At 72.9% G+C, this 55,983-nt stretch carries 54 protein-coding genes and 1 pseudogene (1 of these 55 only partly in view); 32 read left to right on the plus strand and 23 right to left on the minus strand.

The annotated features are described in order from the left end of the window. Positions 1-142: 142 nt before the first annotated feature. The 6 genes from AB0A65_RS25195 to AB0A65_RS25220 all read right to left on the minus strand — a co-directional run bounded on the left by AB0A65_RS25195 (position 143) and on the right by AB0A65_RS25220 (position 5,820). The gene (locus AB0A65_RS25195) at positions 143-607 is read right to left on the minus strand and encodes a hypothetical protein (protein ID WP_359955122.1); all 465 of its coding nucleotides are present in this window, start codon (positions 605-607) and stop codon (positions 143-145) included. Positions 608-743: 136 nt separating this feature from the next. Continuing rightward, positions 744-1,337: a 3'-5' exonuclease gene (locus AB0A65_RS25200; RefSeq protein ID WP_359955125.1), complete on the minus strand. Its 594-nt coding sequence runs from the start codon at positions 1,335-1,337 to the stop codon at positions 744-746. A gap of 39 nt (positions 1,338-1,376) precedes the next feature. After that, positions 1,377-2,186 (minus strand): hypothetical protein, encoded by an 810-nt coding sequence (locus AB0A65_RS25205; RefSeq protein WP_359955128.1) that lies wholly within the window; start codon positions 2,184-2,186, stop codon positions 1,377-1,379. Continuing rightward, positions 2,179-4,008 (minus strand): iron-containing redox enzyme family protein, encoded by a 1,830-nt coding sequence (locus tag AB0A65_RS25210; RefSeq protein WP_359955130.1) that lies wholly within the window; start codon positions 4,006-4,008, stop codon positions 2,179-2,181. Before AB0A65_RS25210 ends, AB0A65_RS25205 begins: the two co-directional genes overlap by 8 nt. 71 nt (positions 4,009-4,079) lie before the next feature. Further along, on the minus strand, positions 4,080-4,718 hold the full coding sequence (locus AB0A65_RS25215) for a response regulator transcription factor (protein WP_359955133.1): 639 nt from the start codon (positions 4,716-4,718) through the stop codon (positions 4,080-4,082). Continuing rightward, entirely contained in the window at positions 4,693-5,820 is a 1,128-nt protein-coding gene (locus AB0A65_RS25220; protein ID WP_359955136.1) for a DUF5931 domain-containing protein, read from the minus strand. Before AB0A65_RS25220 ends, AB0A65_RS25215 begins: the two co-directional genes overlap by 26 nt. Before the next feature lie 100 nt (positions 5,821-5,920). Here AB0A65_RS25220 and AB0A65_RS25225 point away from each other — a divergent pair, with 100 nt between their 5' ends. After that, positions 5,921-8,437 carry an Hsp70 family protein gene (locus AB0A65_RS25225; RefSeq protein ID WP_359955139.1) on the plus strand — a complete coding sequence of 839 codons (2,517 nt, stop codon included), beginning with the start codon at positions 5,921-5,923 and terminating at the stop codon, positions 8,435-8,437. Between the two features lie 45 nt (positions 8,438-8,482). On the opposite strand, the gene AB0A65_RS25230 is transcribed toward AB0A65_RS25225, so the two are convergent. Continuing rightward, positions 8,483-10,126, minus strand: a complete 1,644-nt coding sequence (locus tag AB0A65_RS25230; protein ID WP_359955141.1) for a glycoside hydrolase family 13 protein — start codon at positions 10,124-10,126, stop codon at positions 8,483-8,485. A 143-nt stretch (positions 10,127-10,269) separates the two neighbouring features. Here AB0A65_RS25230 and AB0A65_RS25235 point away from each other — a divergent pair, with 143 nt between their 5' ends. Then, the gene (locus AB0A65_RS25235; protein WP_359955144.1) at positions 10,270-11,481 is read left to right on the plus strand and encodes an ROK family protein; all 1,212 of its coding nucleotides are present in this window, start codon (positions 10,270-10,272) and stop codon (positions 11,479-11,481) included. Here the strand turns inward: AB0A65_RS25235 and AB0A65_RS25240 are convergent. Beyond that, positions 11,478-12,680, minus strand: coding sequence for a sulfotransferase (locus tag AB0A65_RS25240; protein ID WP_359955147.1), 1,203 nt, complete (start codon positions 12,678-12,680; stop codon positions 11,478-11,480). The genes AB0A65_RS25235 and AB0A65_RS25240 overlap by 4 nt on opposite strands. A 79-nt stretch (positions 12,681-12,759) precedes the next feature. Further along, positions 12,760-13,716 (minus strand): DUF4349 domain-containing protein, encoded by a 957-nt coding sequence (locus tag AB0A65_RS25245; RefSeq protein WP_359955150.1) that lies wholly within the window; start codon positions 13,714-13,716, stop codon positions 12,760-12,762. Positions 13,717-13,898: 182 nt separating this feature from the next. Between AB0A65_RS25245 and def the strand changes: the two genes are divergently transcribed. From def to AB0A65_RS25265, 4 genes are all read left to right on the plus strand, one after another. Next, positions 13,899-14,447 carry a peptide deformylase gene (gene def, locus AB0A65_RS25250; protein ID WP_359955153.1) on the plus strand — a complete coding sequence of 183 codons (549 nt, stop codon included), beginning with the start codon at positions 13,899-13,901 and terminating at the stop codon, positions 14,445-14,447. A gap of 32 nt (positions 14,448-14,479) precedes the next feature. Beyond that, complete coding sequence (locus AB0A65_RS25255; RefSeq protein ID WP_359955156.1) at positions 14,480-15,097, plus strand: class I SAM-dependent methyltransferase; 618 nt, start codon at positions 14,480-14,482, stop codon at positions 15,095-15,097. A gap of 105 nt (positions 15,098-15,202) precedes the next feature. Next, positions 15,203-15,739, plus strand: coding sequence for a tetratricopeptide repeat protein (locus tag AB0A65_RS25260; RefSeq protein WP_359955159.1), 537 nt, complete (start codon positions 15,203-15,205; stop codon positions 15,737-15,739). A gap of 30 nt (positions 15,740-15,769) precedes the next feature. Beyond that, positions 15,770-16,936, plus strand: coding sequence for an NUDIX domain-containing protein (locus AB0A65_RS25265; protein ID WP_359955162.1), 1,167 nt, complete (start codon positions 15,770-15,772; stop codon positions 16,934-16,936). Between the two features lie 3 nt (positions 16,937-16,939). On the opposite strand, the gene AB0A65_RS25270 is transcribed toward AB0A65_RS25265, so the two are convergent. The 3 genes from AB0A65_RS25270 to AB0A65_RS25280 form a co-directional block, all read right to left on the minus strand. Then, positions 16,940-17,509: a hypothetical protein gene (locus AB0A65_RS25270; RefSeq protein ID WP_359955165.1), complete on the minus strand. Its 570-nt coding sequence runs from the start codon at positions 17,507-17,509 to the stop codon at positions 16,940-16,942. A gap of 207 nt (positions 17,510-17,716) precedes the next feature. Continuing rightward, positions 17,717-18,505 carry an oxidoreductase gene (locus tag AB0A65_RS25275; RefSeq protein WP_359955168.1) on the minus strand — a complete coding sequence of 263 codons (789 nt, stop codon included), beginning with the start codon at positions 18,503-18,505 and terminating at the stop codon, positions 17,717-17,719. A gap of 90 nt (positions 18,506-18,595) precedes the next feature. Next, entirely contained in the window at positions 18,596-19,171 is a 576-nt protein-coding gene (locus tag AB0A65_RS25280) for a TetR/AcrR family transcriptional regulator (protein WP_359955171.1), read from the minus strand. A 169-nt stretch (positions 19,172-19,340) separates the two neighbouring features. Between AB0A65_RS25280 and AB0A65_RS25285 the strand changes: the two genes are divergently transcribed. From AB0A65_RS25285 to AB0A65_RS25295, 3 genes are all read left to right on the plus strand, one after another. Beyond that, positions 19,341-20,159 (plus strand): HAD family hydrolase, encoded by an 819-nt coding sequence (locus tag AB0A65_RS25285; RefSeq protein WP_359955174.1) that lies wholly within the window; start codon positions 19,341-19,343, stop codon positions 20,157-20,159. Between the two features lie 144 nt (positions 20,160-20,303). Beyond that, complete coding sequence (locus tag AB0A65_RS25290; protein ID WP_359955177.1) at positions 20,304-21,635, plus strand: M14 family zinc carboxypeptidase; 1,332 nt, start codon at positions 20,304-20,306, stop codon at positions 21,633-21,635. Positions 21,636-21,752: 117 nt separating this feature from the next. After that, positions 21,753-21,986: a DUF1049 domain-containing protein gene (locus AB0A65_RS25295; protein ID WP_359955180.1), complete on the plus strand. Its 234-nt coding sequence runs from the start codon at positions 21,753-21,755 to the stop codon at positions 21,984-21,986. Position 21,987: 1 nt separating this feature from the next. Here AB0A65_RS25295 and AB0A65_RS25300 read toward each other — a convergent pair whose 3' ends face one another. Both AB0A65_RS25300 and AB0A65_RS25305 read right to left on the minus strand, forming a co-directional pair. Next, positions 21,988-22,530: an AAA family ATPase gene (locus tag AB0A65_RS25300; RefSeq protein ID WP_359955182.1), complete on the minus strand. Its 543-nt coding sequence runs from the start codon at positions 22,528-22,530 to the stop codon at positions 21,988-21,990. Positions 22,531-22,539: 9 nt separating this feature from the next. After that, positions 22,540-23,319, minus strand: coding sequence for a class I SAM-dependent methyltransferase (locus AB0A65_RS25305; protein ID WP_359955185.1), 780 nt, complete (start codon positions 23,317-23,319; stop codon positions 22,540-22,542). Positions 23,320-23,416: 97 nt separating this feature from the next. On the opposite strand from AB0A65_RS25305, the gene AB0A65_RS25310 reads away from it, so the two are divergent. Then, the gene (locus AB0A65_RS25310; protein WP_359955188.1) at positions 23,417-24,091 is read left to right on the plus strand and encodes an NAD(P)-binding oxidoreductase; all 675 of its coding nucleotides are present in this window, start codon (positions 23,417-23,419) and stop codon (positions 24,089-24,091) included. A gap of 94 nt (positions 24,092-24,185) precedes the next feature. After that, positions 24,186-25,100: an aminoglycoside phosphotransferase family protein gene (locus AB0A65_RS25315; RefSeq protein ID WP_359955190.1), complete on the plus strand. Its 915-nt coding sequence runs from the start codon at positions 24,186-24,188 to the stop codon at positions 25,098-25,100. Positions 25,101-25,237: 137 nt separating this feature from the next. On the opposite strand, the gene AB0A65_RS25320 is transcribed toward AB0A65_RS25315, so the two are convergent. Continuing rightward, positions 25,238-25,486: a hypothetical protein gene (locus tag AB0A65_RS25320; protein WP_359955193.1), complete on the minus strand. Its 249-nt coding sequence runs from the start codon at positions 25,484-25,486 to the stop codon at positions 25,238-25,240. Between the two features lie 230 nt (positions 25,487-25,716). On the opposite strand from AB0A65_RS25320, the gene AB0A65_RS25325 reads away from it, so the two are divergent. Both AB0A65_RS25325 and AB0A65_RS25330 read left to right on the plus strand, forming a co-directional pair. Then, complete coding sequence (locus AB0A65_RS25325) at positions 25,717-26,016, plus strand: hypothetical protein (protein WP_359955196.1); 300 nt, start codon at positions 25,717-25,719, stop codon at positions 26,014-26,016. A 41-nt stretch (positions 26,017-26,057) separates the two neighbouring features. Next, positions 26,058-26,231 (plus strand): annotated as a pseudogene (locus AB0A65_RS25330) (TetR/AcrR family transcriptional regulator); the annotation flags it as partial. A 452-nt stretch (positions 26,232-26,683) separates the two neighbouring features. On the opposite strand, the gene AB0A65_RS25335 reads toward AB0A65_RS25330, so the two are convergent. Continuing rightward, on the minus strand, positions 26,684-27,106 hold the full coding sequence (locus AB0A65_RS25335; RefSeq protein ID WP_359955311.1) for a MarR family transcriptional regulator: 423 nt from the start codon (positions 27,104-27,106) through the stop codon (positions 26,684-26,686). A 198-nt stretch (positions 27,107-27,304) separates the two neighbouring features. Between AB0A65_RS25335 and AB0A65_RS25340 the strand changes: the two genes are divergently transcribed. From AB0A65_RS25340 to AB0A65_RS25355, 4 genes are all read left to right on the plus strand, one after another. Continuing rightward, entirely contained in the window at positions 27,305-28,180 is an 876-nt protein-coding gene (locus AB0A65_RS25340) for an NAD(P)-dependent oxidoreductase (RefSeq protein WP_359955198.1), read from the plus strand. A gap of 107 nt (positions 28,181-28,287) precedes the next feature. Continuing rightward, positions 28,288-29,367 (plus strand): NADH:flavin oxidoreductase/NADH oxidase, encoded by a 1,080-nt coding sequence (locus tag AB0A65_RS25345; protein ID WP_359955201.1) that lies wholly within the window; start codon positions 28,288-28,290, stop codon positions 29,365-29,367. Between the two features lie 227 nt (positions 29,368-29,594). Next, positions 29,595-31,457 carry a glycoside hydrolase family 15 protein gene (locus tag AB0A65_RS25350; RefSeq protein ID WP_359955203.1) on the plus strand — a complete coding sequence of 621 codons (1,863 nt, stop codon included), beginning with the start codon at positions 29,595-29,597 and terminating at the stop codon, positions 31,455-31,457. Further along, positions 31,454-32,110 (plus strand): HAD family hydrolase, encoded by a 657-nt coding sequence (locus AB0A65_RS25355; protein ID WP_359955206.1) that lies wholly within the window; start codon positions 31,454-31,456, stop codon positions 32,108-32,110. Before AB0A65_RS25350 ends, AB0A65_RS25355 begins: the two co-directional genes overlap by 4 nt. A 134-nt stretch (positions 32,111-32,244) precedes the next feature. Here the strand turns inward: AB0A65_RS25355 and AB0A65_RS25360 are convergent, their stop codons facing one another. Next, positions 32,245-32,952, minus strand: coding sequence for a TioE family transcriptional regulator (locus tag AB0A65_RS25360; RefSeq protein WP_359955209.1), 708 nt, complete (start codon positions 32,950-32,952; stop codon positions 32,245-32,247). An 80-nt stretch (positions 32,953-33,032) separates the two neighbouring features. Here AB0A65_RS25360 and AB0A65_RS25365 point away from each other — a divergent pair, with 80 nt between their 5' ends. Further along, positions 33,033-33,941, plus strand: coding sequence for an erythromycin esterase family protein (locus tag AB0A65_RS25365; RefSeq protein WP_359955212.1), 909 nt, complete (start codon positions 33,033-33,035; stop codon positions 33,939-33,941). Here AB0A65_RS25365 and AB0A65_RS25370 read toward each other — a convergent pair. Continuing rightward, positions 33,938-36,004 (minus strand): MDR family MFS transporter, encoded by a 2,067-nt coding sequence (locus tag AB0A65_RS25370; protein WP_359955215.1) that lies wholly within the window; start codon positions 36,002-36,004, stop codon positions 33,938-33,940. The genes AB0A65_RS25365 and AB0A65_RS25370 overlap by 4 nt on opposite strands. A gap of 97 nt (positions 36,005-36,101) precedes the next feature. Between AB0A65_RS25370 and AB0A65_RS25375 the strand changes: the two genes are divergently transcribed. Together AB0A65_RS25375 and AB0A65_RS25380 are read left to right on the plus strand one after the other, a co-directional pair. Further along, positions 36,102-37,688, plus strand: coding sequence for a sodium:proton antiporter (locus AB0A65_RS25375; protein ID WP_359955218.1), 1,587 nt, complete (start codon positions 36,102-36,104; stop codon positions 37,686-37,688). A gap of 61 nt (positions 37,689-37,749) precedes the next feature. Continuing rightward, on the plus strand, positions 37,750-38,460 hold the full coding sequence (locus tag AB0A65_RS25380; protein WP_359955221.1) for a hypothetical protein: 711 nt from the start codon (positions 37,750-37,752) through the stop codon (positions 38,458-38,460). A gap of 57 nt (positions 38,461-38,517) precedes the next feature. Here the strand turns inward: AB0A65_RS25380 and AB0A65_RS25385 are convergent, their stop codons facing one another. Further along, positions 38,518-39,660, minus strand: coding sequence for a PP2C family protein-serine/threonine phosphatase (locus AB0A65_RS25385; protein ID WP_359955224.1), 1,143 nt, complete (start codon positions 39,658-39,660; stop codon positions 38,518-38,520). A 130-nt stretch (positions 39,661-39,790) separates the two neighbouring features. Then, positions 39,791-40,294, minus strand: coding sequence for a DUF1269 domain-containing protein (locus AB0A65_RS25390; RefSeq protein ID WP_359955227.1), 504 nt, complete (start codon positions 40,292-40,294; stop codon positions 39,791-39,793). Positions 40,295-40,554: 260 nt separating this feature from the next. Between AB0A65_RS25390 and AB0A65_RS25395 the strand changes: the two genes are divergently transcribed. The 4 genes from AB0A65_RS25395 to AB0A65_RS25410 all read left to right on the plus strand — a co-directional run bounded on the left by AB0A65_RS25395 (position 40,555) and on the right by AB0A65_RS25410 (position 44,533). After that, positions 40,555-41,496 (plus strand): sulfite exporter TauE/SafE family protein, encoded by a 942-nt coding sequence (locus tag AB0A65_RS25395; RefSeq protein WP_359955230.1) that lies wholly within the window; start codon positions 40,555-40,557, stop codon positions 41,494-41,496. A 201-nt stretch (positions 41,497-41,697) separates the two neighbouring features. Further along, complete coding sequence (locus AB0A65_RS25400; RefSeq protein WP_359955233.1) at positions 41,698-43,641, plus strand: hypothetical protein; 1,944 nt, start codon at positions 41,698-41,700, stop codon at positions 43,639-43,641. Positions 43,642-43,703: 62 nt separating this feature from the next. After that, positions 43,704-43,892: a hypothetical protein gene (locus AB0A65_RS25405; RefSeq protein ID WP_359955236.1), complete on the plus strand. Its 189-nt coding sequence runs from the start codon at positions 43,704-43,706 to the stop codon at positions 43,890-43,892. Positions 43,893-43,894: 2 nt separating this feature from the next. Beyond that, a complete protein-coding gene (locus tag AB0A65_RS25410; protein WP_359955239.1) occupies positions 43,895-44,533 on the plus strand; it encodes a class I SAM-dependent methyltransferase in 639 nt (212 codons plus the stop codon). Between the two features lie 56 nt (positions 44,534-44,589). Here the strand turns inward: AB0A65_RS25410 and AB0A65_RS25415 are convergent, their stop codons facing one another. Next, entirely contained in the window at positions 44,590-45,465 is an 876-nt protein-coding gene (locus tag AB0A65_RS25415) for a hypothetical protein (protein ID WP_359955242.1), read from the minus strand. 56 nt (positions 45,466-45,521) lie between these two features. Next, positions 45,522-46,028, minus strand: a complete 507-nt coding sequence (locus tag AB0A65_RS25420) for an O-acetyl-ADP-ribose deacetylase (RefSeq protein ID WP_359955245.1) — start codon at positions 46,026-46,028, stop codon at positions 45,522-45,524. Positions 46,029-46,097: 69 nt separating this feature from the next. Here AB0A65_RS25420 and pfkB point away from each other — a divergent pair, with 69 nt between their 5' ends. The 4 genes from pfkB (at position 46,098) to AB0A65_RS25440 (ending at position 51,023) form a co-directional block, all read left to right on the plus strand. Then, on the plus strand, positions 46,098-47,042 hold the full coding sequence (pfkB, locus tag AB0A65_RS25425) for a 1-phosphofructokinase (protein WP_359955248.1): 945 nt from the start codon (positions 46,098-46,100) through the stop codon (positions 47,040-47,042). 42 nt (positions 47,043-47,084) lie between these two features. Next, positions 47,085-47,948 carry a GNAT family N-acetyltransferase gene (locus AB0A65_RS25430; protein WP_359955251.1) on the plus strand — a complete coding sequence of 288 codons (864 nt, stop codon included), beginning with the start codon at positions 47,085-47,087 and terminating at the stop codon, positions 47,946-47,948. Between the two features lie 33 nt (positions 47,949-47,981). Then, positions 47,982-48,227 (plus strand): ribosomal protein L7/L12, encoded by a 246-nt coding sequence (locus AB0A65_RS25435; RefSeq protein ID WP_359955254.1) that lies wholly within the window; start codon positions 47,982-47,984, stop codon positions 48,225-48,227. An 81-nt stretch (positions 48,228-48,308) separates the two neighbouring features. After that, on the plus strand, positions 48,309-51,023 hold the full coding sequence (locus tag AB0A65_RS25440) for a DUF4132 domain-containing protein (RefSeq protein WP_359955256.1): 2,715 nt from the start codon (positions 48,309-48,311) through the stop codon (positions 51,021-51,023). Here the strand turns inward: AB0A65_RS25440 and AB0A65_RS25445 are convergent. Continuing rightward, the gene (locus AB0A65_RS25445; RefSeq protein WP_359955259.1) at positions 50,995-51,972 is read right to left on the minus strand and encodes an aldo/keto reductase; all 978 of its coding nucleotides are present in this window, start codon (positions 51,970-51,972) and stop codon (positions 50,995-50,997) included. The two genes, AB0A65_RS25440 and AB0A65_RS25445, sit on opposite strands and share 29 nt — an antisense overlap. A 61-nt stretch (positions 51,973-52,033) precedes the next feature. Here AB0A65_RS25445 and AB0A65_RS25450 point away from each other — a divergent pair, with 61 nt between their 5' ends. The 4 genes from AB0A65_RS25450 to AB0A65_RS25465 form a co-directional block, all read left to right on the plus strand. Continuing rightward, positions 52,034-53,239 carry an ROK family transcriptional regulator gene (locus tag AB0A65_RS25450; protein ID WP_359955261.1) on the plus strand — a complete coding sequence of 402 codons (1,206 nt, stop codon included), beginning with the start codon at positions 52,034-52,036 and terminating at the stop codon, positions 53,237-53,239. Between the two features lie 215 nt (positions 53,240-53,454). Beyond that, complete coding sequence (locus AB0A65_RS25455) at positions 53,455-54,753, plus strand: extracellular solute-binding protein (protein ID WP_359955264.1); 1,299 nt, start codon at positions 53,455-53,457, stop codon at positions 54,751-54,753. Between the two features lie 11 nt (positions 54,754-54,764). Continuing rightward, on the plus strand, positions 54,765-55,736 hold the full coding sequence (locus tag AB0A65_RS25460) for a sugar ABC transporter permease (RefSeq protein ID WP_359955267.1): 972 nt from the start codon (positions 54,765-54,767) through the stop codon (positions 55,734-55,736). 2 nt (positions 55,737-55,738) lie between these two features. Continuing rightward, positions 55,739-55,983, plus strand: partial view of a carbohydrate ABC transporter permease gene (locus AB0A65_RS25465; protein ID WP_359955270.1) — the beginning only. Its footprint extends 631 nt past the window's final position; the window shows 245 of its 876 coding nt (coding positions 1-245); it begins with the start codon at positions 55,739-55,741; the stop codon falls past the right edge of the window.

The raw sequence follows: 55,983 nt of genomic DNA on the forward strand, positions 1-55,983 counted from the left end.
ACCACCCCCCCCCCTCCTCCCCCCCCCCCCCCTCTTCCTTTTTCCCCGCTTTTGTTGGGCGGGCCGCCCCCCCCCCCCCCCGGGGCCACTTGCCGGGGGGGCCCCCCCGGGGGGCCCCCCCGCCGCAGGGTTTCCGGTCCGCCTAGAGCGAGCCCTTCCAGTCCGTGCGGGACTGGACCGGCTCGGGGATGTTCGCGGCGAGCGCGAGGACGCACCCCGCCGCCAGGAGCAGCAGCCCGACCGCGGCGACGATCTCGCCGGCGCCGTGCGCGCTTCCGGCCAGGTCCTCGCTGATGCGCAGGTCGCCGCCGTAGAGGAGCATCGCCCCGGTGAACCCGCCGAAGGCCCAGGCCATGCGGGTCTCGTGGGTCCGCCAGGCGAAGAACATCGCGCACCACAGCACGAGGAGCGGGATCAGGGCCACCGAGAGGCCGTAGGTGCGGGTGTCGCCGTCGCCGTTGACGAGGCCGCCGAGCCCCCAGAAGTTCACCGTCCCTCCTCCGGCGTCGGCCCACGGGAGGAACATCGAGCCCGCGACGAGCATGGAACCGCCGAGGGCGGCCAGGCCGCCGGCGCGGGAGTACGGGGTCGAGGGAGTGCGCTCCATCATCCACCTCCGGTTGATCCGCTTGGTCCCTCAAGCGCACCACCGCAATTGACCTGCGTCAACGGCCTTGACGGGTTCTTGACACCGAAGGTGTGAAAACGTCCAGACCGACAGAACCCACCGATATCGACCAGGGTCAATACTTGCGGCAGCCGTCGTATCCACCGCTGTGAATGCGGCCCCACTGGACGCGGGCCGCGTCGAGCAGCCCGTCCAGGGAGTCCACGGCGTGTTCGCGCTGCTCCGCGAGGAGCACGTTCGCCGCGGCCCGCGCGTCGGCCTCGGCCCGGTGGTGGTCGCCGAACGCGATCCCGGCCGCCCGCGCCACCCGCGGCAGCGTGTACGAGTCGAGCTCCCACGTGCGGCGGGCGATGACGAGCGTGCACGCGTACCGCACCGAGGGGGCCTCGATCCCGACCGCCGCGTTCGCGCCGCGGATCACGGAGGTGTCGAACGCGGCGTTGTGCGCGACGAGCGGCGCGTCCCCGATGAGGTCCCGCAGCTCGCCCCACGCCTGCTTCCAGGTGGGCGCCCCGAACACGTCGCGCCGCTGGATGCCGTGGATCTGCGTGTTCCGGAACTCGAACCGGTCGTGCCCGGCGGGCGGGCGGATGAGGGTCGCGTACGAGTCGGCCTCCTTGCCGTTCTCGACGCGGACCGCGGCCACGGAGCAGGCGCTGGCGCGGCTGCCGTTCGCCGTCTCGAAGTCGATCGCCACCCAGGCGTCCAAAGGCGTGCCTCCCTCTGCTGCGCCGACGACGGTAGCAGTTCAGGCGCGCGCCGCGAGTCGCCGCAGGTGCTCGTGCGCGTACTCGCAGATCACGGCATGGCGGTACACCGCGTGCGGCACGTCCGCATTGGAGTCGACGCGCACCGACAGGTCGCCCGAGCACCAGCGCAGGAACGCCGGGTCGCCGGTGATCTCGGAGAGGATCGCCAGGATCGAGTCGTCGAAGCGCATGGAGTGGACGGCACGGCGGTACTCCTCGGGGGTGAGGCACGCGGCGAACGGGAGGTTCATGAGGCACAGGGCGGTCTGGATGTCGAGGTGCATGAACCGGAACCGGTCCGGCTCGGGGTCGAGCTCGGGGACGTCGAGCCCGGAGTAGTCGGGTCCGGCGTCGTACACGAGCGGCCCGATCCCGGCGAGCACCACGTACACGTTGACGTCGTGCTCGATCACGGCGTTGTCCCCGAGCCCCGCGAGCGTGGTGGGCCGCAGCGCGACCGGCTCGATCTCGTTGTCGCAGTTGCGGACGATGAAGTTGAGCAGGTTCGTCTCGATCACGAAGTGCCGGATGAGCAGCTCCACGGCCTGCGGGGACACGAAGCGGCGCAGGAACCAGATGCAGAGGCGGTCCATGAGCCGGTGCGCGGTCCAGCGCACCGGCGTGAGCCGCTTGAGCACCAGGATGACCAGGGCCAGGACCCGCGAGACGGGCCGTGCGACCGGGTACAGCCAGGTGCGGGTCCACCGCTGCTGGTCGGCGGCGATCTTGCGGGCCGTCTCGGGGTCGAGGACCAGCGAGGGGTCGCCGGTGATCGCGTCCCACAGGGGCGGGCCAGCGAGGTCAGACATTGTCCAGCTCTTCGAGTTGCAGCGCGTACAGGCGGGCGACGATCTTCGCCGTCGACACGATCGCGTCCGCGGCCGCGTCGTCCACCCGCGGGGACGCGAGGATTGCCTGGAGCTTCGCGAAGTGGTCGTCGTCGGCCTCCCCGTGGTAGGCCAGGAAGCTCACCTGGTCGTCGCGCAGGCCCAGCTGCTCCTTGAACTGCGCGGCCCACCCGGCGGCCTTCCCGGTGCCGAGCCCCTCGATGACGAACATCGCGCCGAGCAGCCCGACCGGATCGGGCTGCGAGGCCGCGTGGAACATGTACGCCGACAGCGCCTCCGACCCGATGTTCTTGCGCCCGTTGCGGATCGCTTCGATCGAGCCGCCGCACGCGGCGTAGTCCCGCTCGATCATCATGAAGTCGCGGTGCTCCTCCTGGGAGTGCCCGATGGCGGCGCTGCGCAGGTCGAAGTGGTCGACGGAGAAGTTCGAGGCGGCCCGGGAGATCCAGCGGGCGCCGTCGGCGACCTGCTGGCGCAGGTTGAACAGCAGCCGCAGGTAGTCGTCCAGGGTGGACTCGCCGTCGGCGAGGCGCCGCATGACCGGGACCTCGTCGAGCCGCTGCTCGAAGTCCTGCCAGACCGCGTCGAGGCGCGCGAACACGTTCCCCTCGTCCGCGGCCACCGACTCGCGGACCGGCACCGCGGCCCGCTCGGGGACCTGGACCGCCTGCGGCGCTTCGGGTCCCACGCACGTCAGGTGCGCGAACCCGAACGAGAACCGGCCCGACTCGGGCACCGCGAGGAGCACGGTCTGGCCCGGCTCGAACCGGCCCTCCCGCCAGCACTCCTCCAGGGCGATGAAGATCGAGGCCGCCCCGGTGTTCCCGCGCGTCTCCAGGTTCGAGAACCACCGGCCGGTGTCGATCTGCGCGCCCGTGGACGCGAGCTGGTCGAAGACGATGTCGCGGAACGCGTTCGTGGAGTAGTGGCACAGCACGTGGTCAAGGCGCTTGAGGTCGATGAGGCCGCGCTGCGCGAGCGACGCGAACTCCTTCAGCCCCGCTTCGGCGAGCGCCCCGAGCGCGGAGGTGTCCTGGCGCAGCAGCATCATCCCGGCCTGCTCTGCCGCGGCGGCGCTGCCCATGTCCTGCCAGGTCCGCCCGGCCGCGGGGGAGGACCCGTCGGTCCCGGCCCGCATGCACACCGCGTGCTCGTGGGCGAGCGAGACGGTGCGCACCCAGTCCACGCGCAGCGAGGGCCTGTCGGGGCGCGGGCGCGGCTCCACGAGCACCGAGCCGGCGCCGTCGGAGAGCATCCAGCGCAGGAAGTGCGCGTCGGTGTCGTTGCCGCCGTTGAAACGAGAGGCCCGCAGCCATCGGGACGCCAGCTCGCTGCCGACCACGGCCACGCGCTCGCGGTCTCCGAGCCGCACCTTCGCGACGGCCGCGTCCAGGGCTGCGATGCCCGAGGCGCACACGCCCGCCGCAGAGAGCAGCTGCATCGGGCCGCCGCCGAGGCGCCCGTGGACCATCGACGCGAACCCGGGCACCAGCAGGTCCCCCTGGGTGGTCGCGGTGGCGAGCATGTCGAGGTCTTCGGCGATGTACCCGCGGTCGCCCAGCATGGATCGGAGCGCGTTCGCGGCGAGCTCCTCGTTCAGCTCGGTGGTGCGCCCGCGCTCGTCGAGGGCGTAGTGGCGCTTGGCGATCCCGTTCGCGGCGAGGATGCGGCGGCGGAGCCGGTCCCCGCGCTCGTCCACGCCCCCGAGGCGCGCGGCGATCTCGTCGTTCCCGACAGGGTCCCCGGGGAGGTACGCCCCGGCGGCGGTGATGAAGGCGTTCATGCCTCCATTGAGCCCCATCCGGGGCGCCTCGCGCATCCGCCGGATCGCTCATTTCGCGGGGGCGAAAGTACTCAGTCCCCGTCGATGCCCTGCTCGATCGCGTACCGCACCAGCTGCGCCCGGTTGTGCAGCTGGAGCTTCGCGAGGATGTGCTGCACGTGGTTCTGCACGGTGCGCGGCGACAGCGTCAGCCTCGACGCGATCTCCTTGTACCCCAGGCCCTTCGCCACGAGCCGCAGCACCTCCGTCTCGCGCTCCGACAGGCGCGGCCGCTCGTCCGGCTCGGGGGTGTTCGCCAGGCGCCGGTACTCGCCGAGGACCAGGCCCGCCAGGCCCGGCGTGAACACCGCGTCCCCGGCCGCGACCCGCTCCACCGCCTCCGCCAGCTCCGCGGGGGACGCCGACTTCACCAGGTACCCGCGCGCCCCGGCCTTGATCGCCTCCAGCACGTCGCTGGACTCCCCGCTCGCCGAGAGCACCAGCACCGCCGTCGGGCAGTCCTCGCCGAGCCCCTGGAGCACCGCGACCCCCGACAGGTCCGGGAGCTGCAGGTCCAGGATCGCCACCTCCGGGCGCAGCGACCTGATGCCCTCCAGGGCCGCCCGGCCCTCCCCGAACGCGGCGAGCACCCGGTGCCCGGCCCCCTCCAGGTCCCTGGCGATGGCCTCCCTCCAGATCGGATGGTCATCGACCACGACGAGCGTCGCCACCGGCGCCTCCTTCGATCCTCGGCACGCGCATCTCCACTTCCGTCCCCTCCCCGGGCGCCGAGACCACGGCGGTCGTCCCGCCGAGCTCCCTGATCCTGCCCTCGATCGACTGGGCCACACCGAGACGGCCCTCCGCGGCCGCCGCCGCGAGCCGCCCCGGCTCCATCCCCGGGCCGTCGTCCCTGACGGTGACCTGCACGGCCTCCCCGTCGTCCTCCACCAGCAGCCACACCTTCGTGCCCGCCGGGCAGTGCTCGCGCACGTTGTCCACGGCGCTCGCCACCGCCGCCGCGAGCTGCCGGGCCGTCTCGGCGGGCAGGAGCACCGGCGTCGCCGGGGCCGCGACGGTCACCGCCGCGCCCTCGTGCCGGCCGACCATGCCGCGCAGGTCGCGCTGGCCGCCAAGGGGGTCGCGGTAGGACTCGGAGCGGATGAGCGCCCGCAGCGCCCCCTCCTGGCCCCCGGCGAGGCGCCCCAGCTCCGCGGCCTCGCCGCCGATCTCGGCGCCGCGCCGCTGCACCAGCGCGAGCACCTGGAGCACCGAGTCGTGGATGTCCCGCGCCAGGCGCTCGCGTTCGCGCACCGTGGCGCTCCGCTCCGCGGCCTCGCGCATCCGCTGCTCCGCGACGACCCCGAGCCGCACCAGGTGCCCGGCCGCGAACCCGGTGAGCACCAGCAGCACCGTCTCGTTCACGGTGCTGGAGTGGACGCCGCCGCGGAAGACCATGCCCGCCGCGGCCACCACCGCGCCCGCGACGGCCCCGGACCGCCGCCCCCAGGCCGCGGCCCACGCGAGGACCGCGCCGGCCATCCACGGCCCCACCGACACCGGCACCCCGTCGGTCGCCAGCGCCCACGAGGACGCCGCGACCGCGGACACCGTCACCGCCAGGTCCGTGTACAGGGCCTTCGGCTCGTAGCCGCGCCGCCGGTACCACTCGGTGGCCGCCCAGGTCCAGCCCAGGAGGACCGCGACGAGCAGCGCCGCCCACACCGGGCGCAGCAGCGAGTCGAACGCGAGGCCGCCCAGGAGCACGGGGTAGCCGAGCGCGACGAACCGGAACACCGTGTTCGCGCGCCGCAGCTGCGTCTGAATTCCCACTGAGGAATTCTCGCAGCCGCCCGCCACCTGCCCCCGCCACCAACCTCTGCGCCCGGTTCCCGTCCACCGTGGCGTTGACCGCGGAAACTACAGTGACCTCATGTCCTTCTCCAGCCCACGGCCCGCCGCGATCGGCATCGACTTCGGCACCTCCCATACGGTCGCGACCATCCGGCGCGCGGACGGGCGGGTCCACCAGCAGTTGTTCGACGGTTCGCCGCAACTGCCCTCCGCGGTGTTCATGAACGACGAGGGCGGACCGGTCGTCGGCGCCGACGCCGTCCACTCCGGACGCCGCCGCCCCGAGCGCTTCGAGCCCAACCCCAAGCGCCGCATCGACGACGAGTCGATCCTCCTCGGCGAGACCGAGATCCCCGTGACCAGCGTCATCGCCGCCGTCCTCTCCCGCGTCGCCCGCGAGTGCGAGCAGACCCTCGGCTCGCTCGGCCCGGTCACCGTCACCGTGCCCGCCGCCTGGGGCCCGACCCGCCGCCACGTCGTGGCCGACGCCGCCGCGGCGGCCGGCCTCGGACAAGTGGACCTCGTGGCCGAGCCCGTCGCCGCCGCCTCCTACTTCATGGAGACCCTCAGCGTCGACGTGCGCCCCGGCAACGGCGTCGTCGTCTACGACCTCGGCGGCGGCACCTTCGACGCCACCGTGCTGCGCCGCAACGCGAACGGCTTCGAGGTCCTGTCCGTCGACGGCGCGGACGACCTCGGGGGCCTCGACTTCGACCAGGCCCTCGCCGAGCACCTCGCCGCCACCGTCCAGCCCGAGGACGAGCGCTGGGCCCGCCTCACCGGTCCGAGTGAACCTGCCGACCTGCGCCACCGCACCGCGTTCATGGACGAGGTCCGCCAGGCGAAGGAGCGCCTCTCCCGCTCGGCCACCACCGACCTCACCATCCCCCTGCTCGACGTCGACACGCACCTGACCCGCGGCCAGCTCGAAGAGGTCTGCGCGCCCCTGGTCGCCCGCACCATCCGCGTCACCCAGGGGGTCATCCGCGAGTCGGGCCTCGCGAAGGACCAGATCACCGCCCTGTTCCTCGTCGGCGCCGCCTCCCGCATGCCCCTGGTCGCCACCAAGCTCCACCGCGAGCTCGGCATCGCCCCCGCCGCCATCGAGCAGCCCGAACTCGCCGTCTCCGAAGGCGGCCTCGCCGCCCACCACACCATCTCCTCCCCGGTGAGCGTCCCCAGCCCGGCCCTGCCCCCGCAGACCGCGGTCCCCCAGCCCACCCCGGTCCTCCCGCCGCAGGACACCAACCAGACGCTGCCCCTCATGCACCCCTCGGCCCCCCAGCCGACCCCGCAGGCCGTCGTCCACCCCAGCCCGGTCACGCAGCCCGCCATGGCCGCGCCCCAAGGCCCGCCGCCCGGCTCCCCGCCGCCCTCCCCGCCCCTCCAGTACCCGCAAGGACCCGCCTACCACCCTGCGCCGCAACCCGAGCCGACCCCGTGGATCAGGTCCAAGCAGGGCCTCTCCGTCATCGGCGCGGCCGCGGCGGTCGTGGTCCTCGCGCTGGCCGTCCTCATCGGCCTGAAGTACCTGCGCCAAGAGGACACCGGCGACCTCGCGGGCGGCGCGGACCCGCAGAGCGAGGACGCCGGCACCGACGAGCAGAACGCGTCCTCCAGCAACGGCGAGGACCAGGAGAACGCCGAGGCGTCCGACGGGCTCGTGCCGATCTCGGACGCCGTCACGGGCGATCTCGTGGGGGAGTTCCCGCAGGCCCACGTCGGCGCCGTGACCGCCGTCGAGACCGGCACGGTGGACAACGCGCCCGTGGCGATCACCGCCGGGGACGACTACATCGTCCGCGTCTGGAACCTGGAGTCCGGCGAGAAGGAGGGCGAGTTCCGCGGCCACTCCGACACGCTCGACGTGCTCAGGGCCTTCGACTACGAGGGCCGGACCCTGGTCTTCTCGCGCGACTACGGGACCGAGGCCGTCTGGTACGCCGACGACCCGGAGCACCCGCTCGCGACCCGCGAGGCGTCCTACAGCACCGTCTACTGGGCGGGCGTGTGGGACGGGGTGCCCGCCTACATGACCGACTACGAGGTGGTGCAGCTCGTCAACGGCCAGAAGATCGCCGACGTGTCCACCGAGTACGCCGACTTCACGCAGGTCGAGGACGTCGACGGGTACCTCCGCCAGGTAGGCGTGTACGAGAACCGGGTCTTCGTCAACGACCTCGCCACCGGCGAGTCCACCACCGGCACCTTCGACCAACTCGGCTACGACGTCACCGCGTTCGCCGCGGGCGGCGCCGCCGGGAAGGCCCTCGGCCTCACCGTCACCGCCAACGGCTCCGTCCAGGGCTGGCACCTCGCCGCCGCCGAGCCGTACGGCACGGCCGCGATGGAGCTGTCGCAGGCCGTCATGGGCGCCTGGATCGTGGAGCTCCAGAGCGAGGCCACCGCGCTCCTCCAGGGCGACCAGGGCCTGAGCCTGTACGACTTGGAGGACGGCACCCAGATCGGGGAGCTGTTCGCCGCGCACTCCGGCGAGGACCTCGTCCAGGACACGGCCGTGACCGAGGTGACCGGCCACCCCGTGGCGGTCACCGGCTCCGCGGGCGGCGACGTCGAGGTCTGGTCCCTCGAATAGCGCGAAGGGCGCGGCGGGAACCCGCCGCGCCCTTCCCCTTGCGTCCTAAGCCTGCTTCAGCCACACGGTCGTCTCGCCGGGCAGCTCGCCCTCGCCGAGCGGCCCGCTCGCGAGCAGCACTTCACCCTCGGGCAGCGCCACCGGCGCCGTGCCGAAGTTCGCCACGGCCTCCCAGCCGTTCGCGCGCCGCACGTGCAGCACGTCGTCGCGGCTCGGCACCCATGCGAGCGTCTCGTCGGCCTGCAGCTCCCGCCGCAGCCCCAGCGCCGCCCGGTACAGCGACAGCGTCGAGCCCGCGTCGCCGTCCTCGGCCTCCACCGACACCTTCCCGAACCAGTCCGGCTGCGGCAGGTGCGCAGGGCCCGAGCCGAACCCGAACGACGGGCCCTCCACGGTCCACGGGATCGGCACGCGGCAGCCGTCGCGGCCCACGTCCACCCCCGGGCTGCGCACGAACGTCGGGTCCTGCCGCGCCCCGTCGGGGATCGTCGCGACCTCGCCGAGGCCCAGCTCCTCGCCCTGGTACAGGTACGCCGAGCCCGGCAGCGCCAGCATGAGCAGCGTCGCGGCCCGCGCCCGGCGCAGGCCCCGCGCGGTGTCCAGCTCCGGCTCGGTCCCCCGCGAGAGCAGCCACGCCCGGTTGTACTTGCGCGGCTGGTCCCCGTTGGGCGGCAGGCCGTACCGGGTCGCGTGGCGCACGACGTCGTGGTTGGAGAACACCCAGGTCGTGGAGGAGCCCGAGGCCGCGGCCTGCTCCAGGTTCTCGGTGATGATGCCCTTGAACGCCCCGGCGTCGAAGTCCGCTTCGAGCAGGTCGAAGTTGAACGCCTGGCCCAGGCCCGCGGCGCTGGCGTAGCGGGCGCGGCGCCACGGCGGGTTCACCCACGCCTCGGCGACGGCGATGCGCGGCGGGTCGTACTCGTCGAACACGGCGCGCCAGCCGGTGTAGATCTCGTGGACCTCGTCGCGGTCCCACAGCGGGTGCGTGCCGGTGGCCTTGTCGATCGCGTCGAGCTGCGCCTGCGACGGCAGGTCCGCGGGCAGGTCCTTGGCGAGGGCGTGCGCGACGTCCACGCGGAAGCCGTCCACGCCCCGGTCGGACCAGAAGCGCAGCGTCTTCAGGAAGTCCTCGCGCACCTCCTCGTTGCGCCAGTTGAAGTCCGGCTGCTCGGGCGCGAACAGGTGCAGGTACCACTGGCCGTCGCCCACGGCCGTCCACGCGGGGCCGCCGAACGCCGAGACCCAGTCGGGCGCGGGCGAGAGCTCGCCGTTCTCGCCGAGGCCGTCGCGGAAGACGTACCGGTCGCGCTCGGGGGAGCCCTTCGGGGCGGCCAGCGCGGCCTGGAACCACTCGTGGCGGTTGGAGGAGTGGTTGGGGACGATGTCCACGATGAGCTTGATGCCCGCGGCGTGGAGCGCACCGATCATCGCGTCGAAGTCGTCGAGGGTGCCCAGGCGCGGGTCGACGTTCCGGTAGTCGTCCACGTCGTAGCCGCCGTCGGCGAGCGCCGACGGGTAGAACGGGCTGAGCCACACCGCGTCCACGCCGAGCCGCGCGAGGTAGTCGACGCGGGAGGCGATGCCGGGCAGGTCGCCGAGGCCGTCGCCGTTCGCGTCCGCGAAACTGCGCGGGTAGATCTGGTACACGGTGGCCTGGCGCCACCAGTCGGCGCCGTTCTGAGCAGCCATCTTGGGTGCCTTTCGGTGGTGGTGGGCCGCGCCTGGGACGCGGGCCGGAATGATCTCGTGATTAAATCTAATACCAAAATCAAATCACTCACGCCATACTGGGGCAGCGAAGGCGAGGTGTCAAGAGGCAGGTGTCGATCAGTGTGACCGAATCAGAGGACCGGACCCACCCCCAGCGGCGCGCGAACGCCGCGGCGGTCCTGGACCGCGCATGGGACGCCGAGGCGTTCACCGCCAGCGACGTCATCGCCGCCACCGGCCTGACCCGCTCGACGGTCATCGCCCTGTGCGACGAGCTCGTGGACCGCGGCTGGCTCGCCGAGCTGCCCAACGCCCGCGCCGCCGGGGGCGAGTACCGCAAGGGCCGCCCCGCCCGCCGCTACGAGCTGCGCGCCGACGCCGGGGTCGTCCTCGGCGTGGACGCCGGGCAGCACTGCATCACCGCCACCGCCGCCGACCTGCGCGGGCGTGAGCTCGCCCGCGCCCACCACGAGGTCGACCCCGACGGCACCGACCCCGCCGCGCGCCTCGCCGTCGCCGACGCGACGATCGCCGCCGCGCTCGGCCGCGCCGGGGCCCTCCCGGAGGCCGTGCTCTGCATCGCCGTCGGCGTCCCCGCCCCCACCGACCTCGACGGCGCCTCTCCCGTGGGCCAGCGGCGCTTCTGGGCCCGCATGAACCCCGGCTACGCCGCCCACTTCCGCGGGCGCGGCTGGCGCACCGAGGTCGAGAACGACGCGAACCTGGCCGCGCTCGCCGAAGGCGCCCTCGGCGCGGGCGCGGGCGCCTCCTCGTACATCGCGCTCGTCTCCGGGGAGCGCTTCGGCGCCGGGTACGTCGTGGACGGCCACCTCGTGCGCGGCCGCTCCGGCGCCGCGGGGGAGCTGCGCCTGCTCACCCTCGTGGACGGCGTGGGCTCGACCCACGGCATCGGGAACCTGCTGCGCCGCTGGGCCCTCGAAGTGCGCGCGGCGGGCACCGCCGACCCCGCGAGCGCGATCATGACGGCCCCCGCCGAGGCCCTCGGCGCGGAACTCGTCCTCGCCGCCGCGGCGGCCGGGGACCCGGCCGCGCTCGACCTCGCCGAGCGCATGGCCGAGCGGCTCGCGCGCATCTGCGCGGTCCTCGGGGGCCTGCTCGACGTCGAGCGGATCGTCCTCGCGGGTGCGGTCGCCGCGTCCCTCGACCCGGTCCTCAAGCGCGCGGCCGAACGCCTCGACGAGCTGACCCACCCGCCCGGACCCGAACTCGTGGCCTCCACGCTCGGCGGCGGGGTCGTCAGCCTCGGCGCGGTCGCCCGCGCCCTGGAGGTCGTCAGGTCCGACGCCCTCGACCTGGAGCCGTTGCGGCCCTAGCGGATCGAGTTGACCAGCTTCGTGTAGTCGCCGAACGCCGCGTCCACCATGTCCGGGTCCAGCCCGTACCTGGCGAGCGAGTACTCGTGGTTGCGGCGCATGCCCGGGCGCGCGAGCACGTCGTCGAGGTTCCCCTGCTCCTTGAAGCTCCAGTCCAGGCCGAGGCGCTCGAAGATCCGCGGGAGCTGCCCGTGCGGGTCGGCCGTGAGCTGGTGGTACGACACGTCGACCATCCGCTCCTTCGGGATGTCCAGGCGCGACATGCGGCCCTGCTCGACCATCCACGACAGCGAGGACAGCCACTCGCGGCCGATCTCCTGCGTGTCGTAGCGGCGGTTGCACAGCGCCGTCCCGGTCTCCACCAGCGAGCACCAGGACCCCATGACGGTCTGCGGGTCGCGGTGCGTCCACAGGATGTGCGCGTCCGGGAAGACCTTGAGGAGCGCGCCCAGGTTGTACAGGTGGAAGGGGGACTTGAGGACCCAGCGGCGGGTCCGGTCGCCGGTCTGGAGCACCTGGAGGAACTCCTTGAGGTACTGGTAGTCCGGCACGAAGTCGCGCTGCTCCAGCCACTCCCGGTACCCGTTCAGCTTGAAGCGGGTGCCCCACTGGAGGCCGTGCGGGAGTGCGAGCACGCACTCCTCGGGGGTCTCGGCGGTGCTGGGGTGGATGGTCTCCCAGATCGGGGTGATGACGTTGACGGCGGCGGAGATCCGGCGGGCCTTCTTCAGGCGCTGCTCGCGCAGCTTCGGGTCGATGTCGAACCGGTCGGCGTGGTGGAACTCCCACATCATCGGCGCGCGGTTGCCGTCCGGTGCGGCGATCACCTTGTGCGCCAGCGTGGTCGCCGTCCGCGGCAGCCCGACCACCACGATCGGGCGGTCGATGGGCTGGTGGGCGATCTCGGGGTGCTCGGCGTGGAGGCGCTTGATGCGCAGCCGGTTCTCCATGCGCATCTGGAGCTCCGAGACCGTCGCGGTCCAGCCCAGGTACGAGATGTCGCGGACCTTCGCGAAGCGGCGCATCAGGTCCCGGTAGTCGTCGACGAACGCGCGGTCGATGTCGGCGCTCACGCCCGCCGCGGCCTCGGCCTTCGCCAGCGCCTGCTCGAACGCCCCGTCCGGGTTCCGCACGGCCTTCCTGAGGGCGGGGGACATCACGGTGTTCAGGGGCTTGACCCAGCCGGCGACACGGCGCATAGGTACGTCCTCTCAGGGCGATGGAACGAACGCGAGCCAGTCTCTCATGACCGGCTCGCGGGGACGTTTCGGGCGCGTCTCAGGTTCGCACCGGGGGCGCGGGCGGCAGGGGCGCCGCATGTGCCGCGACCGGCGCCGCCTGCGCCGTCGCCTTGCGCCGCTTGGCCCGCCACCGCAGCGGCACCAGGACCGCCGCGAACCCGAGCGCGACCAGCGGCAGGAACGGCAGGACCACGCCGACCGCCACCGACAGCCCCACGAGCAGGCCCAGCGCGCCCTTGAAGCCCACGACCAGGCCGTCCCAGAACGAGTCCGGCCCGGTGTAGCCCGGGTCCGAGCGGTGCGCCTGCGGCGCGGTCACCGTGAAGTCGATGGTGGACAGGGCGACCCGCTCCTCCAGGTCCGCGAGCTGCTGCTGGAGCGAGGCGAGTTCGCCCTCCCGCGTGGCCAGCTCGGACTCCAGGTCCAGGATCGCGGTCACCGACTCGGCGTCGGCGAGCAGCTCCCGCACGCGCTCCACGCTGGCGCTCTTGGTCGCGATGTACGACTCCAGGTCCACCACCGCCTCGGTCACGTCCTCTGTGGTCACCGACCGGTTCACCTCCCGCTCCGCGAGTGCGGTGAGCCCGTCCATGGCGTCCTGGAAGTGCTCGGACGGGATGCGCATCGTCAGCCGTGCGCTCCCGACCACCCCGTCGTCGGTCGCGGTGAGGTCCCGCTCGTCGGCCGTCACATACCCGCCGAACGACTCCGCGAGGTCCCACACCTCCTCGGCCACCCGGTCCGGATCGGGGTCGGCGACTTCGAGCGCCGACTCGTACACCACGGCCCGGTCCCCGGCGCTGACCTGCGGATCGGCGATGCCGGCGCCGTCCCCGACCGTGCCGCCGTCAACGGCACCGTCATCGACGGCGCCCTGGTCGGCGGCCTCCGGCTCGGCCGCGTCCGACCCGCCGTCCGGATCGCCCGGGGCCGAGCAGCCGAGGAGGAGCAGCGCCGCCGCGGCGGCCACAATGGATATCCTGAACGTGCGCATGTGCTGCCTCGCAAGGGGGAAAGGAGGGGTGGCGGCCAGGGATCCGCCGCCGCTTCCAACGATCCTCGCGGTGCGTCACGGTCCGGGAACGAACCGCTATCGGTCGGGAGGGATCCGACATCGCTCCGGATACTGTTGCCATATTCTTGCAATAAGAACCGCGATCGAACCGAGGAGCCCCATTGACCGCCAGCGACCCGACCACCGGACCCAACCCGGGCGACACCGGCACCCCCCGGCCGATCGTCCACTACGGCGACCCGGTGCTCCACCGCGCGTGCAAGCCCGTCGAGGCGTTCGACGACGCGCTGGCGTCCCTGGTCGAGGACATGTTCGCGAGCATGTACGCCGCCAACGGCGTGGGCCTGGCCGCCAACCAGATCGGCGTCGACGCGCGCGTGTTCGTCCTCGACTGCGAGGACGCCGACGGCGAGCGCACCGTCGCCGCGGTCGTCAACCCCGTCCTCATCCTGCCCCCGCCGCCCCGCGACCTCATGCTCGGCGAGGAGGGCTGCCTCTCGGTCCCCGGCCCCTACACCGACACGCCCCGCGCCTCCACCGCGACCGTCGAGGGCTTCGACCCCGCCGGGAATCCCCTCCGCATCGACGGCACCGGCACCCTTGCGCGCTGCCTCCAGCACGAGTCCGACCACCTCGACGGCACCGTCTACGTCGACCGCCTCCCCGCCAAGACCCGCAAGCGCCTCCTCGCCGAGGCGGGCCTCCGCTGACCCCGTCGCACCCCTCGGGCACCATCGGTCCCATGCGATACGAGGAAGTGAAGGCCGACCTGCGCGCGGCCTACGACGCCGACGCCGACGACCGCGCGGCCATGGACGACGCCCCCTGGAAGCGCGCCGAGCGCGAGCGCTTCGCCGCCCACCTGCGCGAGGCGGGAGCCGCGACCCTCCTGGAGATCGGCGCGGGCCACGGCGTCAGCGGCCGGGCCTTCGCCGACGAGGGCTTCGCGGTCACCTGCACCGACCTCTCGCCCGCGCTGGTGGCCCACTGCCGCGCCAAGGGCCTCGACGCCCGCGTCATGGACTTCGCGCGCCTCGACTTCCCCGACGCCGCCTTCGACGCCGTGTTCGGCATGAACTGCCTGCTCCACGTCCCCAAGGCCGACCTGCCCGGCGTCCTCGACGGCATCGACCGCGTCCTCGCCCCCGGCGGCGTGTTCTACTGGGGACAGTACGGCGGGCGCGACTCCGAAGGCGTGTGGGACGGCGACGCGTACGAGCCGAAGCGGTACTTCTCGTTCTTCACCGACGAGGCGATCGAGCGGCTCGCGAAGGCGCGCTTCACCCTCGTGGAGGCCGCCTACCTGCCGATCGACCGGCACATCGGCCAGTACCAGGGGCTCGTCCTCCGCAAGCGCTGAGCGGCAAGGGCACGCGAACGGGCCTGGGCAAGGGGGCCGGTGCGGTTCTATCCTCGGCTCAGGCCGCCCGGGTGCGGCGCCGAGGATCGGAAGGGGGAATGCGCATTGTCAGCTGAGCGCCATCAGATCGCGGAGCTCGTCGCGACCGGCAAGGACGGGCGGATGTACGCGACCGAGCCGGAGAAGCTCCGGCGGCTCGTGCACTTCGAGCTGGCCAGGGAGCCGCGGCTGCCGCAGCCGGAGCTGCGGCTCGCCGGGGTCGGGCTCGTCGCCCTCGGGGACTACGCGGCCGCGCAGCGGGTGCTCGCCGCCGCCGTGGAGCGCGCCGAGACCCCGAACCAGGAGGTCGCCGCGCTCGTCAACCTCGGCGACGCCCACCGCTACCCCGGCTCGCTCGACGCCGCCGAGCCGGTCTACCGCCGCGCCATCGAGCTCGCGCGCACCAGGTGCCCCGAGCTCGTCCACTTCACGCTCCAGCACTACGGCAAGCACCTCATCGACGCCCGCCGCGCGCACCTCGCCGTGGACGTCCTCACCGAGGTCCTCCAGATCCGCGAGCGGCTCGGCGACCCCGCGCTGATCGCCTCGACACAGGACGCGCTGAGCCTCGCCCGCGCGGCCGTCGGGCAGCGTACGATCTGACCGCGCCGCGAACCGATGCGAAGGAGCACCATGCCCGCCGACACCGCAGACGCGAACCTGAAGGCCGCCAACGGCCTCGCCCGCCTCTCGGGGATCTTCCGCGCCGAGGCCGCGAACGGCCTGTTCTGGGGCGCCGGACCCGACGAGGAGGCCCGGCTGCGGCGCCTGCGCGAGCTCGCCGCCGCGCTCCTCGCGCAGATCGACCACCGGCCGTACGAGGAGGTCCTCGCGGTCTACGGGGCCGACACGGGCCTGCGGACCCCCATGCCCGGCACCGAGCTGCGCATCGACTGCGCCGACGGCACGCGCCTCGTGCGGCGCCGCCGCCTCAGCCGCACCTCCGGGACGCTCGGCCAGCGCCTGGAGACCGTCGCCGCGGCCCTGCGCACCCGCGTCCCCGCCGAGCCGGTCGCCATCGCGGACACCGACCTCGCGGGCCTGCCGTGTCCGCACACGTTCCTGCTGGTCTACGAGATGGAGACCCACCTCGACGCGCCCGCCGCCGCGGCGCTCCTCGAACCGTCAGAGCCCGACCTCGAAGGGGACGTGCCGAGCCTGAACCCCTCGGCCTCCGCGCAGGAGCCCGAACACGGGCCGCTCGCGGTCGGCCCGGTCGTGAGCCAGCTCCTCGACGCGGTCGCCGCGCTCGCCAAGGAGTCGCTGGCCGAGACCGTGAACTTCTATGAGCGCGAACGGCAGCAGCGCGTCCTGTCGCTGTGCGAGTCGGCCGTGGCCGCCGACGTCGACTACCCGCGGATCGACTGCGGCGATCTCGCCGCCGACTGCGTCTCGACCGGCGCCGACGCGGCGGTCTTCGACGAGTCCGGGCGCCTGCTCGTCATCCGCCGCACCGACACCGGCCAGTGGGCCGTCCCCGGCGGGGCCGCCGAGGTCGGCGAGCCGGTGGGCCTCGCGGCGGTCCGCGAGGCGTCCGAGGAGACCGGGCTCGACGTGGAGCTGACGGGCCTGTCGTGGGCGTTCGACAAGCGGGACACCAAGCTCGGCGACGACCGCATGCCGATGATCATGAGCTTCACCGCGAGCGCCCTCGACCCGGAGCAGCCGCTGCGCCTCGCCGAGCTCGAAGCCTCGGAGGCCCGCTGGATCACCCGCGAGGAGGCCGGAGCCATGGACCTGTTCCGGGGCCATGAACTCCGCATCCCCGCGGCGTTCGCCCGCCACCGCGGCGAGCGCTGAGCGCTACCAGAGCCAGGTCGTGCACGACTCCTGGACCGCCAGTTGGGCCTGCGCCTCCTCGTCCGACCCCTCCTCGGTCGCGTAGAACAAGTTGAGGTCGTCCAGGCACGCGCGCATCGACTCCGCGTCCGCGGCCTGCACTTCGAGCTCGCCGACCTGCGTCTCCGCGGCCTCCAGGTCCTCCTGGAGCTGCGCGATCTCGCCCTCGCGGTCGTCGAGCTGCGTGCGCATGTCGTCGAGGTCGCCGCTGGTGCGCAGCCACAGCGCCAGCGACAGGGCCGCGCCCGCGAACCCGATGACGGTCAGCACGGCCAGGACCGGGACCATCGGCGAGCGCCGCTGCGGCGGCGGCCCCGCCATGAGCACGGGCTGCGTGAGCGGCTGTGACAGACCGGGTTGCATGCCCGGCTGCATCGGCTGGGTGGGCACGTACCCGGTGGGGGCGGGCTGCGGGACGGGGGAGTAGGCCGGCGGGGCGCTCTGCGGCTGCGAGTACCCGGGCGGGGCGCTCTGCGGCTGCTGGGGCTCGCCGGCGTCGCCGAAGCTGTAGTGCGGGGGCGGGTTGTACGTCATGACGGGCTCCTTCGACGGGGTGTTGTCCGTCCACCGTAGGACGGCGGCGCGAACCGGGACGGTCGCCGGTGTTCCGACGACCGCGCATGTGCCGCGGTTGCACCCGTGATGCAACCGTGACACAGCGGTCCGACAGTCCCTTTCTCGCACACCCGGTGCGGGACCCCGCCCGGAGGCGGGCGCGGCCGTGACCGCGCCCGCACCCGGCTAGGCGGCCTTGAGGGTCCCGCCGTCGATCACGTGGTCGGCGCCGTGGATGTTCGCGGCCCGGTCGGAGAGCAGGAACGCCACCAGGTCGGCGACCTCCTCGGGCTCGCCGATGCGGCCCGACGCGATCCCGAACTGCGACGGGATGCCCGCCAGCAGGTCCGCGTGCGCGACGCCGAACGCCTCGGCCACCTTGCCGCCGAACCGCTCCTCGTCGCGCCACAGCGGCGACCCGATGACGCCGGGGGACACGGTGTTCACCCGGACGCCCAGCGGCGCGACCTCCTCGCTGAGCCGCTTCGAGAACATCGTCAGCGCGGACTTCGCCTCGGCGTAGGCGACCGGCGCGCCCGAGGGCACGCGCCCGTTCACCGACGAGACGTTCACGATCGCCCCGCGCCGCTCGATGATCCCCGGCAGCGCCGCGCGCGTCGTGCGCACCGCGCTGAACAGGTTGAGCCCGAACACCTCCGCCCACTGCTCGTCGGGGATGTCGAGGAACCCGCCGATGACCATGCGGTCGGCGTCGCCGCCGCCCACGTTGTTGACCAGGAAGTCGATCCCGCCGACGGCCCGCACGGCCTCGGCCACGATCCCCTCGGCCCCCTCGCGGGTCGACAGGTCCGCCGCGATCGTCGCGGCCGCGGCCTTCTCCAGTTCGGGGGTGACGGTGCGGGCCGCGCCCACGACGCGGACGCCTTCAGCCGCAAGGGCTTCGGCGACGGCGAGGCCGATGCCCCGGCTCGCCCCGGTGACGAGGGCGGTCTTGCCGTTGAGTCCCAGTTCCATGGTGGTGCCTTTCGTAAGGGTTCATATTCTTGAACTTGAGGTCAAAAATCAGGGTGAGAAAAACGCCCTCTCGCGAGGGCGCGGTCCGGGCTAGAAGCCCGCCAAGGCGGACTCGATGATCCCGTGCAGCACGGGGCCGTCGTGGGTCCGGGCCATGACGCGGAGCCCGACGATCGTGTTCATGAGGAGCAGCGCCTGCGAGCGCGCGTCCACCTCCGGTGCGACGTCGCCGTCGCGCTGGCCCCGCTCCAGCCGCCGCGTCAGCAGCTCGATGGTGCGGTCGGTCATGCGCCGCACGGCCTCGGTGGCCTCGGGGTCGCGGCCGCCCAGCTCCAGCGCGGTGTTCGCCGCGAGGCAGCCGCGCCGCACCGGGGCGTCCAGGTCGGTGTCGACCAGGAACTCCAGGTAGGCCCGGATGCGCTCCTTGGCGGTCCCCGGCTCGTCCAGGTACGCCTCGGTCAGCTCGGAGCCGCCGCGGCCGTACAGGTCGAGCGCCTTCCCGAACAGCTCGCGCTTGGACCCGAACGCGTGGTAGAGGCTGCCCTTGCCCACGCCGGTGGCCTCCGCGAGGTCGGCGGGGGAGGTCCCCGCGTACCCGCTCGTCCAGAACGCCTCCATCGCCTGCGCGACGACCGCGTCCGGCTGGAATTCCTTCGGCCTGCCCATGCCGAGAAGCCTAACCCGTTCTTGACCCGAGGGTCAACAATATCGTGTCCCCGATCACCATATATCTGTAACGTGTTGGCTCCCAAGGGATTCCGATCCGCTGAACGCCGGGTGTCGGCTCCCCGACGCGCCGGTTGCCGCGTTTGCCACGCCGGGCGATACTAGAGCGGTGCTCAAACCCCTAGCCATCGCCTCCGATCTGGACGGTACGCTGCTCGCCCCCGGCGGCCTGCTCTCCGAGCGGACACGCGACGCCCTCGCGGCCGCCCGCGCCGAGGGCCTCGCGATCGTCGCCGTCACCGCCCGCACCCCCTACGGCGTCGACGTGCTCACCGACCTCCTGCCGCTCATCGACGGCGCGATCTGCGCCAACGGCGCCATCGACTACGCCCCCGCGACCGGCCGCATCCGCGTGCTGCGCTCGATCCGCCTCGGCGCCGCCCGCCGCGTCGCCGCCGCCGTCGCCGAGCGCCTCCCCGACGCCGTCTTCGCCGTCGAGACCGGCACCGGCATCATCGGCGAGGAGGCGTACCGCCCGCTCGTGGGCTCCACGAACTGGGACTTCGCCGCCACCGTCGACGCGGTCTTCAAGCGCGCCAAGCGGGCCGTGAAGCTCAAGGTCTACTGCGCCGAGCGCACCGGCGAGGAGATGGCCGCCGTCGTCGCCACCGCCGACCTCGGCGGCCTGTCGATGTGCCACTGGGGCGACTTCGGGATGCTCGACTTCAACGCCCGCGGCGCCGACAAGGCGTTCGGCCTCGCCTCCTGGTGCAAGGAGCGCCGCATCGGCCCCGACGAGGTGGTCGCCTTCGGCGACATGCCGAACGACGTGCCGATGCTCGCCTGGGCTGGGCGCTCCTACGCCATGGGCGACGCCCACCCCGAGGCCGTCGAGGCCGCCACCGACCGCACCGCCACCAGCGCCCAGGACGGCGTCGCACAGGTCATCGAAGCCCTCCTCGCAGGTGACACCGCCGCGGCCGCTTAGAGAACCCAACGTCCACAACCGAATCCACTGTGTCCGAAATTGTCGGAAGTATCGGGACTTGTCGGTCAATTGTATGATTAGACTCCCTTTGGCCTCCCCTTCGGCGCGGCGTCACGATCGCCGGGCCGAGAAAGGAACGGACACATGCACATGAAGCGAAGGCTCGCCGCGGCCGGCGTCGCCCTGGGGGTCGCCGCGGCGGCCACCGGCGCCGCGTACACCGCGCAGGCCGACCCCGCCGGTCCGTCCGCCTCCACCGAACCCGTCACCTGGACCGTGGACGGCCTCACCGCCGCCGACGTCGCCGAACTCGAGACCCTCGGCTTCGACGTCGCCGCCGAACACGGCGGCGAGGCCCAGATCATCGGCGACGAGACCGTCGCCGACGACCTCCGCGCCCTCGGCCACTCCCCTGAGTTCCACGACACCGTCTACAAGGAGCTCGGCGCCACCTCCCAGCAGGACGGCACCTACTACGGCGGCTACCGCACCGTCGACGCCATCGAGACCCACCTCCAGGACGTGGCCGACGCCAACCCGTCGCTCACCCGCCTCCACGACATCGGCGACTCCTGGCTCAAGACCCAGAACGACGGCGGCCACGACATCTACGCCATCTGCGTCACCGCCATCGCCGACGGCGACTGCGAGCAGGACCCCGACTCCGCGAAGCCCCGCTTCTCCCTGATCGCCCAGATCCACGCCCGCGAGATCGCCACCGGCGAGATCGCCCTCCGCTGGATCGACAAGCTCGTCGCGGGCTACGGCACCGACGCCGAGGTCACCGACCTCCTCGACACCACCGAAGTGTGGGTCGTCCCGGTCGTCAACCCCGACGGCGTCGACGTCGTCTCCTCCGGCGGCGACGACCCGGTCCTCCAGCGCAAGAACGTCAACGACTCCGCGGGCAACTGCGGGAGCAGCGCCGGCATCGACCTCAACCGCAACTCCTCGTTCGAGTGGGGCGGCGACTCGTCCAACCCGTGCGCCGAGACCTACCAGGGCGCCTCCGGCGCCTCCGAGCCCGAGACCCAGGCCGTCGAGGACTGGCTCCGCGCCCTCCACCCCGACCAGCGCGGCGAGGGCCAGGACGACCCGGCCCCCGACGACGCCCGCGACGTGTTCCTGACGCTCCACTCCTACGGCGAGTACATCATCGTCCCGTGGGGCTTCACCTCCGACGCCGCGCCGAACGACGCGGCACTGCGCGCCCTCGGCGCCGACATGGCCGAATCGAACGGCTACTTCGTCGGCACCAACGACGATACCGTCGGCTACAGCACCAGCGGCACCACCGACGACATGGCCTACGGCGAACTCGGCGTCGCCTCGTTCACCTTCGAGGTCGGCCCCGACTTCGGGAACTGCGGCGGGTTCTTCCCCGCGTTCTCGTGCGTCGAGGACACCCTCTGGCCCGAGAACGAGGGCGCCATCATGACCGCGGCCCAGGCCGCCGCCGCACCCTACGCCGGTTAGACACGCGTCCCGGCGGGCCCGCGCCCGCCGGGACGCCCCGATTTCCCCGAACCGCCGCCGCGCCCCGCCGACCCGCCCATACTGACCGGAACACGGGCACTAGGCGAGGAGCGGGCGATGGCCGACACAGGTGAAGCCAAGAGCGGCAGGGGTCTGCGCCGCCTCATCACGGCGGTCGTCATCATCGCGCTGGCCGTCTGGTTCATCCTCGCCAACACCGAGACCGTCGGCATCAAGCTGTGGCTCGTGCGGGTCGAGACCCCCATGTGGATCATGTTCACCGTCATCTTCATCGCGGGCTGGGCCGTCGGCGCCCTCCTGCGCCGCCGCTCCGCGAAGAAGAACGCCTGACCTACCCGAGCGCCGCCAGCAGCCCCCGGTACGTCGCCTCGACGTCCCCGGGGACGCTCTCCACCGCGACCGCCTGCGGCCGTTCGCTGACCAGCGCCTCCATGCGCGCGTGGTACGCCCGCAGCCCGTCCTCGCCGCCCGCATGAGTCTCCGCCGCCTCGACGTGGACCGGGTCCGCGGCGACCTCAGCGCGCTCGGCGAACCGGCGCACGAGCCGGTCGGCGTCGTCGCGGAGGTACACCTCGGCGAATTCGGCGCCCGACTCCGCGGCCGTGGCCGCGAGCCGCTCGATGAACTCGACCCGCCCCACCAGCTGCGGCACCACCACGTCGTACCCGGCCGCGAGGTGCTCCCGCGCCGCCGCGACCGCGAGCGACCGCGCCCGCACCCCCGCCGCCCCCGGGTCGTCCCGCCAGCGCCCGAGCATCCGGCGCACGTGGTCCAGGTCGAGCACGAGCGTCAGCGGCCGGTCCGCGGCGTAGCGCCTTGCGAGGGTCGACTTCCCGACCGCGGGGGCGCCGTTGAGCAGGATCAGGCGTGGCATCGGGCCACTTTAGCGGCAGCGGTAGAAGACGAGCCGCTTCGTGAAGTCGAACGTCGTGTGGGACGCGAAGTGCTCGGCGAGCAGCCGCTCGGCCGCGAGCATCGACGCCTCGTAGACCGCGTCGGTGCAGTCCATGAGCGATCGCGCGGAGCGCAGGTACGCGATGAGCGGCTCCGGCTCGGGCACTGAGACGGGGCCGGTGTCGGCGAAGACCTCGACGGTGTCGAAGCGGGCCTTGAGGAGTGCCGGGGCGTTCGCGGAGTCGAAGTGCGGCAGGGGGCCGCGGGGGTCGTAGCGGTCGGCTTCGGGCAGGGTCGCGATGGCCTTGCGCCACAAGACGTACAGGGCGTCCATGTCGTCGGCGGCGTTGGTGGCGACGAGGAGGGTGCCGCCGGTCTGGAGCACGCGGCGGAACTCCGCCACGGCCGCGGCGACATCGGGCACGTGGTAAAGCATGTGGAGCGCCAGCAGCCCGTCGACGCCGCCGTCGGGGTACGGGATCGCCTGCGCGTCGGCGGTCATCGCCGGTTCGGGCACCTCGGCGAGCATCCCCGGGGCCTTGTCGACCGCGACCACGGTCGCCTCGGGGCGGTCCGCGCGCAGGCGGCGGGTGTACCGGCCGTACCCGGCGCCGACGTCGAGGATGAGCCCCAGATCCCGGGGGAGGAGCCCGGCCGCGAACTCGACGGGGTCGAAGTCGTCCCGCCGGAACCGGAACAGGCCGACCCGGGTCTTCAGGTTCCCGGCGTCGCGGTAGTTCTCCATCGTGCGCTCGACATCGACGACCATGCAGTGTCCCTTCGCGAGTGGAGCGGACGAGGCTACCGCGGGGATCCGGGCGGTGCAACCGCTGCGCGCCGCGGCGGGGCGGGTTAGGGTGGGCCGTATGCATGTCGTCATCGCCGGAGGGCACGGGCAGATCGCGCTGCTCCTCACCGAGATCCTGGCCGCAGAAGGACACTCCGTCACGGGGCTGATCCGCAAACCTGAACAGGCCGAGGACATCGCGGCGATCGGCGGGCGGCCGATCGTCATCGACCTCGAACAGGCCGACGCCGAACACCTCGCGGGGCTCCTGGCCTCCGAGACCGACGGCTCCGTGGACGCGGTCGTGTTCGCCGCGGGCGCCGGGCCCGGCAGCGGGGCCGAGCGGAAGGAGTCCGTGGACCGGGCCGCGTCGGTGCTCCTTGCAGACGCCGCGGTGGCCGCGGGGGTGCGCCGGTTCCTCCAGATCTCCACCATGGGCGCGGGGACGACGCCCGATCCGGCCCGCGACGAGGTGTGGGCCGCCTACATCGAGGCGAAGACCGCCGCCGAGGACGACCTCAAAGCGCGCGACCTGGAGTGGGTCATCGTGCGGCCCGGGGCGCTCACCAACGACGCGCCCACCGGCGCGGTGCTGCTCGCCGACCCGCCCGCGGGGCGCGGCGAGGTGACGCGCGCGGACGTGGCCGCGGTGCTCGCGGAGATCCTCCGGACCCCCGCGGTGACGCGGCGGGTGCTCGAACTCCGGGGCGGCGAGGACGCCGTGCCGGACGCCGTGTCCGCCTTCGCGTCCTGACACCGTCCGCAGTGGTCTGATTTCCCGCAGCAAACGCATATGCGGATTGCGTCGGCGAATCCGAGTGCTCGATACTGTACCGATGCGATTTGGTGTGGTTCCTTCCTCTGTCCGCCGCGACGTCCTCAACTGGCACGGCGAGTCGGGCCGCGCATGGCTCGACGACCTCCCCAGGACGGTCTGGAGCCTCAAGCGCACATGGTCCCTCCGGATGGACGGGCCGCCCTACGACGGCGGATCGCACTCCTACGTGGTCCCGGTGCGCCGCGCCGACGACTCCCCGGCCGTCCTCAAAGTCATCTACCGCGACGACGAGAACATCGGCGAACCGACTGCGCTGCAACGGTACGGGGGCGACGGGGCCGTCGAGCTGTACGACTTCGACCCCGCGACCGGCGCGATGCTCATGGAGAAGGCCGTCCCCGGCAACCGCCTCAAGTCGACCCGCTTCTTCGGCCACAAGACGCCCGCGGCCGCCTGGCGCCGCATCGGGATCGCGACCGGGCTGTACCGGCGGCTCTGGCGCCCTTACGAACCCGTCGAGGGCTACCCGGGCCTGCCCGCCGCCACCGAGATGCTCGACGGCTGGCGCGCGGCCTACGGCGAGCCGACCGCCGAGGTGCGCCGCCGCCTCGGGGACGACCGCCTCCGCGAGGCCGTCGCCCGCTGCGACGCCCTGGACGACGCGCCCGAGACCGGCATCGGCAACCGCGACACGCACCTGACCAACATCGTGTCGGCCGAACGGGAGTCGTGGCTCGTCATCGACCCGAAGCCCTACCTCGCCGAGCGCGCCTTCGACGGCGGGTACTTCCTGTTCACGCAGGAGATGTACGGCCCGCACAGCGGCCGGGACCTGCTCCGCGCGGTCGCCGAGGGCCTCGGCGCCGACAGCGAGCGCGTCAAGGCGTGGGCGCTGCTGCGCTTCGCCGACCACCTCGCCCACCACGCGGACGAGCGCGAGCTGGACGCCGCGTCGAAGGCGATGCGGGAGCTGGAGGACGCCTGAGGGGGGCCGCCGGGCTCCGCTCCCGGCGGTCCGCCACCGGAATCAAGCGCTTTCCGGCCCGATCGGGTGAAAAAGACCCGGGTCGGATTTCCGACTCCGGGCCGAGTCGCGGATGAGTCGAACGGTCCCTTCAGGACTCACTCGCGGCCGGCGCGGCGGACCGCCAGGAGCCCCCGCAGGCCGATCGCGCCGATCGCGACGCCGAGCCCGAAGGACGTCACGGCCAGTACCAGGTGGACCCAGAAATAGCCCGTCGGGTCACCCGCGGCGTCGAAGGCGAGGCCGCTGACGTCCTTGAACAGATTCTTTACGAAGGTCGACCATACGATCAGCGACCACACGCCGAACGCGAGGAGGAACACGGAGACACCCCGACTGAGCTTCATCCGCCCAGTATCGGGGCCCCGCGGGGGCCCGGACATTCCGGGCGCGCCCCACCGGTCGCCGGTCACGTCCGGGCCCGGTCCGACCCGCTTCCGCCGACCGGTGCGCCGGGTCCGCCTACTATCCTGGGCATTGGAGACCCGGTGTCACTCTGTGCGGCAGTTGCGTGCATACCGTGGTCTGCGATGATGGAGACCGGATTGTCATCAATGCATGGAATGGCGGGCCCGGAATGAGCGGACCTGAGCACCCGATGCCCAGCGGGTATCCCGACCCCGAGACCGTGGGCTGGCTGCGCACTGAGGAGATCGAGTTCCTCGAACTCCACATCAGAATGACGATCACCCCCGGCGAGCGCATCGTGCAGCTCTGGGAGCTCAAGGGCGACCGCCCGGTCTCGTGGATCGGCAACGTCTTCCGCATCGACTCCGAGCCCCCCGGGCTCTACCTGAACCACAAGCACGAGAAGGGCCTCAGCCGCCCCCAGCGCGACGCCCTCGCGCGCATCGCCGCCAAGTTCTGGAAGTCCTGACCCCGCCGACCGCGGCCGTCACGCACCTGGCCACCACGAACATGCCCGTGAAACACGTCGCCGCCAAGCAGGCCCGGGGTCGGGAGACCGTCGAACGGCTCCTGTCCGCCGCCCTCGACCTCTACGCCCGCACCGGCCCCGAGGGCTACACGATGACCGGCGTCATCAACGCCAGCGGCGTCAGCGTCGGCAGCCTCTACCACCACTTCGGGTCCTTCAACGGCCTCACCGCCGCGCTCTACGGGCGGCTCAGCGCCGAACTGCTCGACCGGCTCGTGGAGGCCGTCGAACCGCGCCGCACCGCCCGCACCGGCGTCCACGCCTGCGTCACCGCCCACCTGACGTGGTGCACCGAGAACCGCGCCAAGGCCCACTTCCTGCTCGGGATGCCCTACCAGGCCCACCTGGTCAGCCCCACCGAGGCGATGCTCGCCGAGACCGCGCCGCAGCTCGCGGCGATTCTCGCGTGGATCGCGCCGCACGTGCGGGCCGGGCGGATCGTGGACGTCCCCGACGGCCTCCTGGGCTGCCTCCTCATCGGACCTGTGACCGAGGCGGTGACGCGCTGGCTCATCGGGATGCCCGGGGCCGACGACATCTCGGAGGCGTTCAGGTACCTGCCGGACCGGATCTGGGCCTCAGTGAAGGGCCCCAACGGTTTACGCGATCAGCCGAGCCGCTCCAGGGCCTCCACGAGCGGCTTGAAGTCGGGGTTCCCGCGGGCCTCGTCGAGCGCTTCGCGCAGCGCCGCGTCGTGGGTCGGCGTCGCCGCGGCCAGGAGCGCGCGGCCCTCGCCGGTGACGTCGGTGTAGATCCCGCGGCGGTCGTCCTTGCAGATGGTGCGGGCGAGGAGTCCGCGGTCCTCCATGCGGGTCACCAGGCGCGTGGTCGCGCTCTGGCTCAGTACGATCGCGTCGGCGACCTGCCGCATCTGGAGGTGCCTGCCCTCGGCCTGCCGGTCGAGGACGGTGAGCAGCGAGAACTCGCGCACGCTGAGGCCGTGGTCGGTCTCCAGCCGCCGCCCGATGCGGTCGGCGATGCGCTCGTGCAGGACCGACAGGGCGCACCAGTGCTGCGCGAGTGCGGTCATGGTCTCCGGGGCAGCGGTCACGGTGCTCCTCCCTCGGGGCGGGGTCGGTCGACCCATCCTAGCGTACGGCGGTATAGCCGACACGACGAATACCATCGCTTGCAATAGCCCGCGTCTGCAAGTATTGTTGGCGGCGGAACGGGGCACCCGCGGCCCCGGGATTCGGCAGACTCGACGCCGCGAACCGAAGGAGAACCGATGAGCGAACAGCTGCACGTCGCCGTGCTCGGCACCGGCATCATGGGGGCCGCCATGGCCCGCAACCTCGCCCGCGCCGGGCACCGCGTCACCGCCTGGAACCGCAGCCGCGGCAAGGCCGCGCCCCTCGCCGCCGACGGGATCGGCGTCGCCGATACCCCCGCAGAGGCCGTCGCGGACGCGGACGCGATCGTCACCATGCTCTACGACGGCCCCGCCGTCGAAGAGGTCATGGCCCAGGCCGCGCCCGCCCTGCGGCCCGGCGCCCGCTGGATCCAGTCCACCACCGCGGGACTCGACGGCACCGCCGCGCTCGCCGCCCTCGCCGCGGCGCACGGCCTCGTGTTCTTCGACGCCCCCGTCCTCGGCACCAGGGCCCCCGCCGAGGCCGGGAAGCTCACCGTCCTCGCTGCCGGCCCCGCCGACGACCCGGTCGCGAACGCCGTCTTCGACGCCGTCGGCGCCAAGACCGTGTGGACCGGCCCCGACGGATCGGACGGCAGCGCCTCCCGCCTCAAGCTCGTCGCCAACAGCTGGGTCCTCGTCCTCACCCACGGCATCGGCGAGGTCCTCGCCCTCGCCAAGGGCCTCGGCGTCGACCCCCAGGGCTTCTACGACCTCATCCAGGGCGGCCCGCTCGACGCCGGGTACGCCCACGCCAAGGGCGCGCTCATCCTCGACGGCAGCACCGACCAGGCCAGCTTCGGCCTCGACACCGCCCTCAAGGACACCCGCCTCATCGTCGCCGCCGCCGAAGCCAGCGGCGTCCGCCTCGACCTCGCCGAAGCCGGGGCCGAGCGGTTCCGCCGCGCCTCCGAGCAGGGCCACGGCGACGAGGACATGGCCGCGACCTACTTCGCGAGCTTCGACGAATGACCACGTCACACTCGACGACCTGCTGAAACCCAGCGGACAGACGTACCCTTGGGGCCGCCCGCACCGGCGGCCCCGCCCCCCGGACCGCCACTCACCTTGAAGGAACCATGACCAGCAACCTGTTCACGCCGCTCCACATCCGCGGAACCGTGTTCCCCAACCGCGCCTGGATGGCCCCGATGTGCCAGTACAGCGCCGACACGACCGGCCCCGGCACCGGCGCGCCCAACGACTGGCACGTCCAGCACTACGGCTCCCGGGCCGTCGGCGGCACCGGGCTCATCCTCGTGGAGGCCACCGCCGTCACCGCCGAAGGCCGCATCAGCATCGGCGACCTCGGCATCTGGAGCGACGACCAGGTCCCCGCCCACCGCCGCCTCACCGACCTCATGCGCGCCCACGGCACCGTCCCCGGCATCCAGCTCGCCCACGCCGGACGCAAGGCCACCTCCGACCTGGAGTTCAACGGCGGCCGCGCCCTCGCCCCCGACGAAGGCGGCTGGACCCCCGTCGCGCCCAGCGCCGTCGCGTTCAGCGAGTCCCGGCCCGTGCCGCACGCCCTCACCCGCGACGAGGTCCAGGGGATCGTCGACGCGTTCGCCGCCGCCGCCCAGCGCGCCCTCGACGCCGGGTACGAGGTCGTCGAGATCCACGGCGCCCACGGCTACCTCCTCCACGAGTTCCTCTCGCCGGTCTCCAACCGCCGCGACGACGAGTACGGCGGGTCCTTCGAGAACCGCACCCGCCTGCCCGTGCAGATCGCCGACGCCGTGCGCGCCGTCGTCGGCGAGACCGTGCCCGTGTTCTTCCGCGTCTCCGCCACCGACTGGATCGAGCCCGAGGGCTGGACCGCCGACGAGACCGTCCGCCTCGCCGCCGTCCTGCGCGAGCACGGCATCGACCTCCTCGACGTCTCCAGCGGCGGCTCCGTCCCCCGCGCCGACATCCCCTCCGGCCCCGGCTACCAGGTCCCGTTCGCCGCCCGCGTGCGCCGCGAGACCGGCCTGCCGACCGGCGCCGTCGGCCTCATCACCGAGGCCCGCCAGGCGGAGAAGATCCTCGCCGACGGCGAGGCCGACGCCGTCTTCATCGGCCGCGAGATGCTGCGCGAGCCCTACTGGGCCCGCCACGCCGCCGCCGAACTCGGCGACGAGGCGTACAAGCCCGCCCAGTACGGCCGCTCCTGACGACCGCCCCGGCTCCCGGCCCCGCGCCGGGAGCCGCAGGCGTCCCCAGGGGACGGTCCACCTGCGGCGATCCTCAATAGACCGAAACGGTGCACTTCCGGCAACCCGGTCGTACCGGACCCGCACCGGCCGGTGCGGAACCAGGACCGCGCGTCGCGCATCGAGGACCGCCCCACGTCGCGCCCCGAACCGGAGTACGCTCCCGCCCAGGCGGAGAGGAGCGCACCATGACGGACCCGCGACCCGGGGGCGGACGCCCCATCGAGGACTACGCCCTCATCTCCGACCGCCACACCGGCGCCCTCGTCGGCACCGACGGCTCCATCGACTGGCTCTGCCGCCCCCGCTTCGACAGCCCCGCCGTCCTCGGCCGCCTCCTCGACCCCGACGCCGGCCACTGGTCCATCACCCCCGCCGCCCCCTACCGCACCGAACGCGCCTACGCCGGCGAGACCTTCGTCCTGCGCACCACCTTCACCACCGGGACCGGCACCGCCGTCCTCACTGACGCGCTGGCGCTCGGGCCCGCCACCGAGGCCGGGCGCATCCGCCTCGCCGCCCGCGCCCCCATCGCCACCATCCGCGTCATCGAATGCACCGCAGGGGAACTCGACGCGGACTTCGCGTTCCGGCCCCGCCCCGAGTACGGGCTCGTCAACCCGATCTTCACCCGCGTCCCCGGCGGCGTCCTCGCCACCGGCGGCCCCGCCCGCTTCGTCCTCACCAGCCCCGTCGACCTCGACTTCAGCGACGCCGGGGCCACCGCCCGCCTCCACCTCAAGGCGGGGGAGAAGCTCCACTTCTGCGTCCAGACCGCCGACCTCGCCCAGGACCCGCCGCCCGCGTGGACCCCCGAGGCCGTCGCCGCCGCCATGGACGAGACGCTCATCGGCTGGCAGGACTGGCACGACGCCCACCCCGACTGGGACGGCCCCCTCGCACCCCTCGTCAAACGCTCGGTCCTCGTCCTCGAAGCCCTCCGCTACCAGCCCACCGGCGCGATCGTCGCCGCCCCCACCACCTCGCTCCCCGAAGCCGTGGGCGCGGGCCGCAACTGGGACTACCGGTACTCGTGGGTGCGCGACGCCAGCTTCACCGTGCAGGCCCTCGCCGAGGCCGGATGCCACGGCGAGGCCGTCGAGTTCTTCGAGTTCATGACCCGCGCCGCCGCCCACTACCAGCCCGAGCAGCCGCTCCAGATCATGTTCGGCATCGGCGGCGAGCACGACCTCTCCGAACGCGAACTCGGCCACCTCGCGGGCTGGCGCGGCTCCAAGCCGGTGCGGGTCGGCAACGCCGCCTGGCTCCAGCCGCAACTCGACGTCTACGGCGAACTCCTCGACGCCGCATGGCATCTGCGCGGCCACCTCCAGGGCCTCGACGAGCCCGCCCGGCGGTTCCTCACCGGCATCGCCGACGCCGCCGCCGACCAATGGGAGCAGCCCGACCAGGGCATCTGGGAGTCCCGCGGCGAGCCCCGCCACTACGTGTACTCCAAACTCATGTGCTGGACCGCCCTCGACCGGGCCGTGAAGTTCGCCGACCGCCTCGACGCCGCCGACCGCGCCCGCGACTGGGCCGCCGAGCGCGACCGCGTGCGCGAGGCGATCGAGACGCACGGCTGGAACCCCCGCGTCGGCGCGTTCTGCGCGGCCTTCGGCGACGACGACCTCGACGCCTCGGTCCTCGCCATGCCCGCCTCCGGGTTCCTGCCCGGCGGCGACGAACGGCTCAAGTCCACCGTGGACGTCATCGACGCGCGGCTGCGCGACGAACGCGGCCTCCTGCGCCGCTACGAGACCGGGACCGACGGCCTCGACGGCGCCGAGGGCTCCTTCGTCATGTGCACGTTCTGGCTCGCCCAGGCCCTCGCGCTCACCGGCCGCCCCGACCGCGCCGAGGCCGCGTTCGCGCTGGCCGCGGACTGCGCGAACGACCTCGGCCTGCTCTCCGAGGAGGTCGACACGGCCACGGGCTCGATGCTCGGGAACTTCCCGCAGGCGTTCAGCCACATCGGGCTCATCAACGCCGCCATCGCGATCCGCGACGCTCGACGCGCCGGTCCGGGGCGGTTACCCTCGGTGCCGTGACGCTCTTGATGATCGACCTCGACAACACCCTCATCGACCGCGACGCGGCCTTCCGCACCGGGCTGACCGCGCTCCTCGCCGCCCACGGCCACGCCGCCGACCACGCGGAGTGGATCATGCCGGTCGACGACCGCGGCTACGCGCCGCGGCCGGTCGTCGCGAGGGCCATGCGCGAGCGCCTCGACTTCGACCTCACCGAGGACGGGCTCATCGACGCGCTCTACCGCGGCTCGCGCGACAACGCCCGGCTCGAACCCGAGACCGCCGACGCCATCGCGCGCGCCCGCGGGGCGGGCCACCGCGTCGTCATCGTCACGAACGGGCCCGTCGAGGGCCAGTTCGGGAAGATCCGCAACGCCGGGCTCGACAAACTGGTGGACGCGTGGACCATCAGCGGGGCCGTGGGCGCCGACAAGCCCGAGGCCGCGCCGTTCCACGCCGCGGCGGCCGCGGTGGACGGCTCGCTCGCCGACGCGTGGATGATCGGCGACCGCGACGACGCCGACATCCTCGGCGCCCACCGTCTCGGCGTCCCGAGCGTCTGGCTCCACCTCGGCCGCGAATGGACCATCGCCGACTACCGGCCCACGCACACCGCCGGATCGGTCGTGGAGGCCATCGACCACGCCGCGAACGCCCCGCGAGTGTCGTGAATCCGTCTCGGCCGCATCGCGAAAGCCCCTCAAGGCGCGCGCGGCGCCGGTTAGCGTGATCGTGAGCGGCCCACCGATGCACCGGCGGTGACCGTGCAGCGGCCGCGGGCCCTACGCCTGCGGCCGCTTGGCGTTCAACGCAGTTTGAGATAGGCGCTGAGCTGCGCGGCCGCGTCGAGCATCGCCAGCCCGCGCCGCGTCAGGCGCCCCCGCCAGTCCTCTAGGGACTCCGCGAGGGCCGCGGTGCCGCCCGCGGTCCGCACCTGCCGCACCACGGACGCGATGTGCTCCAGCGGGTACCCGCCGCGCCGCAGCAGGTGCGCCAGCTCGGCGTCGCGCACGTCGTCCCACTCGAACCGCCGGTACCCGGTGACGCGGTCGCGCGCGGGGGAGAGGATGCCGGCCCGCTCCCAGTTCCGGAGCGTCGCGGCCGTGACCCGCAGCCGGTACGCGAGTTCGCCGACCGTGAAGGGCGCGAACCGCTCCGGTGCCTCCGGCTCGGTCAGCCGCGCCATCGAGGCCGTGACCGCGTCGAGGGTGGCCCGGTCGCGCAGCAGCTGCTCGTGGCCGCGGTCGACCACCATGAGCACCTCGTCGATCCTCCCACTGTGGACGGCGTGCATGGCCTCCCCGGCGACGGCGTACCCGTACGCGCGCACCAATGCCAGGAACGCGCGCAGCGCGGCCGCGTGGACCTCGGTGTAGACCCGGTAGCCGCTCGCGGTGCGCTCGGCGGGCGGGAGGAACCCCTCGCGCTCGTAGTTGCGCACGGCCTGGGCCGTCAGCCCGTGCTCGCGCGCCAGGTCGGAGGGGCGCAGGTCGGAGGGGCTCGGTTTCACCACGGTTTGAGACTCTACCCGGCCGTCCCGAGGTCAGGAGCGGTCGAAGTCTCAACCCTTCTTTCAACGATACGTTTCAAGGCATGCAGACCGACCAGACCACCGCAGTCCACGACGTCATCGGCCTCGGCGAGCGCGCCCACGGCGACTCGCCGCACGCGGAGGCCCGCACCGACCACGCGCTGCGCCTCGTCGCGCAGGGCGCGCGCTCGATCGTGTTCGAGTCCGACCGGGTCGCCGCCTTCGCCGTGGACGACTACGTCCAGGGCCGCACCGACGACCTCGACACCGCGCTCAGTGACGGCTTCACCCACGGGTTCGGCGCGTTCGCCGTCAACCGCCGCCTCGTCTCCCGGCTCCGCGCCTTCAACGAGGACCGCGGCCCCGGCGACCGGGTCGCGTTCCACGGCATGGACGCGCCCCTCGAATTCACCGCCGCCAGCCCCCGCGCCTACCTCGAACACGTCCGCGACTACCTCGGCCTCGCCCTCGACATCGCCGCGCTCACCGACGACGACGAGACCTGGAGCGCCATGGAGGCCGTCACCGACCCGGCCGCCTCGCCCGGCGACACCCCCGCGGCCCGGCGGCTCCGCGTCATCGCCGACGACCTGCACGCCGCGCTCTACACCGCCGCGCCCGAACGCATCGCCGCCACCTCGGTCGCCGAGTGGCACCGCGCGAGGGTCAACGCCGCCACCGCGGCCGGGCTCCTGCGCTACCACCGCCAGGCCGCGCAGCCGCTCCCCGAGGTGGAGCGCTGGAGCCGCCTCTCCGGCGTCCGCGACGCCCTCATGGCCGCCAACCTCCTCGACGTCAGGGCCCTCGAAGCCGACCGCGGCCCCACGGTCGTCCTGGCCCACGACATTCACCTGCAGACCACCGAGAGCCGCATGGAGATGGCGGGCATGAACCTCACCTGGGCCGGGACCGGCGCCATCATCGCGGCCCTCCTCGGCCCCAAGTATCTGTTTGTCGCCGACGAGGACTAGGCGGACGCATCGGCCTTCGCGTCGCGGCCGTCGGCCTCCTGGAACGACTCCTGCTCGGCGATGTCCCGGGCCAGGTGGGCGACGGACCGGTTGAAGACCTCGCGGTCCTGCGGGTCGCGCAGGTTCCAGTCGTCCAGGTGCCGGTCGAGCCAGCGCTTCCAGGCGGCCACGAACAGCTCGAACTCGGCGCGGCCGCGCGGCGTCAGGCTCAGGTGACCCGCGTCCACGGCGAGGAACCCGTCCCGCACGGCCTGCACGAACACCGGTTGCAGCACCTGCGGCGGGAGCCGGTGGGCCGCGGCGATCTTCGGGAGCGTCGCCTCGTACCCGGCGGTCTGGCGCATGTAGACCTGCCGCAGGGCCCACGACCCGGCCCGGTCGAGGGCGCTCGCGCCGGACGCCGACTCGTACACCTCGGTGTAGACGGTGCGCCGCTCCCGGCGCATGACGTCGGCGACCATGCGGGCGAGCCGCTCCTCGGACGGGGACGGGTCGGGGGCGGCGAAGCCCTCGCCCATGTCGACGGCGCGCCCGCGGGCGGCGTCGTGGAGCGGCCGCTCCTGGAGGAACCACGCGACGAGGAACCCGAGGACCGCGATCGGCACGGTCCAGAAGAACACGAAGTTGATCGAGTCGGCGTACGCCTGCACCACCGGCGCGATGACGTTCGCCGGGAGCTCGTGCAGCGCACCGGGACTGGCGGCCGCGGCCGGGTCGATCCCCGACTCGGCGTACGCGGTCGCCAGGAGCGGCGTCAGGTGGTTGGAGAACATCGTCCCGAAGATCGCGGTGCCGAACGTGGAGCCGACGGTGCGGAAGAACGTCACGCCCGAGGTCGCGGCGCCCATCTGCGCGTACGGGACGGTGTTCTGCACGGCGATCGTGAGCACCTGCATCGCCAGGCCCAGACCGAGGCCGAGGACCAGCATGTACGCGGACTCCAGCCAGATGCTCGTGCCCGGGCCCATCGTGGACATCAGGTACAGGCCCACGGCCATGAACGCGGTGCCGAGGATCGGGAAGACCTTGTACCGGCCGGTGCGGCTGACGAACGCGCCCGAGAGGATCGAGGTCGTGAGCATCCCCGCGACCATCGGCAGCGTCCGGTACCCCGAGACCGTGGCCGAGACGCCGTCCACGTACTGGAGGTACGTGGGCAGGAACGTCATGGCGCCGAGCATCGCGAACCCGACGATGAAGCTGAGGATCGAGCACACCGTGAACACCGGGTTTCCGAAGAGCCACATGGGGAGGATCGGCTCGGCGGCCCGCCGCTCCACGAACACGAACACGGTGAGCGCGACGACGGCGCCCGCGAACATCCCGATGATCGTGGCCGAGCCCCACGCGTACTCGTCGCCGCCCCATTCCAGGGCCAGGATCAGCAGCGACGTGCCGATCGCGACGAAGATCAGTCCCCAGTAGTCGATGATCGGCTTGACGGCGGACCGCACGCGCGGCACCGTGGCCGCGGCCATCGCGATCATGACCACCGCGATCGGCACGTTCACGTAGAAGCACCACCGCCACGACAGGTGGTCGGTGAACAGCCCGCCGAGGGTCGGCCCGAGCACGGTGGTCACGCCGAACACCGCGCCCATCGCGCCCTGGTACTTCCCCCGCTCGCGCAAGGGGATCACGTCGGCGATGAGCGCCATGGCGGTGACCATGAGGCCGCCGGCGCCCAGGCCCTGCACGGCCCGCGCGACGATGAGGAACACCATGTCGTCGCTGAACCCGGCGAGCGCCGAGCCGCCGACGAACACGACCGCGCTGATCTGGAAGATCGCCTTGCGCCCGAACATGTCGCCGAACTTGCCGACGACCGCCGACGCGATCGCCTCCGCCAGCAGGTAGGACGTGACGACCCACGCCATGTGCCCCGCGCCGCCCAGGTCCGCGACGATCGTCGGCAGCGCCGTCGAGACGATGGTCTGGTCCAGCGCCGCCATGAGCATGCCGAGCATGATCGTGGTGAACACGAGGTTCCTGCGGGACTTGCTCAGGACCGGCGGCGCGGGCTCCGCCGCGGCGGGCCGCTCGGCGGTGTCGACAGTGCTCATAGGGCGAACGATAGCGGCAAATCATCCCATAAATGCAGGTTCCGGAGCCGTTCGCGCGGCCTAAGATCGCTCCAGGCACAACCGAACCGGAGGCCGGATGGAACTGGTGGCGATCCTGTTCGCCCTCACCGTGGGCGGACTGCTCCTGACCGCCGCCGCAGAATGGATGCGCGTCCCCGCGCCCGTCCTCATCTGCCTCTACGGGCTCGCCCTCGGCCTCATACCCGGCATGCCCGCGCTGCAGCTCGACCCCGAGCACCTCCTCCCGGTGCTCCTGCCGCCCCTGCTGTGGGCCGCGGCCCGCAAGTACTCGTGGCGCCACTTCGCCGCGAACTGGCGGCCCATCATCTTCCTCGCGGTGGTCCTCGTCTTCGTCACCGCCGCCGCGGTCGCCCTGGTGGCCGCCACCATCAGCCCCGTCCTGCCGGTCACCGCCGCGATCGTCCTCGGCGCGATCTGCGCCCCGCCCGACGCCGCCGCCGTCAGCGCCATCGCCGACCGCCTCGGCCTGCCCCGCCGCCTCGTCACCATCCTCGAAGGCGAGGGCCTGTTCAACGACGTCACCGCCCTGACCCTCTACAACGTCGCCGTCCTCGGCGTCGTCACCGGCTCGGTCTCCGCGGCCTGGTCCGCCGGCCTGTTCGCCTACTCCGCGGTCGCCGCCGTCGCGATCGGCATCGGCGTCGGCTGGATCCTCGTCAAGCTCGGGTCCCTCGTGGACGACAGCCGCGTCGTCACCGCCCTCGGCCTCACCGGCCCCTACATCGCCTACCTCCTCGCCGACGGCGTCAAAGCCTCCGGCGTCCTCGCCGTCATCTGCGCCGCGTTCTACCTCGTCGCCCGCTCCAACGACCCCGACGACTACGAGGGCCGCCTCGTGCAGGGCTCGGTGTGGGAGGTCCTGGAGACCGCCCTGAACGCCCTCACGTTCGCGATCGTCGGCATGGAGCTGGTCGACATCATCCAGGCCGTCGGCGACGGCGTCGACGAGCTGCTGTGGAAGGCCCTCGCCGTCGCGGGCGCCGTCATCGCCGTCCGGGCCCTGTGGCTCGGCCTCGCGATCGTCCTGGGCCGCATGGGCGTCGGCTGGAAGCAGCTGGGGGAGCACCCGCGCCTCGCCGTCGTCACCGCCTGGGCCGGGATGCGCGGCGTCGTCACCATCGTGACCGCGCTGGCCCTCCCCGAGACCATCGCGGACGGCTCGCCGTTCCCCGGCCGCGAGCAGATCCAGTTCCTCGCCGTGGTCGTGGTCATCGCGACGCTCCTCGCCCAGGGCCTCACCCTGCCCGGCCTCATCGCGTTCCTCGGCGTCAAGGCCGACACCGACAAGGAGACCGAGGCCGTGCGCGGCATCATGGCCGAGGCCGGGAAGGCCGCCACCCGGCGGCTGCGCGAGCTGCGCTCCGAAGGCGAAGTGGACGACGAGGTCGCCGCCCGCATGGAGCAGTGGTACGACCGCCGCGCCGAGAAGATCGCCTCCCTCGTGGAGGACCGCGAAGACCCCGAGACCGAGCGGATGGTCGAGCGCTTCGACGCCATGCAGCGCATCGAGGGCGAGATGATCTCCGCGTCCACCGCCCGGCTCCTCCAGATGCGGTCCTCGCCCGGCCACGACCCGGCCCTCATCGACCGGGTCCTCGCCGCCCTCGACCACCGCGCCGTCGGCCGCAACCGCGGCGCGTGATCCTCGTCCACCGGTATGTCGCTGCCGGGCCCGGCGCCCGTCCGCCCGTACGGTGGCGCTTGTGGAGAGACGAGACGCGAGCGCGGGCCGACGCGCGGCGGCCCTGGCGATCGGGGCCGCGGCCCTCGCGCTGGCCCTGACCGGGTGCGGCGCCGGCCAGCACGCCGAGACCAGCAAGATGCAGACGGCCATTTCCGGGGTGGACGCCGACGCGGGTTCCGTGGCCCTGCGCGACGTCCAGATCGACTTCGGGGACGCCGGGAACTACCGCGAGGGCGGCCAGGCGCCGCTGCGGGTCTGGATGGCGAACAACGGTGACGAGGCCGTGTCCCTCGTCGCCGTCACCAGCCCCGTCGCCGAGGCCGTGACCCTCGCGACCGAGGTCGTGGAGGTCGAGGAGAGCCCCGCCGAGGAGAGCCCGTCGGCCGAGGCGACCACGCCCGGCGAGTCGGCGAGCCCGGGGGAGGACGCGAGCGGGTCCCCGAGCGCGGACGCCTCCCCTGACGCCGAGGAGACCGTCGCGGAGCTGGTCGGCGAGCGCGAGTTCGCGATCGAGCTGGCGCCCTCCGACTACGCGCGCCTGGCCCCGTCCACCGGCTCGTTCCTCCTCCTCGAAGGCTTGAAGGAGGACGTCACCATGGGCACCCGCGTCGAGGTCGCGTTCACGTTCTCGAACGGCGAGACCGTCGTGCTCGACGTCCCGATGGGCATCCCCGACGTCCCGCAGGAGCGCACCTACTTCGGCGACCCGCACGAGCCCGCCGCCGAATAGGCAACGGCCACAACGCTGAAGACGGCGGCCCCGCGGACGCGGGGCCGCCGTCGCCGTTCACCTCGCCTGCGAGCCCGGCAGCTGCATGATGAGGACCGTGAGGTCGTCGGTGCGCTCGTACCCGCCGCCCTGGAAGTCCGCCTTGAGCTTGCGGTGCAGCCGGTCGGGGTCGCGGATGCCGGACGCGATGTGGGCGTTGAGCATCGAGATGATCGGGAACGTCTGCCCGTCGGCGTTGCGGCCCTCCACGAACCCGTCGGTGAACGCCACGATCAGGTCCCCGGGCATGAGCGCCGCCTCCCGGACCACCGTGCGCTGCAACCCGAAATCCGTCAGCCCCAGCGGCGGCATCGGCTTCGCCGAGATCGGCTCGGCCGTGCCCCGCACCAGCAGCGGCGCCGGATGCCCGCACAGCACCACCCGGATCGTGTCCCGCCGCGGCGTGATCTCGATGAGCACCGCCGTCGCGAACGACTGCTCCCACTCGTCGAGCCCCCGGTTGTGCAGCCGCACCCGCCGCTCCATGCGCGCCGTCAGCGTCGCCAGGTCCGGGTCGTCGAGCGCCCGCTCCCGGAACGTCCCCAGCAGCGCCTCCGTCAGGTGGACCGTGTTCAGGCCGTGCCCCTGGACGTCGCCGACGACCGCCCTGATCCCCGCGTCCGTCTCCTGCACGTCGTAGAAGTCCCCGCCGACCAGGCCCGGGCTGCCGTCGTGCGTCCGGTACGCCACCCCGACCCGCACCCCGCCGACCACCGGCGGCAGGTCCGGGAGGATCGCGCCCTGCACCGTCTCGGCCACCAGCGTCATGTCGAGCAGCCGCATCACGATCCGGTTGCGCACCCACGCCAGGACCGTGCACAGCAGGCCCACGAACGCGATCGGCGGCAGGTCCTCCCACACGCTCGGCGGGTAGGGGATCAGGCCCAGCGCCTCGGACCCGGCGCCGATGAGCGCGCACACCGCGGCCGTCGCCACCAGGGTCGCCACCGGCCCGTTCACCAGGGCCGTGAACGCGGGGAGCAGCACGATCGCGTAGTTCGCGTACGGCACCATCACCGGGTTCACGAACGCGATCGGCACCGTGGCCACCAGCAGGAGGATCGGCAGGAAGCGCAGGAACCGGACCGACGCCGGATGGCCCGCCGAGATCCGGTCCCACGGCGTCTGCGGCGTCACGTAGGACCGCATGTAGCCCTGCATGTCAGCCCCCTCCGTCGGCCCCCTGCGCATGCCGAGAGCCTAATCAGAACCGGGCCTTGAGGAGTTCTCAACAGGGAAAACGGGAGGCGGGCGGCGCTGGGAGCCGCCGCCCGCCCCCCGGTCGAGCATGTCAGGCGCGCTGCGCCTGGACCGCGTCGATGGTCTCGCGCAGCCGCTCCTCCTCCTCGGCGGAGAGGTTCGTCTGGAGCAGCTTGCCCTGGTACTGGCCGCCGAGCTCCTGCACGACCTTGTCCTCGGTCGCCGAGACGACCAGGAGGACCAGCGCGGCGGACCCGGGCGCCAGCTCGGTCCCGAGCTGCTTCATGAACGAGTCGTCCACGCCGACGTCGGTGAGGGCGCCGCCCGCGGCCCCCGCGGCCGCGCCGACCGCCATCCCGAGCAGGGGGGCGAAGAACAGCAGGCCGATGAGGCCGCCCCACAGCGCCCCGCCCGCGGCGGAGACGCCGACCAGGGACGTGGACTGGTGCAGCTTGACCTTGCCGTCCTCGCGGCGCTCGACCACGACCGCGTCGGCGAGCTTGATGAGCTCGCGCTTCTGCATGTCGGCGAGCTTGCCGAGGACCGTCTGTGCGGTGGGGACGTCCGGGTAGGCCACGGCGATGAGTTGGCTCATGGGCGCCTTCCTTCCTGCGTTGCGCCGCCGGCGGCGGCTTCTCGGCCCGATTCTGGCCCCCGTGCGGACCCGTGTCCGGCGATCGCACGGAAATCCCGGAACAGGCGGCCCTCCCGTCCACCCGCGCCCCGCCGATCCCACGATCCGCCGCGCGTTCCCGCGTTTCGGGACCGGCGGTTGACGCCCGCCCGCAACCTGTCTATATTTCCCATAGATTTGGTAGAGTTATTTGCCCGGTTACCGTCTCGGAAGGCAACCCCGTGAAAACCCTCGTCCTCCTTGGGATCGTCGGCCTGGTGGCCCAGCTCGTCGACGGCAGCCTCGGCATGGCCTACGGCGTCACCTCGACCACCCTGCTCCTCGCGATCGGCACCAACCCCGCCACCGCCTCGGCCACCGTCCACCTCGCCGAGATCGGCACCACCCTCGCCTCCGGCGCCTCCCACTGGCGCTTCGGCAACGTCGACTGGAAGGTCGTCCTCAAGATCGGCATCCCCGGCGCCGTCGGCGCCTTCGCGGGCGCCACCTTCCTGTCCTGGCTCTCCACCGAGCTCGCCGCCCCGATCATGTCGATCATCCTGCTCGGCCTCGGCCTCTACCTCCTCATCCGCTTCACCCTCCGCGGCCTCGACTCCCGCAACCTCGGCAAGCCCCTGCGCAAGCGGTTCCTCACCCCGCTCGGCCTCGTCGGCGGCTTCCTCGACGCCACCGGCGGCGGGGGCTGGGGTCCGGTCGGCACGCCCGCGCTCCTCGCCTCCGGGCGCATCGAGCCCCGCAAGGTCATCGGCTCGATCGACACCTCGGAGTTCCTCGTCGCGCTGGCCGCCTCGCTGGGCTTCCTGTTCGCGCTCGGCAGCCAGGGCATCGACTTCGCATGGGTCGGCGTGCTCCTGCTCGGCGGGCTCATCGCCGCGCCGATCGCGGCGTGGCTGGTGCGGCACATCCCTCCGCGCGTCCTCGGCTCGGCCGTCGGCGGCGTCATCATCCTGACGAACGTGCGCACCCTGCTGCGCTCGGACTGGATCGCCGCCTCGAACACCGTCCAGGTCGTCACCTACATCGCCATCGCGGCAGTGTGGATCGCGGCGGTCTGGTACTCGGTGCGCCGCCACCTCGCCGAGCGCGACGTGGGCGGCCCGGTACTCGACAAGGCCAACAACCCCGTCACGGAGTCGGACGAGCCCGCCGCCGAGACCGCCTGAGCCGCGTTCGAAGCGCCCCTTCGCAAGGCACCGTTTCACAAGACACCGCTTTTTCAAGGCACCGTTTTACAAGGCACCGTCGAGCCGTGCGGGCCCGCCTCCTCCGGGAGGCGGGCCCGTTCCGCATTCCGCCCGGACCGTCCCTATCGGATTTGGGGGACGACGTAGGGACCGCGCTCCAGTAGCATGTTCCCTCAGCACGTGGCCGCCGAGGGACCGCTGGAGGCGACAGTGACGCTGTTCTACCAGGCAGTACTCCGCGACGGCGGGCAACGGCTCGGCCCCCGGCTGCGGCGCAGCTTCGCCGCGTGGGCGCGCGTCGAGGACGACGGCTCCCCGCTGCTGGAGCACTCCCGCGGCCGCACCCGCGCGACCCTCGCGGACACGGAGGTCTGCGGCCGGTACGTGCTCGACGTGCCGACCGGCGCCGGGCGCCTGCGCACCACCGCGACCTGGGCCGCCGGTCGTCGGCCCGAGCGCAGCTGGGTCCTCGTCACCGTCGAGGGCGACCTGTCGCCCACGGCCGAACCGGTCCGCGCCCCCGGCTTCATGCCCGCGTTCCTCGCGACCGGCCGGGCCACCGACGGGGCCGTCCCGGTCGAGGCCGGGACGCACCTCGTCGGGCCCGAGGAGGTCAAGGACCTGACCGTGCGGCTCGCGAACCGCTCCCGGGCCGTGCCGCTCATCGTCCTCACCGTGGACCGCACCGACCCGGCGGTCGCCACCGCCTGCGCCGACCACCTCGCGGAGGCGCTCGCGGGCGTCGCGTCCGTGGTCCGCCTGTACGACGCGAAGACCCAGGACGAGCTGAACGCCTGGCTCGGCCCGGACCTGAGCGTCTTCGGCGGCGGCCTGCGCACCTACCTGCCGGGCGTGCGGCCCGGCGAGGAGTCGTACGCGATGCGCCACCAGCCGCGCGGGGGCAACGCGATCCGCGAGCACGGCACCCGCGCGCTCGGCGTGGTCGTCACCGGGGTCGTGGAGCTGTCCGCGCACCGGCAGGTCCCCACCGACGTGCGCCAGGCGGAGCCGCGGGTCGCCCGCGTCCTCTCCGGCGCGCTCGCCCCCGCGGACCTGCACGCGGCCCCGCCGAGCCCTGCCGCCATCGCCGTCCCGCGCCCGCCGAAGATCCCCAAGCAGGCCGTGCCCAAGGACCCGGTGCCGGAACCGGAGAGGGAGCCGGAACCGGCTGCGCCCGAACCGGAACCGGTGGCCGAGATGCCGCCCGCGCTGGCCCCCGCGCCGTCCGCCCCCGCCGTCCCCGCCCTCCCCGAGGACGGCCGCCTCGCGGGCGCCATCGCCGCGCGGCTCGCCGAGCACCTCGACGACGCCGTCCTCGAAGCGCTCGTGGACATGGCCCGCGGCGGCGACTCCGAGACCACCGGGCTCATCAGGACCATGTCCGCGCACCTCCAGGCCCTCACCCGCGCCGTCGAGACCACGGGCCTGCTCGGGCGGCGCGGGCGCGGCGACGAGCTCGAACGGCTGCGCCGCGAGTACGACCAGCTGGAGATGGACTACGTCGAACTCCAAGAGCACGAACGGAAGGCGCAGGACCGCATCCGCTGGCTCGAAGGCCGCCTCGCCGAGCACGCCGACCCCGTCTACGGCGTGCAGGACGAGGGCCCCGAGGGCCCGTGGGACGCCGAGTGCCTCATGGACGTGGTGCAGCGCGCCCGCAAGCAGCTGCGCCGCCTCGACCTGCCCGACACGCTCGACACCGAGGTCTCGCGCCTCGACGTCACCTACCCGCGCCAGCGCCGCCGCTGGGCCGCCCGCGCCTGGGACGCCCTGCGCGCCCTCGACGCCTACGCCGAAGCCCGCGCCGAGGGCCGCTTCACCGGCGGCTTCTACGACTGGTGCTCGCGGCCGCTGCCCGGCGGGCCGCACATCATCCCGACCATGGTGTCCATGAAGGAGTCCACGTCGGTGGCGGGGAACCCGAAGTTCTACAAGGCCAGGGTCTTCCGCGTCCCGGCAGAACTGGACCCCTCGGGCCGCGTCTACATGCCCGCCCACGTGAAGCTCCAGCCCGTCGGCTCGCCCGCGCCGCGCATGCACTTCCTCGACGACGCGGGCGGCGCCACCGGGCAGGTCTGGATCGGGTACCTGGGGGACCACCTGCCCAACACGCGCACCAACTAGGGCGGCGACCCCAGCGGCGGCGGCGCTCCCGTAGGCTCGGGGAGAACCCGGGAGGAGCGCCGATGGACTTCATGAGCCGCAACGCGCGGTGGATCGCCCTGACTGCGGTGCTCGTCGTCATGGCCCCGTTCTTCGCTTGGGGGCTCAACGCCCTGTTCGCGGTGGACACCTTCCTCGTGGCCGTGATCCTGCTCGTCGCCATCGTGGTGGCCGTCGTCCTCCTGGCCCGGTCGCAGAACGACGAGGAGTAGACATGGCACGAAGGAGCCACCGCCTCTTCGCCCGCTGGTACCCCAAGGCCGCCGCGTCCATCGAGGACCGCGGCCTCGGCGAGCAGCGGGCGCGGCTCCTGGCAGGACTGAGCGGACGCGTGCTGGAGGTCGGCTGCGGCCACGGCGCGAACTTCACGCACTACCCCGAGGCCGTGACCGACCTGGTCGCGGTCGAACCCGAGGAGTCCATGCGGGACCTCGCCCTTGCCCGCGCAGAGGAGCTGGGCCGCAAGGCCGTCGTCCTCGACGGGCAGGCGGAGCAGCTCTCGTTCGAGAACGACTCCTTCGACGCGGTCGTCGCGACGCTGGTGCTGTGCTCCGTCGAGGACCAGGGCCGGGCGCTCGCGGAGATCCACCGCGTCCTCAAGCCCGGCGGGCGCCTCGTGCTCCTTGAGCACGTCGGCTCCGCGAACCGCAACATCCGCGCGCTCGAATACCTCTTCGACGTCGTGCTCTGGTCGCACGTGTTCGGCGGCTGCCACACCTCGCGCGACACCGGCGCGAACATCGCGGCGGCCGGGTTCGACACGGCGGGCCTCACGCCCGCGAAGCTCCCGTTCCTGCCCTACCCCCTCAAGGTCAGCCCCCACCTGGCGGGCGAGGCCCGCAAACCCGCATAAGGCTCCGCCCGGACGGCCCCGCCTCGGGGGCGGGGCCGTCCGCGTGCGCAACGGGCTCAACCGATCCGGCCGTACGCCTTCAGGGTCTCCAGCCGCGCGAGCGTCAGGTACCCGCCCCACTCGTGGACCACCACGGGCGTCCACATAGTGAAGTTCGGGGCCCAGCCGCCGTCATCGCCCTGGTCGGCGACGATCCGGTCCAGGTGGACGCCGATCTCCTCGTCGCTGAACAGGCGCCGCCCCAGCGCGTCGGGCCGCGGGGCGAGGTCGACGGGGGAGTGGACGTGCCCCGGCGCGTCCGGGTCCAGGGCCGCGGTGGCGCGAAGCGGCTCCCGCAGGCGCTCGAACTCGGCCTCGGCGCGCTCGCGGTCGGACACGCGTTCGAGGAAGTTCAGGACGCACATGGCGTCGTACGCCTCGACCTCGCCGATCGCCGCGATCGCGTCCCAGCAGTACTCGGTGGCCGGCCCGAGCCACGGGTGGTCCACGCCGAACGCGTGGAGGAGCCCGGCGACCGGCGCGGTCGGGTTGAGCGCGGCCGGCGGCTCCTCGCCCTGCGGCTGCCACCAGGGCCCGCGCGGGTCGCCCAGGACGCTCGGGAGCACCCACGGGACGCCGCCGTCCGCAGTGGAGTGCGCGGCGAGCCAGTCGCAGGCGCGCAGGAGCAGCGGCTCGTCGGCGGTCGCGATCCCTGCGAGCATCCCGAGGGCGATCTCCACGCCCTGCGGCTGCCCGCCCGCGCCGCGCAGGTCCGGCTCGATCGCGTGGCCGAAGCCCCCGTCGAGGTTCTGGTAGGCGGCGACGGCGTTGCGCACCAGCTCGCCCGGCGCGCTGCGGAACGCGTGCGCGAACCGGAGCCGGTCCACGAGCCGGGCGTGCAGCTCCATGTACCGCTCGGCGGCGGCGAACGCGTTCGGGTCGAGGGTCTTCATGCGGTCCCCTTCGGTCGGTGTGGCGGGGGTCCGACCGTACCGGCGGGGTCCGACACTCAGCCCAGGGCCCGCTCGAAGGCCGTGTAGACCTCGTCGTTGAACAGGACGAACCGGATGTCCGCCACCTCGGTCGCCGTCTCCCGCACCGTCGCGACCGCGATCCGCGCGGCCGACTCCACGGGCCACCGGTACACGCCCGCCGACACCGCCGGGAACGCGACCGACGCCGCCCCCAGCTCGTCGGCGACCCGCAGCGACTCCCGGTAGCACGATGCCAGGAGCGCGCTCCGGTCCTCCGTCTCGGAGTAGACCGGGCCGACCGTGTGGATCACCCACCGCGCGCGGAGCCTCCCGGCGGTCGTCGCCACGGCCTGCCCGGTCGGCAGGCCCTTCCCGTACTGCGACGCCCGCAGGTCCCGGCACGCGTCGAGGATCGCGGGCCCGCCCGCCCGGTGGATCGCCCCGTCCACCCCGCCGCCGCCCATGAGGGACGAGTTCGCGGCGTTGACGATCGCGTCCACGTGCTGGAGCGTGATGTCGCCTCTGCTGATCGAGATGCCCATGCCCGTATTCAAGCACCGATCGGGCCGCCGTTCCCGGTAGCGTTGCACCGAACCGAATCGGAGGTCCGCATGATCGTCACGGTCACCGCCAACCCCAGCCTCGACCGCACGATCGCGGTCGACCGGCTCCTGCGCGGCGAGATCCACCGGGCCACCGGCGACCGCGTGGACCCCGGCGGCAAGGGCGTCAACGTCTCCCGCGCGCTCGTCGCCAACGGCCACCGCACCTGCGCGGTCCTCACCACCGGCGGCCACGCCGGGGCCGAACTGCTCGACCTCCTCGACGAGGCCGGCGTCCCCATCGAGGAGGTGCCCGTCTCCCAGGCGATCCGCTCCAACCTCGCCATCGCCGAAGCCGACGGCACCGTCACCAAGCTCAACGAGACCGGACCCGCCCTGCGGCCCACCGAGATTGAGGAACTCCTCGTCGCCGCCATCACGCCCACACTGGAGCGCTCCGCGTCCTGGATCGCCGGATGCGGGAGCCTCCCGCCCGGCGTCGACGCCGACTTCTACGCCGTGCTCGTCGAACGCACCCGCGACGCGGGCGCCCGCGCCGCCGTCGACACCTCCGGCCCGGCCCTCGCCGCGAGCCTCCGCGCCCGCCCCGACCTCGTCAAACCCAACCGCGAAGAGCTCGCCGAAGCCGCCGGGACCGCCGTCGACACCCTCGGCGACGCCATCGAGGCCGCCCGCGCCCTCCGCGCCGCGGGCGCCGGCGCGGTCCTCGCCAGCCTCGGCCCCGACGGCGCGATCCTGGTGGACGCCACCGGGGTCCACCACGCGCACGTCCCGCACCCGCGGCCCCTGGTCAGCGCCGTCGGCGCCGGGGACGCCACCCTCGCGGGCTTCCTCGCCAACGGCGGCTCGGGCCCCGACGCGCTCACCGCCGCCGTCGCCTGGGGCACCGCCACCGTCGCCCTCCCCGGCAGCGTCATGCCCGGCCCCGCCGACATCGACCTGAGCATCGTGGAGACCACCGCGACTCCTGAGACGGGACGCGTCCTGCGGTAAACCAGTGGCGCGCACCGCCCCCGCGATGGTTCGATCACCGGTATGACGATCCGACTCGAAACACCCGCCGTCGAAGGACTCCCCGCCGTCCTCGACGCCCTCCGGGACTGGCAGCGCGACGGCGACCCCGTCCAGCTCCACCCCGGAGACCTCGGCTGGTACTGGCGCTTCGGCGCCGAACAGACCGCCGCGGACCTGCGCACCTGGACCCGCGACGGGACCGTCCTCGCCGTCGGCCTCCTCGACGGGCCCGGCCTCGTCCGCCTCACCACCGCACCCGAGGCCAGGCAGGACGCGGAACTGGCCGAGCAGATCGCCGACGACTTCGGCGACCCCGACCGCGGCGTCCTCGCCGCCGGCGAAGCCGACGTGGAGGCCCCGGACGGCGCGCTCGTGCGCGACGCCCTCACCGCCCGCGGCTGGACCCTCGGCGAGCCGTGGACCCCGCTCACCCGCGACCTCGCCGCACCCGTCGAGGTCCCCGACGTCCGCGTCGAGACCGTCGGCCCCGACACCGCAGACGCCTACGCCGCCATCGTGCGCGCCTCCTTCAACGGCTCCACGTTCACCGCGGACCGCTGGCGCACCACCGCGTCCGGGCCGTACTACAGCGCGCGCAGCCTGCTCGCCTACGACGGCGACGCACCCGCCGCCGCGATCACCGTCTGGTCCGCCGGACCCGGCAGGCCCGGCCTCATCGAACCCCTCGGCGTCGACCCCGCCCACCGCGGCCGCGGCCTCGGCACCGCCATCACCCTCGCCGGGACCGCCGCCCTCCGCGACCTCGGCGCCTCCAGCGCGTTCGTCGCCACCGAGTCCGAGCGCATCCCGGCCGTCGCCACCTACAAGGCCGCCGGGTACACCGCAGGCACCGAACGCCTCGACCTCCACCGGGACGCCGGATGACACAATGTGCGCCCTGAGGAAGGAGCACACCACATGGCGCAACCCCGCGACTACATCACCATGCAGGCCCTGGCCCGCATCGAGTACAAGCTCGACCTGATCATGGCGAACCTGGGCGTCGCCCAGGCCGCCCCGCCCGAGGAGCCCTGGCTCGCCGGGGTCCGCTCCGAGATCCGGTCCGGCCGCAAGATCCAGGCGATCAAGCTCTACCGCGAGCACACCGGCCTGGGCCTCAAAGAGGCCAAGGACGCTGTGGAGCGCATGGAGAAGGGCTACTGAGCGCGATTCGCGACGGTTCGGGAATGTCGCACCGATTGTCTATCCTCGGTGCGGTATTCCCGGCCCCAGCGAAGGACGCAGATGACGAAATCCCGTGCGCCGCAAGAGGATAAGCTGAAACTCCCGGCCTCCTGGAACTCCCGGGTCCTGCCCCGCCGCGGCAGGCCCGCGAAGAGGCCCGCGGTCCTCGCCGACCCGAAGACCCTCGCCGACCTCGCCCGCGAGCGCACCGAACGCGAGGCCGACCTGCGGACCGCGCTCGACCTCGACGGCAACGCGCCCTATGCGGACCGGGCCCGCGCCCACCTCGACGGCGCCCCCGACCCCCGCGGCGCGGCCGCCGTCGCCGCGCTCCTCACCGAACCCCACCAGCTCTACGGCGCGTCCTGGCTCCGGCCCGCGTTCGACGCCTGGGTCCTCGACCACGGCCTGCCCTTCGCGTGCGCCGCGGCCGTCGAGTTCCTCGCCGTCAAGGAGCGCACCGAGATGTACGACGAGCTGCCGCCGCTGCGCGAACGCGTCCTCGCCGAGACCCCCGCCGGGAACCTCGAAGTCCTCGACCGCGAGACCGACCACGGGATCGGCGCCGTCCGAGCCCTCCTCGCGGCCGCCTCCGACGACGAGTACGCCCTCGCGGCGGCCGCCGTCGCCGCCCGCCGCGACACCCCCGCCAAGCGCATCGCCGCCACCGTCCTCCTCCCCGACGAACCCGCCTGGCTCCTCGAAGCCGGAGCCGACTTCATGCGGGAGCGGGAGAACCCCTACAACGACGACCTCCTGTGGACGTGCTTCGCCACCGCCGACCAGATCACCGCCGTCGGCCTCGACGCCGCCGAGCACCCCCGGCTCGGCTACGACTCGCTCCTCACCCTCGTCGCCACCCTCGGCGCGGATGCCCTCCCGGTCCTCACCGGACCCGCCGCCGCCGGATACACCGACTACCACGACCGCGGCGACCTCGCGCAGGCCATCGCGATGCTCCCCAGCGACGACGCCGCCGAGCACCTCCTCACCCGGCTCCGCAGGCACTCCACCTTCAAAGCCGCCACAGCGGCCGCCGCGACCTTCCCCCTGCGCACCCTCCGCACCGCCGCCCGCCTCGCCCCCGGCCTCGACCCCGCCGACCTCCACGCACTCGCCGCGATCGCCGCCCTCCCCGACGCGGCGCTCCGCGCCCGCCTCACCGAGGACGAGCGGACCGCCCTCGACCGCCTCGACACCGCCGCCGGCCGAGTCCCCGACGCCGACGACCTGCCCCCGCTCCTCACCAACCCGCCCTGGACCCGCAAGCGCCCCAAAGCCGACGGGCCCGAGGACGACCCCCTGGCCCCCTCGGTCAAGGTCCCCAGACCCGGCAAGTGGTTCGTCCCCGCCGCACTCCCGCAAGTCCTCCTCAAGGGACGCGACCGCGCGCTCCCCGTCGGCTCCGTCGCGCACCTCGCCACCGTGCTCGCGCTGGCCGCCCCCGACCGCCCCTACCCGGGGCTCGCCGTGGCGGCCGAGACCTGCGACCGGGACTCGCTGGCCGCGTTCGGCCTCGCGCTGTTCGAGCAGTGGGAGCGGGCGGGCGGGCCCGCGAAGGACGGGTGGGCGCTGATGCAGCTCGCGCACTTCCCGAGCGACGCGGCCGCCGTGCGCCTCGCCGAGCTGGTGCGCGCGTGGCCCGGGGAGAGCAAGCACAAGCGGGCCGCCGCGGGCGTGGGCGTGCTCGGCGCGATGGGGACGGAGGCCGCGCTCCGGGGGCTCCACGGCCTCGCGGAGAAGCTGAAGTTCAAGTCGCTCAAGGACGACGCGGGCCGCCAGCTGAGCGCGGTCGCGAAGCGGCTGGGCCTGAGCCGGGAGCAGCTCGCCGACCGGCTCGTCCCGGACCTGGGGCTCGGCGCGCCGATCGTCCTCGACTACGGGCCCCGCTCGTTCACCGTCGAGGCCGACGAGCACCTGGACCTGCGCGTCACCGACGGGACCGGGAAGGTCCTCAAGGCCCTCCCGAAGCCCGGCGCGAAGGACGACGCCGCGACCGCGGGGGAGTCCTACCGGCGGTTCGGCGCGCTCAAGAAGGACCTGCGCACCACCGCGACCGACCAGGTCCGCCGCCTCGAAGCGGCCATGGCGACCGCCCGCACCTGGCCGAAGGCCGAGTTCGAGGAGCACATCGCGGGCCACCCGCTCAACCGCCGCCTCGCCGGGCGGCTCGTCTGGTGGACCGGGACCGGCGGCACCGCGAGGGGGTTCCGCATCGCCGAGGACGGCACCTACTCCGACGCCGACGACGCCGCGGTGGTCCTGCCCGAGGACGCCGCGGTCCGCCTCGCCCACCCGGTCCTGCTCGGGGACCTGACCCCCAGGTGGACCGAGTTGCTCGCCGACTACGAGATCCTTCAGCCGTTCGACCAGCTCGGCCGCCCGGTCCTGGCGCTCACCGACGAGGAGCGCGCCACCGGCCGCCTCTCGCGCGCCGAGGGCGCCGTCATCGAGGCCCTGCGGGTCCTCGGCGCCGCCGGTCAGGGCTGGCGGCGCGCCAGGCCGGAGGACGGCGGGGTCGAGCCGGGCGTCTCCTGGTCGCCCGGCGGCGGCCTGGTCGTCGCGGTCGGGCTGGAGCCGGGGATCTGGGCGGGCGCGGCCGCCGAGTCCCCGGAGCAGACCGTCCGGAGCGTCGTGGTCTCCCGGGGCGAACCGTGCTGGCGGTACGACGGGCACCGCCCGCCCCGCCCGGTCGACCTCGACCCGGTGACCGCCTCGGAGATCCTCGCGAGGCTGGAGCGGCTGACTACCAGCGGTGGTGGACCTGCGGCCTGACCAGGTCGTCGTAGACGGCGCGGACCGCCGCGTGGAGGTCCGGGTCCAAGGGGGCGAACGCTGCTGCGGCCGCGTTCGCCGCCGCCTGCTCGGCATTGCGGGCGCCGGGGATCACGACGGTGACGCCCGGCTGGTCGAGGATCCAGCGGAGTGCGAACTGCGCCATGGTCATCCCCTCGGGCACGAGCGGCCGGAGGCGCTCGACCGCTTCCAGGCCCGTCGCGTAGTCGACGCCCGCGAAGGTCTCGCCGACGTCGAACGCGTCGCCGCGGCGGTTGTAGTTGCGGTGGTCGTCGGCCGCGAACTCGGTCCCGGCGGTGTACCTGCCCGACAGGAGGCCCGAGGCGAGCGGGACGCGCGCGATGATCCCCACGCCCGCGTCGGCCGCGGCCGGGAGGACGCGTTTGAGCGGCTTCTGCCGGAACGGGTTCAAAATGATCTGCACCGTGGCAACGCCCGGGCGGGCGATGGCCGCGAGGGCCTCCTCGCAGGTCTCGACGCTCACGCCGTAGTGCCCGATGCGGCCCTCGGCGACCATGGCGTCGAGGACGCCGAACACGGCGTCGTCGCCGTAGACGCTCGTCGGCGGGCAGTGGAGCTGCACCAGGTCCAACGTCGCCATGCCGAGGCGCTCGCGCGAGTCGTCGTTCCACGCGAGGAAGTTCGCCTCGCTGTAGTTCCCGTGGACCTGCTCGGCGCGCCGGCCCATCTTGGTCGCGACGAAGACCCCCGGGTGCGCCTTGCGGAACGCGCCCACGAACCGCTCCGAGCGGCCGTCGCCGTACACGTCGGCGGTGTCGTAGAAGGTCACGCCCGCCGCCGCGGCGGCCTCCAGGGCCGCGGTCGCGTCGTCCTCGCTGACGGCGCTCCAGTCGGCGCCGATCTGCCACGCGCCGAAGCCCACGACCCCGACGCTCGCGCCGGTCCTGCCCAGAATCCGAGTCTCCAAAGTGACGGCCCCCTTCAACTAACCCATTTACAAAGTGGCGCACCCGCCGTAGCATTCAGCCATGAAGTCCACCTCGCGCGATATCCGCCTGCGCAACTGCTTCGCAGTGCTGCGGCACCTCATCGCGGACGCCCCGACCTCCCGCCAGATCCTCGCCCGCGAGACCGACCTCTCGGTGGCGACGGTGTCGAACCTGGTCACCGACCTGATCGAACTGGGCGTCGTCGTGGAGGTGGGACGCGAGGACTCCGGCGGCGGGCGCCCCCGGGCGCTCCTGGCCCCGAACGCGGGCGGCGGCGTCATGATCGGCGTCGACGTCGCCGAGACGTACGTGCAGCTGGAAGTCTACGACCTGGCCCTCACGGTGGTGGACCGGGTCGAGGAGCGCATGGAGGCCAGCGAGAACAGCCCCGACCAGGTCATCGGCCACATCGCCTCCGCCATGGACCAGGTCCGCTCCCGCCTCGGCGACCGCGCGATCCTCGGGGTCGGCGTGAGCCTCCCCGGGCAGGTCGACGTCACCTGGGGCGTCTCCGGGTTCGCCCCCAACTGGAACTGGCACGACGTGCCGTTCCGGCGCCTGCTCACCGAGCGCCTTGAACTCGACGTCCCGGTCTACCTGGACAATCCCCTGAAGACGATCACCGTCGGCGAGCTCTGGTTCGGCGACGGCCGCGGCGTCGACCGCCTCGCCGTGCTCATCCTCGGCACCGGCGTGGGCGCCGGGCTCGCCTTCGGCGGGCAGCTCTACCGCGGCGCCACCAACTCCGCGGGGGAGTGGGGCCACACCACCATCAACCCCAGCGGCCCGCAGTGCCGCTGCGGCGCAAAGGGATGCATCGAGGCGTATGTGGGCGCCCCCGCGATCCTGTGGCAGTGGGCCCAGCTCGACGGCCGCGCCGCCGCGGGCTCGCAGACCGAGGCCATGGCCGCGCTCGCCGCCGCCTGGGAGGCGGGGGAGCCGTCCGCGGTGCGCACCGTCGAGACCGTCGCCGAGTCGCTCGCCGCCGGGGTCGCGAACCTGCTCAACCTTGTCAACCCCGACCTCGTGGTCCTGGACGGCTGGGTCACCTGGGCCCTCGGCGACGCGCTCGTGCCCGAGTTCGAGCGCCGCCTCGCCGCGCACGCCATGGAGGCCCCGCTCAAGGCCGCCCGCCTGAAGCGGAACACGCAGGAGCGCAACATGGTCGCGCTCGGCGCGGCCGCACTCGCCCTGGAGGGCCACCTGAACCGGCTCAACACCGTGGGGTCGCGCAGCCGCCGCTGACCGGACCCCCAGGTACCGCACAAAAACCGAGCGCTTCCAACGCGATCGCGCACGAATCGTTACCACGAGGCTTACTTCAACCCATTGACAAAGTGAGTGACCCTCGCAACACTGAGAGACGAATCGACGGATGTCGAATCTCCGCTGCGGCGTCGACCATGACCCGGAGTCGCGCGGGAGCCCTTCCGACCTCTCAACGTAGCGAGGAGCTAGAAATGGCCTTCAGCAACAACCGTTCGTCCGAGCAGGCGCTTGCCGGCCTGGCGTTCAACCGTCGCCGCATGCTCGCGCTCGGCGGCCTCGCCGCCGGGGCGGGCGCGCTGGGCGCGTGCGGCTCCAACACCGGGCGCGGCGGCACGGGCGACGGCGTCAACCTCTACCAGTGGTACCACCAGTACGGCGAGGCCGGCACCCAGCAGGCCGCCGAGAAGTACGCCGCCGCATACGAGGACGCCACCGTCACCATCAACTGGGTCCCCGGCGACTACGACACCGCCCTCTCCTCCGGGCTCCTCGCCGACAAGCCCGGCGACTACCCCGACGTCTTCGAGAGCCACCTCAACCGCTCCATGGTGGACTCGGGGCAGGTCGTGCCCCTCGACGACATCTTCGAGGGCGTCCTCGACGACTTCACCGACATCGACGTCAAGCGCAACTCGATCGACGGCAAGGTCTACGGGATCCAGATGATCGACGACCCGCAGTTCCTGTACTACCGGCCGTCCCTGTTCTCCGACGCCGGGATCACCGAGCCGGCCACCTTCGAGGACCTCATGGCCGCGGCCGCCGAGCTCACCACCGGCGACGTCAAGGGCCTGTTCCTCGGCAACGACGACTCCGCCACGAAGCTGTTCCAGCCCATCGTGTTCTCCGCCGGGCAGTCCCTCCTCACCGACGACCACCAGATCGGCTTCGACAAGGACACCGTCATCGCCGGTGCGCTGCAGGTGAAGGCGCTCCACGAGTCCAGCTCCCTCCTCATCGGCGCCCCCACCGAAGCGTGGGACCCGTCCTCGATCATCCAGGGCCTGTGCGCGATCCAGTGGTGCGGCCTGTGGGCCCTCCCGCAGATCATCGACACCTACGGCGACGACATCGCCGTCATGCCGTTCCCCGGCTTCGGCGGCGGGACGCAGACCGTCTACAACGGCGGCTGGTCCACGTTCGTCAACGCCAAGTCCGAGCACGTCGACGAGGCCAAGGCGTTCGCCAAGTGGCTGTGGATCGACAACGAGGAGTACATCCAGGACTGGTGCCTGTCCTACGGCTTCCACATCCCGCCGCGCAAGTCCATGGCCGCCAACGCCGACGCGCTCGCCGAGGGCCCCGCCGCCACCGCCGTCCAGATCTCCCAGGACTTCGGCTGGGGCGACGACCCCAACTGGACGCCCACCATGGAGACCGCCGTGGACGACATGATGACCCACGTCGTGCTCGAAGGCGCCGACCCCTCGGCCGAGTTCGACGCCGCCGCCCAGACCATCCAGACCGAGCTCGACTCGATCTTCGGCTGACCGGGGGCACCGTGGCCGTCTCGACCGAGACCGCCGCGCCCGGGGCGGCGGGCACCGGGGGCCGAGCGCCCCGGTCCCGCCGCCGCCCGGGCGGCTGGCGGACCGCACTCACCTTCTGGTACTTCGTGGGGCCCTTCTTCATCGGGCTCCTCGTCTTCACCTACATCCCCGTGATCTGGAGCGCGTACCTGTCGTTCTTCGACGCGCGCAACACCGTGACGCCCCTGCCCGAGGACTTCGTGGGCCTCGGCAACTACGCCCGGATGCTCCAGGACGCGGCGTTCACCGACAGCCTCGTCACGTTCACCGTGTTCGCGGCCTTCATCGTCCCGCTCACGTTCGCGTGCTCGCTCGCGCTCGCCCTGCTGCTCAACCGGGTCCGGCTCATGCGGGCGTTCTTCCGGTCGGTGTTCTTCCTGCCGTTCGCGTGCTCCTACGTGGTCGCCTCGCTGGTGTGGAAGATGTCGATCTTCAACGGCGTGCGGTACGGCATGGCGAACTCGGTGCTCGACCTGTTCGGGATCGAGGACATCCCGTGGCTGTTCGACCCGAGCCCGCCCTGGTACTGGCTGGTCATCGTGACGCTGCGCCTGTGGATCCAGTGCGGCTTCTACATGATCCTGTTCATCGCCGCGCTCCAGCAGATCCCCGAGCACCTCTACGAGGCCGCCTACGTGGACGGCGCGAAGCCCGGCCGCCAGACCTTCTGGCACATCACGCTCCCGCAGCTGCGGGCCACCTCCGTGGCGGTCCTCATGCTCATCCTCATCGCCGCCTACCAGGCGTTCGACGAGTTCTACAACCTCATCGGGAACCAGGCGTACGCCAGACCGCCGCTGATGTACCTGTACACGACCGCGCTCGGCACCCAGCAGGACCTGGGCCGCGGCTCCGCGGGGGCGCTGATCCTGGCGCTCATCATCGCGATCGTGACGGTCCTCCAGGGCAGGTTCCTCGGATTCGGCAACGCGGAGGAGAAGTAGCAATGGCATCGACCCCGCTGCGCGCCAAGCCCGTCGGCTACCGGCCCGGCATCGGCTCGAAGGGCGCGAACCTCGCGGTCCTCATCGTCCTCGCCGTGCTCGCGGTCCTGTTCCTCATCCCGTTCTACCTGATCCTGCGCAACGCCTTCGCCACCGACCAGGAGATCACCGCCCCCGGCTGGATGTGGTTCTCCTCCGACCCCGCCTGGGACAACCTGTCGCGGCTGTTCGACGACCCGTCCGTGCC

Source organism: Glycomyces sp. NPDC047010 (genome assembly GCF_040644205.1).
GTDB lineage: Bacteria > Actinomycetota > Actinomycetes > Mycobacteriales > Micromonosporaceae > Glycomyces.

Bases quoted from the DNA above. Each gene is read 5' to 3' on its own strand.
- AB0A65_RS25195 (WP_359955122.1), bottom strand. From the start codon at position 607: ATGGAGCGCACTCCCTCGACCCCGTACTCCCGCGCCGGCGGCCTGGCC.
- AB0A65_RS25205 (WP_359955128.1), bottom strand. From the start codon at position 2,186: ATGTCTGACCTCGCTGGCCCGCCCCTGTGGGACGCGATCACCGGCGAC.
- AB0A65_RS25210 (WP_359955130.1), bottom strand. From the start codon at position 4,008: ATGAACGCCTTCATCACCGCCGCCGGGGCGTACCTCCCCGGGGACCCT.
- AB0A65_RS25225 (WP_359955139.1), top strand. From the start codon at position 5,921: ATGTCCTTCTCCAGCCCACGGCCCGCCGCGATCGGCATCGACTTCGGC.
- AB0A65_RS25230 (WP_359955141.1), bottom strand. From the start codon at position 10,126: ATGGCTGCTCAGAACGGCGCCGACTGGTGGCGCCAGGCCACCGTGTAC.
- AB0A65_RS25240 (WP_359955147.1), bottom strand. From the start codon at position 12,680: ATGCGCCGTGTCGCCGGCTGGGTCAAGCCCCTGAACACCGTGATGTCC.
- AB0A65_RS25245 (WP_359955150.1), bottom strand. From the start codon at position 13,716: ATGCGCACGTTCAGGATATCCATTGTGGCCGCCGCGGCGGCGCTGCTC.
- AB0A65_RS25255 (WP_359955156.1), top strand. From the start codon at position 14,480: ATGCGATACGAGGAAGTGAAGGCCGACCTGCGCGCGGCCTACGACGCC.
- AB0A65_RS25265 (WP_359955162.1), top strand. From the start codon at position 15,770: ATGCCCGCCGACACCGCAGACGCGAACCTGAAGGCCGCCAACGGCCTC.
- AB0A65_RS25270 (WP_359955165.1), bottom strand. From the start codon at position 17,509: ATGACGTACAACCCGCCCCCGCACTACAGCTTCGGCGACGCCGGCGAG.
- AB0A65_RS25275 (WP_359955168.1), bottom strand. From the start codon at position 18,505: ATGGAACTGGGACTCAACGGCAAGACCGCCCTCGTCACCGGGGCGAGC.
- AB0A65_RS25280 (WP_359955171.1), bottom strand. From the start codon at position 19,171: ATGGGCAGGCCGAAGGAATTCCAGCCGGACGCGGTCGTCGCGCAGGCG.
- AB0A65_RS25290 (WP_359955177.1), top strand. From the start codon at position 20,304: ATGCACATGAAGCGAAGGCTCGCCGCGGCCGGCGTCGCCCTGGGGGTC.
- AB0A65_RS25295 (WP_359955180.1), top strand. From the start codon at position 21,753: ATGGCCGACACAGGTGAAGCCAAGAGCGGCAGGGGTCTGCGCCGCCTC.
- AB0A65_RS25300 (WP_359955182.1), bottom strand. From the start codon at position 22,530: ATGCCACGCCTGATCCTGCTCAACGGCGCCCCCGCGGTCGGGAAGTCG.
- AB0A65_RS25305 (WP_359955185.1), bottom strand. From the start codon at position 23,319: ATGGTCGTCGATGTCGAGCGCACGATGGAGAACTACCGCGACGCCGGG.
- AB0A65_RS25310 (WP_359955188.1), top strand. From the start codon at position 23,417: ATGCATGTCGTCATCGCCGGAGGGCACGGGCAGATCGCGCTGCTCCTC.
- AB0A65_RS25320 (WP_359955193.1), bottom strand. From the start codon at position 25,486: ATGAAGCTCAGTCGGGGTGTCTCCGTGTTCCTCCTCGCGTTCGGCGTG.
- AB0A65_RS25325 (WP_359955196.1), top strand. From the start codon at position 25,717: ATGAGCGGACCTGAGCACCCGATGCCCAGCGGGTATCCCGACCCCGAG.
- AB0A65_RS25335 (WP_359955311.1), bottom strand. From the start codon at position 27,106: ATGACCGCACTCGCGCAGCACTGGTGCGCCCTGTCGGTCCTGCACGAG.
- AB0A65_RS25340 (WP_359955198.1), top strand. From the start codon at position 27,305: ATGAGCGAACAGCTGCACGTCGCCGTGCTCGGCACCGGCATCATGGGG.
- AB0A65_RS25345 (WP_359955201.1), top strand. From the start codon at position 28,288: ATGACCAGCAACCTGTTCACGCCGCTCCACATCCGCGGAACCGTGTTC.
- AB0A65_RS25350 (WP_359955203.1), top strand. From the start codon at position 29,595: ATGACGGACCCGCGACCCGGGGGCGGACGCCCCATCGAGGACTACGCC.
- AB0A65_RS25365 (WP_359955212.1), top strand. From the start codon at position 33,033: ATGCAGACCGACCAGACCACCGCAGTCCACGACGTCATCGGCCTCGGC.
- AB0A65_RS25370 (WP_359955215.1), bottom strand. From the start codon at position 36,004: ATGAGCACTGTCGACACCGCCGAGCGGCCCGCCGCGGCGGAGCCCGCG.
- AB0A65_RS25375 (WP_359955218.1), top strand. From the start codon at position 36,102: ATGGAACTGGTGGCGATCCTGTTCGCCCTCACCGTGGGCGGACTGCTC.
- AB0A65_RS25385 (WP_359955224.1), bottom strand. From the start codon at position 39,660: ATGCAGGGCTACATGCGGTCCTACGTGACGCCGCAGACGCCGTGGGAC.
- AB0A65_RS25390 (WP_359955227.1), bottom strand. From the start codon at position 40,294: ATGAGCCAACTCATCGCCGTGGCCTACCCGGACGTCCCCACCGCACAG.
- AB0A65_RS25405 (WP_359955236.1), top strand. From the start codon at position 43,704: ATGGACTTCATGAGCCGCAACGCGCGGTGGATCGCCCTGACTGCGGTG.
- AB0A65_RS25410 (WP_359955239.1), top strand. From the start codon at position 43,895: ATGGCACGAAGGAGCCACCGCCTCTTCGCCCGCTGGTACCCCAAGGCC.
- AB0A65_RS25415 (WP_359955242.1), bottom strand. From the start codon at position 45,465: ATGAAGACCCTCGACCCGAACGCGTTCGCCGCCGCCGAGCGGTACATG.
- AB0A65_RS25420 (WP_359955245.1), bottom strand. From the start codon at position 46,028: ATGGGCATCTCGATCAGCAGAGGCGACATCACGCTCCAGCACGTGGAC.
- pfkB (WP_359955248.1), top strand. From the start codon at position 46,098: ATGATCGTCACGGTCACCGCCAACCCCAGCCTCGACCGCACGATCGCG.
- AB0A65_RS25430 (WP_359955251.1), top strand. From the start codon at position 47,085: ATGACGATCCGACTCGAAACACCCGCCGTCGAAGGACTCCCCGCCGTC.
- AB0A65_RS25435 (WP_359955254.1), top strand. From the start codon at position 47,982: ATGGCGCAACCCCGCGACTACATCACCATGCAGGCCCTGGCCCGCATC.
- AB0A65_RS25440 (WP_359955256.1), top strand. From the start codon at position 48,309: ATGACGAAATCCCGTGCGCCGCAAGAGGATAAGCTGAAACTCCCGGCC.
- AB0A65_RS25450 (WP_359955261.1), top strand. From the start codon at position 52,034: ATGAAGTCCACCTCGCGCGATATCCGCCTGCGCAACTGCTTCGCAGTG.
- AB0A65_RS25455 (WP_359955264.1), top strand. From the start codon at position 53,455: ATGGCCTTCAGCAACAACCGTTCGTCCGAGCAGGCGCTTGCCGGCCTG.